Below are 57,671 nucleotides of genomic sequence, written 5' to 3'. Positions count from 1 at the left end.
CTGATGATGCCGGTGGTGACCGTGCCGGACAGGCCGAAGGGCGCGCCGATGGCGATCGTGGCGTCGCCGACCTGCACATTGGAGGACTTGCCGAGCGGGAGCGGGTTGAGCGCGGCGCCGGAGGTGTTCTTGAGCTTGATCACGGCGACGTCGTAGCCCTGGGCACGGCCGACGACCTCGGCGTCGTACTTCTTGCCGTTGGAGAACGTCGCGGTGAGCTTGCCGCCGTCGGCCGCGCTGGCGACGACGTGGTTGTTGGTGAGGATGTGGCCCTGCTTGTCGTAGATGAAGCCGGTGCCCGTGCCGCCGTCGCCGCCGGCACCCTGCGCCTCGATCGTCACGACGCTGGGCAGCGCCTTCTGCGCTATCCCGGAGACTGAGGTGGGCTTGCGGTTCAGTGCCCCGGGGTCGCCGGACGCGGAGACCGTCGTCGAGTCGCTGTCGCTCTGGCCCGCGGCCCAGAAGCCGATGCCGCCGCCGATACCGCCCGCGACCAGCGCGGCCACCAGGACGGCCGCGATCAGGCCGCCGTTGCGCCGTTTGGGGGCGGGGCTGCCGGTCGTGCCCCAGGGGTCGCCGCCGCCACCGTAGGGGGGCTGCTGGCCCCAGCCGCCGGCACCCGCTCCGGGGCCGGCCGCCGAGTACGTGGGGAACTGGCTGGTCCGGTCGTCCGCCGGGTCGTCGCCGGGGTGGCCGTAGCCGGGCTGCGGGCGGCGTCCGTCGCTGTACGGCGGCATCCGGCCCGGTTCGTCGAAGTTGGGTCCGGCGGCCGAGGTGACGGTCGGTGCGAACTCCGGCGGCGGGGGCGCCGCGGGCGGGACGCCGGGAGTCCGGGCGCCGGAGGCGGACGCGGAGGCGCGGTCCGGCTGCGGCCCGGTCGGCGGCTTGGCCTCCGACGGGACGGCGGCTCCCTCGTTCTCGGTGCTCACAGCTCTCTCCTCAGCTTCACGACTGTCGGCGCCCACGGCCCGGCGGGAGGGTGTCCCCTCCGCCCGGAGCCTCAGCCAACTCTGAGGGTCCGGGGCGGGCCGTTTCTTCCGGGGCTTGCGGTTCGGCCGGACCCTGGGGGTGCGTCCGGGTGGTGCGTGGCGGGCCGTGCGGTCCGCCGGGTGGTGCGGTTGGTGCGGTGGGAGACCCGTGGGCCTCCCGGTTGTCTCTTTCGGTCCGGCGGGCCCGGCGGGCCCTCCGGTCGTGCGGTTCCCCCTTGCCGGACGGGGGACCCGGTACTCCAGCATCAAGGATCCGGGCAGTACGGGCGAGTCCCGTCCACGGATCGGAGTCCGCAGAGCAGGGTCCGCGGGCCATGACTGCAGGCCCGGTCCGCACCTCCCGGCTGTCGCGAGACCCGGTCCGCAGGTCCGGCCGGCACTACGGGCCGGACGGTACGGGCGAGTCTCCCTTCCCAGCCTTTCCCACCACGCGTCAGAGCGCCGTAAGCCAAGGCTGTGACTGTCACCTCATCCTTTATGCCGGACAAAACCGGCGCATCCCCGGTTCCGCACACCGGGTACGCGCCCGGCGGCCCGGCGACGGTGGATGGCACGATAACGCGGTGACCTATGCACGCCCCGCCCAGGACGGCCGTCCGGGCCGTCCCGCCATTTCCGTCGTCGCTCACCGCGGCGCCTCCGAGGACGCCCCGGAGCACACCCTCGCCGCCTACCGCAGAGCGATCGAGGACGGCGCGGACGCCCTGGAGTGCGATGTCCGGCTCACCGCGGACGGCCACCTCGTGTGCGTCCACGACCGGCGGGTGAACCGCACCTCGAACGGGCGCGGCTCGGTCTCCGCCCTCGAGCTCGCCGACCTGGCCACGCTCGACTTCGGCTCCTGGAAGGACGACGGGTCCGCGAACGAGGCACCGGACCGGCAGCACGAGGACCCCGAGCGGACCTCCGTACTGACGCTGGAGCGGCTGCTGGAGCTGGTCGCCGACGCCGACCGCCGGGTCGAGCTGGCCATCGAGACCAAACACCCCACCCGCTGGGCCGGGCAGGTGGAGGAGCGGCTGGTCGAACTGCTCGCGCGGTTCGGGCACACCGGACCGGCCACCCGCACCGACTGGACCTCCCCGGTCCGGGTCATGAGCTTCTCGGCGCGCTCGCTGCACCGCGTACGGGCCGCTGCGCCCGGCATCCCCGGCGTCTACCTGATGCAGTTCCTCACTCCGCGGCTCCGCGACGGCCGGCTCCCGCCCGGCGTCGGCATCGCGGGCCCGGGGATACGGATCCTCCGGGCGCACCCCGAGTACGTCGCCAGGGCGCACCGGGCCGGCCACCGGGTGCACGTGTGGACCGTCAACGACACCGAAGATGTCGAGCTGTGCCGGGAATTGGGCGTGGACGCGGTCATTACGAACCGCCCCAAACAGGTGCGTAAGCAACTCGGCCTTGGCTAAAGCTCCTCACAGGGTGTGCACCGGCGCATTCGGGCCGTATGCGGTTATGTCCAGTGCGTCACTGTGTGCCGCTTGGCCGGTTTCCGGTCCAGTCCATTGGGGCATTCATCCCGTGGCGTGGGGCAAAGGAGGTCTCGGGGGTGGCGTTGGTGGTGGCACAAGAGGTGCCGACGTCGTCGATCATGGCCGTACCCCATGGTCCAGTGGGTGTGGGCATGGCCAGGCGACGCATGCGTGAAGAGCTGTTGGCAAGTGGAGTTCAGGACAGCGTCGTCGATGACGCGGTGCTCGTCCTGTCGGAGCTGTTGAGCAATTCGTGTCGCCATGCGCGTCCGATATACGAACAGGGATCACCGGGTTCCGTACCGCCCGGCGCATCCGTCACGCCCGACGCGAAGGACGCCCCCGCGGCATCCGTGCGGGCCTCTTGGCGCATCGATGCGCAGGGCCGGCTGACCGTCGCGGTCACGGACGGCGGCGGTCCGACCCGCCCCCTTCCGTCCACTCCGTCGGTCACGGCACGCGGCGGCCGCGGACTGGCGATCATCCGGTCGCTCACCAAGGACTGGGGCGTGCGCGACACGGTCACCGGCGAAGTCACGGTCTGGGCGGCCCTCTCCCTGCAAGGCGCGTTCGCTACGCGCGTGGACCTGCTGCCCGATCTGCCGCCCTCGCTCTCCACGGGCGCGGGCGTGCGGGGCGGCCTGCCGCTGGGTCCGGCCTTCCCGGAATTCGACGACCTGACGTAGCGTCAGGCAGCGGCACGCCGAGGCCCGGCTGTGACGGGGCGGCGTCCGGGCCGGGACACACCGGCGTGCGGGCGGCAGGGCATGACACGGCCCGGTACGCAACCGGACGCGACCGCGCAAGTGATCCTCTAGGCTCGCGCAGATACGCGTCCGTACGTCCAGGATCGACCAGGAGACCCCGTCGCCATGGCCAAGAAGCGCCGTCCCCAGCCCCAGGCCGCAGCACCGCAGATCAAGGACGGCGAGGTGCCGGTCGTCGGCGCTCGTGAGCCCTGCCCGTGCGGCTCCGGCCGCCGGTACAAGGCCTGTCACGGGCGAGTGGCGGCACACGCCGCCACCGAGCTCGTGCAGCGCCCCTTCGAGGGCCTGCCCGGTGAGTGCGACTGGGTGGCCCTGCGCGAGCTGGTGCCCGCCGCCACCGCCGAGTTGACGCTGAAGGGCGGGCTGCCCGAGGGCGTCCCGTCCGTGACGCTGGCGACCGTGCTGCCGATGGCGTGGCCCGCGCTGCGCCGCGACAACGGCGCGGTGCTGCTCGGCCTGCAGAACGACACCGCGTCCGGCGACCTCAGCCGCGACCTCGCGGACACTCTGCAGCGCGCGCTGGCCACCGAGCCCGGCAACCCGGTACCCGCCGAGCGGCACAGCGCCGACGGTCCGCGGCTGCAGGATCTGCTCGACCCGGACGCCGCTTTTGAGCCGACCGTCCACACCGGTTTCGAGTTCTGGGTGGAGAACGCCGAGAACGCCACCGGCGAGGTCGCCGCCTCTCTGGAGCGCGCCAACGCGGCGGCCATCCCGACCGCCCGGATCCCCGGTCTGGAGGGTGCGTACTGGTGCGAGGCCCCGGAGAAGAACCACCTGCGCTGGGTCACCGCGCACCCCGAGGAGCAGCTGCTGGACGCCCTCGCCCGGCTGCACGCGGCGGGCGCCGCCTCGCTCGGCGAAGGCACCCGTCTGGTGGGCTCGTTCCGCGCCCATGGCCTGGTCGTCCCGGTCTGGGACCTGCCCTCGGAGATGGGCGCCGACGAGGTCGCCAAGCCGGCCGCGGCGTTCGCCGAGCGGCTGGCCGGGGCCCTGGCGACGGACGCCCCGCTGACCCCCGAGGAGCGCCGGGCGCGCGGCGGGCTCACCAACCGTCAGGTCACCCTGAGCTGATCCTCCCCCGTCCTCGGCCGTGGTCCGGACGCCCCGGGGGAGCCCAGGCGTGACACCCGTCACAACTCCCTGTACCTGCCGGTAAAGAGGCGTCCGGAATTCCACGATCGAATTTGCGAACCGCCGATCTCTTGTTACGGTTCTAGAAGCCCGGTCGCTGGTGCATCCCCCGTCGCCAGCGACCGGGCGCTTCCATGTCCGGAACCAGGCATTCCGCTTGGCGCTTCCGGCTCCTCGGCAGCCCGCGGCCTCAGTGCTCCGAACCGCTGCCCGCCGCGGACGAGTTGCTGCCGGACCGCAGCAGCAGCCGCTCCCCCGCCGCATCGGCGATCTCCGCCACGGCCGCGTACCGCGGCCGGCTCCGGTGGACGGTCGGGGTGGCCGGCGTCTCGCACACGCCCGGCGCACCACCCGCCGCCACCTCACAGTTCACCTGGACGGTCCTGCCGTCGGGCCGCAGCAGCGTCAGCACGGCGCGGAGCCGGCCGCCGGTGCGGTTGCGGTAGTACGTACGCCCCCGGGTGACACCGTCCCCGGCGAGCACGCAGGTCTGGGCTGCGATCCCCTGGGGCGCGGTGAGTTCGGGGCCGCAGCGGGAGGTGCGGCCGGAGAGGCGCGGCAGGCCGGGGTGACCGGAGGAGCCGGCCGGGCTCGAGCCGACGGCGGCAGTGCGGAGGCTCTTGCCCGGCTTGCTGCCGTTATTTCCCCTGCTTCCCTTTTCCTCCGAGGGGCTATTTTCGGCCTTGACTGCTTCCCCGGATCCCGCCCCCGGGGACGAGGGGCCGGCCGGGCCCGCCATCGCGGCGCCCAGCGGCACGGCGAGGGCGAGCAGCGCCGTGCCGGCGAGCCCGATCATGCGGATTCTCTGCGCACGCTGCATGGCCCCCACCTGCACTCGATATGCCGCTGACGACGGCTTGACGGTGGGCCGAACCTATCGGTCGGCGGGGGCACCCCCGGGCGCCCGGGCGCCGGTTTCCCCGAGAGACCGGGGCAGGTCGCACCCGTACGGGTGATCCACCGCGAGGCGTTCCGTGCGTCCGCCCCCCCGGGCCGTCGGCGCGCCCCCGGATCCGCCCGCCCCTCCATCACTCATCCGTCCGCGCGTTCCGCGTCCGCCCGCCCGTCCGTCACTCCTCCGTCCGCGCGTCCCGCGTCCGCCCGCCCGTCCGCCCCTCATCCGTCCGCGGGAGGTGCCCGCACAGCACGAGGGCGCCCGACTGCGCATCGGGCGCCCGGAGCATCCGCGAGGGTCAGTACGCGAGCCGGCTGCCGCCGTCGGGGGAGCCGGTGCTCGCCGTGACCAGCGCGTCCACGATCGTGGCCACCTTCGGCAGCCAGGGCGCGGCCGGGGCTGGGGGTCCCCCCCGCTCGAACGAAGTGGAGAGTTTGGGGGAGGCCGGCGGGCGCTCCCAGCGGACCTGGCCGGCGCCGATCTGGGAGGGCGGGAGCACCACATAGCCGCCCTCGCCGTGGAACCGCAGCGAGCTGGGCACCCAGTCCTGGGAGTGCAGCAGCTCGCCCAACTCCGGCAGACCGTACGGCGATACGAGCAGCGACCAGCGGGTGGGCGTGGCCACCACGGGGCCCAGGCGCACGCCGAAGTGGTCCAGCGCCGCCAGGGCGCGGGCCCCGGCGACCGCGGGCAGGCTCACCGCGCAGGGTGCGCGGCCGCCGGTGGCCAGCACGACCGGGGCATCGGGGCGGTTCGTCCACCACCAACGCACCATCCGGGCATCGGTGGTGGCCGCGAGCAGACCGGGATCGAAGGGGTGCGCGCCGGGCACCACGCAGTCGGGGTCCGGGCAGCTGCAGCGACGCGTGGTCCGCTCGCCGAGGCCGAGCCGGGCGCCGGCCGGCTGCCGGCCGCCGGAGCGGAGTCCCACACCGGGAAGTACGGGCCACTGCCACTCGGTGGCGTAGTGGAGCGCCGCACCGAGCTGCGCCGGCTTTCCGCCGCGCCGGAACAGGAGCTTGCGTCGCCTTCCGAGGATCTCGCGCATGAGCGCTCGTTCCTTTCCGTTAACGCCGAGGGCTTTGTCCATCGCACTGCATGGCACTACATGCCGGGTTCACCATCGTCGTGCGCCGTGCCGCTGCATGCCGTTGTGGGGCGTGTCCTGCGGCCCGGCCGGGGAGCCCGGGGTCGATCGGCATCGATCACGCCACGTGGTCACTGGTCACCGCGTGTACAAAGCAGCGCATCACGCCGTACGCCGGGCGTGAAGTGTGGCGAGGGGTGGCGTGCGTTGGCGCTTGCACTTCCGTGGTGCAGTCCCCGCCTCTTGGGAGTGCGTCGCGGTCGTCGGCTTGTTAGACGCCGGTGCCCGCCGGAGAGTTCCGGTACGGCGCCAACTGACTCCGCACCTTTCCGAGTACGTACCCGCCACTGTGGTGATGACGCGCTGCTGATCGCCGTCAGTCGACCGCAAATTGACGTTCGGGGGGCTTTTTTCAGGCCAATCTACAGACCTCGCTGACACCACAAACCCCATGGGGACAATGCTGGACATCGCATCGCTGCTGCGTGTACATGTGGAGGCATTAATAGCGGAGCAGCATGACATGGGGGTTTGCGATGCTATTGAGGAAATTGAGCGGCCAACCTTACCGCGCAACATCACTCAACAAAATGCCGCACTCCCTACCAAAAAGCGGCCTGACCTCGGGTAATGCCAGACTCGACGAGAGCCGTCGGCCATGACCACCCCTCACGTGCCGAAAGTGGCTGGAATCGAACCAGTCCTTCCCGCCCCCGCGCACACTGTCGACCCCCATGGGCCGAAAGCGCCCTCGGGATGCGCTGCCGGCGCCCCCTCCGACGGCTCGCCTGACGGCTCGTCCGACACCTCCGCGGGCGGCTGCCCGGGCGATGTGCCCGGATCCGCGCCCGGCCTTGTCCCCGACATCTCCGTCGTCGACCAACTCGCCGCGGTCCAGGACCGGCTGGCCGGCTGGATCTCCGACCTCAGCACCCTGCACGACCTGACCGAACAGCTCGCGCGCACCCGCACGCTGGAGGACGCCCTCCACGAGCTGCTGCGCGCCGGTGCCTCCCTGGTCGGCGCGCGTCGCGGTCTGGTCGTCCTCGCACCGTCCGACGGGCTCGGCCCGGAGACCACCGTCGGCCTCGGCCTCGGCCACGCCGAGATCGGGCATATCGAGACCGTCCCGCGCCGCGCCCTGTCGTACGCGCGGATACTGGACGGCCTCCCGGAGCGGGTCACCGGCGACGACACCCGGTCCGGTCCGCTCGACGACACCCGCCACCCGACGCGCGACGGGAGCCGTGCCGCCGGCCCCCGCGACGACGCGCCGGCGGGCCCCTGCACCGAGATCGCCGAACCGGACATCCCCGGCGAGAAGGACCTCGACCCCCGCCTGCGCGAGGTCGCCGCCCGCCTCGGGTACGCCGCGAGTTATGCGGTCCCGCTCTGCGCCGAACCCTTCGGCAGGACCGGCGCCGCGGTCTGGCTCTACGACGAACCGGCCGAGCCCACCGCACGGCAGCGCCATCTCGTCGGCCTCTACCGCGCGCACGCCGCCGAGCACCTCGCCCGCCTCCTCGAACTCCACCGCAGCCGCCGGGCCACCGAAACCCTCCGCGAGGAACTGTTGCCGCACCGGCTGCCACGGATCCCCGGCGTACGCCTCGCGGTGCGGCACGGCACCGGGCCGCGCGGCGGCGGCGACTGGTACGACGCGCTGCCGCTGCCCGACGGCGCCCTGGGGCTGGCCGTCGGTTCGGTGACCGGCTGCGGGCCGAGCGCGGTGGCTGCCATGGGGCGGCTGCGGGCGTCCCTGCGCGCCTACGCCGTCATGGAGGGCGAGGACCCGGTCGCGGTCCTCTCGGACCTCGAACTGCTGCTCCGGCTGACCGAGCCGGCCCGCAGCGCCACCGCGCTGTTCGCCTACACCGAGCCGCCGCCCGGCGCTCCGGGCGGGCCGCCGGTGCTGCCCGGCGGCATCGCCGATCCCTTCGCCCGCAAGCTGCTGCTGGCCGGGGCCGGTCACTGTCCGCCGCTGATCCTCGGCGATCTGCGGACCGAGTTCGTGGAGACCTCACTGTCCGCGCCGCTGGGCATGCTGGCCTGCTGGGAAGCGCCGAGCGTGGAGATCGAACCGGCCGGCGGCGAGACCCTGCTGCTCTACAGCGACGGGCTGCTGCACCGCACCGGCGAGCCCATGGACCGCGCCTTCACCCGGCTGCACGCGGCCGCCGCCGGCGTTCCCAGGGCGAGCCGCCACGATCCGGAGGCGGTCGTCGATCACATCGTGCGCACGATGCTGCCGCAGGGTCTGGACGATCCGTCGTCGGAGGAGGACGTGGTGCTGCTCGCGGCGTACTTCGAGGAGTAGGCGCAGGGGCGGCGCCGCACGGCGCACGACGGGCACCCCGAGCCGCACGCCGGGACGCACACCGGCCGCACACCGGCCGCACACCGGCCGCACCGGATAGCGGACACCCAGCACCGGAGTACGGAGCCATACGCCTCCCGTCCGCCCCCTGAGAGTGCCCCGCGTCCCGAAGCCACCCTCCGGCAAGGTCGCGCCTTCGTGCGGGAAGGTCACGCCTTTTTTCCTCTGGACCGCTTTCGATCCGCACATACGATGGAAGGCGGTTCAGTCTTAAAAGGAGGCATTGTGACCGACGAGCTCACGCCGGAGACCCCGGACGAGGACGAGCAGCCGATCAAGCAGCGCAAGAACGGCCTTTACCCGGGCGTCTCGGATGAGCTCGCGGAGAACATGAAGAGCGGCTGGGCCGACACCGAGCTGCACGATCTGCAGCCGGTCGAGCAGGCCCCGAACGCCGCCCGCCGCCGCGCCGCGCTGTCCGCGCGCTTCCCCGGTGAGCGCCTGGTGATCCCGGCGGGCAACCTGAAGACCCGCTCCAACGACACCGAGTACGCCTTCCGCGCCTCGACGGAGTACGTCTACCTCACCGGCGACCAGACCGACGACAGCGTCCTGGTCCTGGAGCCCACCAAGGACGGCCATGAGGCGACGGTCCACCGGCTGCCCCGCTCCAACCGCGAGAACGGCGAGTTCTGGCTCGACGGCATGGGCGAGCTGTGGGTCGGCCGGCGCCACAGCCTCGGCGAGGCCGAGGCGCTGCTCGGCGTCCCGTGCAAGGACGTACGCGAGCTGGCCGGTGCGCTCAAGGAGGCCACCGGACCGGTCCGGGTGGTGCGCGGTCATGACGCCGGCATCGAGGCCGCGCTCACCGACAAGGTCACCGCCGAGCGCGACGAAGAGCTGCGGGTGTACCTCTCCGAGGCCCGGGCGATCAAGGACGCCTTCGAGATCGGTGAGCTGCAGAAGGCCGTCGACTCGACGGTGCGCGGCTTCGAGGACGTCGTCAAGGTCCTGGACAAGGCCGAGGCGACCAGCGAGCGCTACATCGAGGGCACGTTCTTCCTGCGCGCCCGCGTCGAGGGCAATGACGTCGGCTACGGCTCGATCTGCGCCGCGGGACCGCACGCCACCACCCTGCACTGGGTCCGCAACAACGGCGAGGTGCGCTCCGGCGACCTGCTGCTGCTGGACGCCGGGGTGGAGACCCACACCCTCTACACCGCCGATGTCACCCGCACCCTGCCGGTCAACGGCCGGTACACCGACCTCCAGCGCACGATCTACGACGCGGTGTACGAGGCGCAGGAGGCGGGCATCGCGGCGGTCAAGCCGGGCGCGGCCTACCGCGACTTCCATGACGCGGCGCAGCGGGTGCTCACCGAGAAGCTGGTCGAGTGGGGGCTGGTCGAGGGCCCGGTCGAGCGGGTGCTGGAGCTGGGGCTGCAGCGCCGCTGGACCCTGCACGGCACCGGCCACATGCTCGGCCTGGACGTCCACGACTGCGCCGCGGCCCGTACCGAGCACTACGTCAACGGGACGCTGGAGCCGGGCATGGTGCTGACCGTGGAACCCGGTCTGTACTTCCAGGCGGACGATCTGACGGTGCCCGAGGAGTACCGCGGCATCGGCGTCCGGATCGAGGACGACATCCTCGTGACGGACGACGGCAACCGGAACCTGTCGGCCGCGCTGCCGCGGCGGTCGGACGAGGTCGAGGCCTGGATGGCGGGGCTGCTCGGCAAGTAGCCGCGTAGTAGGGGCGGGGCCGCCCTCGCGGGTGCCCTGCCGGTGCCCGTTGCGCCGTTCGTTCCGCGTCTCCCGGTGGCCTCAGCCGCCGGGAGACGTGTCGTGTGCGGGGCCGTCGTCCTGGCGCCCGTACGCACCGGCGCGGGCCGCCGCCCAGACCGCGGTGGCGGCGGATGCGGCGAGATCCTGGTCGACGGGGCGACGGGCGATCAGAATCCGGTAGTAGAAGGGCGCGCCGAGCGCCGACATCACCTTCTCCGGGTCGGTGTCCGCGGGCAGTTCGCCGCGCTCGACGGCCCGCTCCACCATCCGGCCGGCCAGCGCCAGCCGTTCGCCGAAGAAGGTCCGCAGCACCGCCGCCGCCTCGGGGTCGCGGGCCGCGGCGGAGACCACCGCCTCGATCAGCCGGCGCATCCGCGCCTCCCCGTAGAAGGTGGCTATCGAACCGGCCAGCTCCTGCAGGTCCCCGGGCAGCGTGCCGGAGTCCGGCAGCGGCACATCCGAACTCAGGTCGGTCAGCAGGTCGCACACCAGACCCTCGGTGGAGCGCCAGCGACGGTAGAGCGTCGCCACATGAATTCCGGACCGCTGCGCGACCCTCTCCATGGTCAGCGCGGCGAAGCCGCCGTCGCCCAACTCCTGGAACACGGCGGTCAATACGGCTTGGCGGGTGCGGGCGGTACGACCACCGGGCCTGGTCTCGCCAGGGCCATGGTGCGCTGTCGTCACGACGGCTCCGTATTGCAGTGCGGGTTCACGCCAAGTATTGTCCGGGAAAGGTTAACGCGAGCAACTTCGCGTTAATCGTCGTGCGCGCTGGTCTCGCAGGGACAGGGGACGCCGCGGGGGAGGTTCTCTCACCGCGAGACCGCGCTGCCGACTTCCCGCAAAGGGCGATTTCCAGCCAGTTTTCCGACTGCTGATGTTAGCCGGGTTTGACACCTCGTACACGGACGTCCCGCATGCGGCCGCCTTCCCGGGCGCCCTACGACGCCATCGGCAGCGCCGCTCCCTCGCGCCATTTGAGGATCTTGTCGAAGCTGACGACCGCGCCGGGGCGGCCCGTGCGGTTGCGGTAGCGGACGTGGTCGGTGAGGGCCTCGATCAGAAAGAGCCCCCGGCCGTCCTCGGCAAAGGCGGGAGCCTGTGCGGGGGTGGGCACGGGGGCCGGCGTGGGGGCCCGGTCCGCGGCGGTATGGGGTGGGGCGGGGGGCGCGGGGCAGTGGCGGAACCCGGGGCCCGAGTCGGTCACTTCGATGCGGCAGGTGTCGCCATCGATGAAGGCCGTGACGCGGTAGTCCTCGGTGGCGGCGTCACCGCCGTGCTCGACGGCGTTCGCGCAGGCCTCGGAGAGGGCCACCGCAAGGTCGTAACAGATGTCCGGGTCGACGCCCGCCGTCTCCATCGTGCCCAGCAGCAGACGACGGGCCAGCGGCACGCTCGCAGCCTCACGCCGCAAATGGAGTGACCACCAGATGCTCATCGCTCCAGCCTCCTGGCCGCGGCTCGACATATCGATACCTATTGCCGCGCCGCATGGTCCGTAAGCATGTCCGGGACGTGATACCGCTCATTCGGCGGATGCGAAGAGCCAGCGCATCGGTGTAGGCGAAGCGCCTGCTATGCGCTGCCGCGCGCCCCACTGGGCCCCCTGGACACCGGGCGGGCCGCCTCCTCGGCGCGCCCTGCCGTAGGCGACAGGTCGGACCAATGGGATGATGGCGCGGCCATGACTCCACCGCCCGCCTCCACAGCGCGCGCAGCCGCCGATCTTCGGCTGTCGAGGGCCGCGGTCTTCACCGCGGTCTGCGTCGTGTTGTCCGCGGGCGGGCACATCGCCGCCTCGTGCGCCACCGTCCCGTGGTGGACGCTGGGTGTGGCGGCGGCCGTGGTGTTCGCGATCGCCGCGCCCCTGGCCGGGCGGGAGCGCTCGCTGCCGGGGATCGCCGCCGGTCTTGCCATGGGACAGCTCGCCCTCCACGCCCTGTTCGCCTGGGGCCAGCTTCCGATGCCCGCCATGGCGCGGGGCGCGGGAAGCGGACGAAGCGGCTTGGGTGCCGGCGGGCTGTCCGACCGGGCGGCCGAGGCCCTTGCCCGGCATGTGACCTGCGGGCTCGGCAGCGGCCGGGTGGACGGCGCGCAGGCGCGCCGGATTCTCGGCTCGGGCGGCTTCGACACCGCCTCCGCCGCCGGGATGACCCCTCCGGCAGGCGCCGGCCCGGCGGGCGGCACGGCCGGGGGCGCGACCGCCGCCGACCCCGCGCTCACACATGGTCTGCTGCCGTCGCTGCCCATGCTGCTGGGGCATCTGCTGGCCGCACTCGCGGTCGGCTGGCTGCTGCGGCGGGGCGAGGCGGCCCTGTGGCGGCTGGTCCGGCTGTCGGCTCCGGCGGCGTACGAGATCACGGTGCAGGCACTGGCCGGCGTGGTGCGCGGGGCACTCGCCCTCGCTCGCGCCCTGCTCACGGGCCTGGAAACGGCGCACGAAGAATCGCTGCGCGCCCCCGTTTCGTACGGGGATGACAAACCCGGCCCGAAGAACGTCGCACTCCACCACAGTGTCATCAGGCGAGGGCCCCCCGCCCCGGCCCTCCTCGCCCTCGCGGCCTGACGACGCGAAGCACGCCCCCACATGGGGCCCCTCTCATGCCCTTGAGGCATGGGGGAGGGTACGGGCTTATGCGCCGTCGTCCGCGCGCACCACCTGCACCGTCACCCGTACCTCCCTCGTTCCTGTGGAGTGCTTTCCGATGTCGATGAATTCGAAGATGGCGAAGATGCCGCAGCAGCAGTCGGACGCGTCGCCCACGCGCCGGCTCGCACGCCGGCTGCCGCTGGTGGGCGCCGCCGCGGCCGGCAGCGTGCTGCTCCTCGCCGGCCCGGCCTCCGCCCACGTCAGCGTGCAGCCGTCGGGTCCGGCCGCCAAGGGCGGCTATGCGACCGTCAACTTCAAGGTGCCCAATGAGAAGGACGACGCCTCGACGGTGAAGCTCGAGGTGACGCTGCCCACCGACCACCCGCTGGCGTCCGTGATGCCGCAGCCGGTGCCCGGCTGGAAGATCTCGGTCACCAAGGCCAAGCTGCCCAAGCCGATCGAGATGGAGGGCGAGAAGATCACCGAAGCCCCCTCGAAGATCACTTGGACCGCCGACGGCAAGGGCGTGGAGCCCGGCCAGTTCCAGCAGTTCCCGCTCTCCGTCGGCCAGCTGCCCAAGGACACCGACCAGGTCGTCTTCAAGGCGCTCCAGACGTACGACAACAAGGAGGTCGTGCGCTGGATCGAGCCGACGAAGGAGGGCGCCCCGGAGCCGGAGAACCCGGCCCCGGTCCTCAAGCTCGGCGCGCCCGAGGAGGACGGCCACGGCGCCGCCGGAGCGAGCGACAAGAGCGGTGCCACCACCGGCATGAAGGCCACGGCCGCCACCTCGGCCGCGTCCGGCAGTGACACCACGGCCCGCGTCCTGGGCGCCGTCGGCATCGTCGTCGGCGTCATCGGAGTCGGCTTCGGTGTGTTCGCCGGCCGGCGCCGCAGCGCCTGACCACCGGCGGGCCGGCGCCGGACCGCGCCGGCCCGCCCACCATTCCCGCGCAAACGGGATTCCCAGACACAGGATTTATCTGCAATGCACAGAAGGACCCTGCTCGCGTCCGCCCTGGCGGCGGCCGCGGCTTTCAGCCTGACCGCCTGCAACGGCGAGGACAACAAGCCCGCCGCCGAGGTCTCCGGGGGCACCACGGCCAAGCCGATCGTCACGCTCGACAGCCCCTTGGCGAAGCCGGACCTCGTCCTGACCGACACCAGCGGCAAGAAGTACGACCTGGTGGAGAAGACCAAGGGCCACCCGACGCTGATCTACTTCGGGTACACCAACTGCCCGGACGTCTGTCCGCTGACGATGGCCAACATCGCGGTCGCGGTGAAGCAGCTGCCGCCGGCCGAACGCAAGGATCTGCGGGTCGTCTTCATCACCTCCGACCCGGAGCGTGACACCCCGGCCGCGCTCAAGAAGTGGCTCGGCGGTATCGACAAGGACTTCACCGGTCTGACCGGCAACTTCGACACCATCCAGGGGGGTGCGCGCGACGTCAACATCGGGATCGAGAAGCCGGTCAAGAAGAAGAACGGCGATGTCGTGTCCACCCATGGTGCGCAGGTGCTGCTGACCTCCCCCAAGGACGACAAGATCCACTGGATGGGCATGCAGGAGGCGACCTCCGACAACTACACCAAGGCACTTCCGAAGATCGTCAAGGGGCAGAACCCGTGAACCGCCGCACCACGCTCGCCGCCGCCCTCACCTTCACCGCCGCTCTCGTCCTGGCGGGCTGCGGCGGCGCGGACGGCGCACCGCAGCTCAAGGTCGAAGGCCCGTACATGCCCCGGCCGGTCGACCAGAACATGGCCGGCGCGTACTTCACGGTCAAGAACAGCGGTGAGACCGCGGACAAGCTCACCTCGGTCACCAGCGACCTGTCCAAGGACATCACGCTCCACAAGACGGCCGGCACCAAGATGGAGCAGGTCAACTCGCTGGCGATACCCGCGGGCGGCGAGCTGCGGCTCAGCCGCGGCGGCAACCACCTGATGTTCATGGGGCTGAAGAAGAAGCCGGCCGAGGGCGACAAGGTGGCCATCGAGCTGCACTTCGCCACCGCCGGTCCGATCAAGGTGACGGTCCCGGTCAAGGCCCTCACCTACGCACCGAAGAAGTAGCCGGGCACCGAAACGGCACACAGGGGACGGAAGAACCGCACAGGCCGTACGGACCACCGACGGATCACCGCACAGGCCGTACAGAACACGGGAGTAAGGGGAGCGATCACTATGGTCACCACCGGGCTCGGGCCGCGACGGTCCGCCGTGCTGCGCCTGCTGGTCGTCGCGGTGGCGCTGGCCGGCGCGCTGATCGGCGGGCTCGGCGGCGCCGCCCCGGCCTCGGCGCACGCCGCGCTGACCGGGAGCACCCCCGTCCAGGGTTCGGTGGTGGACCACGCCCCCGAGCAGGTGACGCTCACCTTCTCCGAGGGCGTCGCGATGGGCGACAACTCGATCCGGGTGCTGGATCCGCGGGGCAAACGGGTGGACCGCGGCAAGCTGCTCAACCTGAGCAGCGGCAACGTCGTCAAATACGGCGCGGGGCTGCCACCGGGGCTCGGCAACGGCACCTACACCGTCACCTGGCAGGCGGTCTCCGCCGACAGCCACCCCGTCTCCGGCGCCTTCACCTTCTCGGTCGGCGCGCCCTCCAAGGCCACCGCCCCGGTGCCGCAGCAGAAGGCCGGCGGCGGTCTGGTCGGCGCGCTCTACGGCGTCGCCCGCTACCTCGCCTACGCCGGGTTCGTCCTGCTCGTCGGCGGCGCGGCCTTCGTGGTGGCCTGCCGGCCGGCCGCCGCCCTCGTCCGGTCCGTGCAGCGGCTGGTCGTCCAGGGGTGGGCGCTGCTGGCCGGCACCACCGTGGCGATGCTGCTGCTGCGCACCCCGTACACCGGGTCCGGCGATCTCGCCGATGTCTTCGACCTCGCCGGCCTCCAGCAGGTCCTGGTCACCAAGCCGGGCGCTGCTCTGGTCTCCCGGCTGCTGCTGCTCGCCGCCGCGGCGCTGTTCGTGGCGGTGCTCTTCGGGACGTTCGCGCGGCTGCACGAGCCGGCATCGCAAGAGCCGACTCCAGGAGAGGGGCCGGCAACGGGTGAGGAGCCGGTGCCGGGCGAGGAGCGGACTGCCGGGCAACCGGCGGCGGGGAGCGCGCCGGGCAAGACGGAGCGCGCGGACTCCGGGGAGGAAGGCACCGATGCCGCCGGACAGCCGGCCGTGGAGGCCGCCGACCTCGCCAGGCAGCGCCGGGACCTCACCTTCGGGCTCGCCTTCGGCGGGGTGATCGTCGCCGCGGGGCTCGCCGCTACCTGGGCGCTGGCCGAGCATGCCTCGACCGGTCTGCAGACCGCCGTCGCGATGCCGGTCGATGTGCTGCATCTGCTGGCGGTCGCCGCCTGGCTCGGCGGGCTGGCGGCGCTGGTGGTGTCCCTGTACTGGGGGCCGCCCGTAGAGCGGAGGGCCGTACGCCGCTTCTCGCGGATCGCGTTCGGCTCCGTGCTGGTGCTGGTGGCCACCGGTGTGTACCAGTCCTGGCGGCAGGTCGGCAGCTGGCGTGCGCTGACCGACACCACCTACGGGTGGCTGCTGCTCCTCAAGGTGGGCCTGGTCGTGGTGCTCGTCGGGATCGCCTGGGTGTCGCGGCGGTGGACGGGGCGGCTGACGGAGGTCCGGGGGGCCGAGGAGGACGTGGCCGAGGAGGACGAGGAGGCGGAGAAGGACCGGGAGGCGGAGGAGGACCGGGAGGCGGAGAAGGCGGCCGTCGGCGCCTTGGCCGCCACCGACGCCGTAACCGCATCGGCCTCTCCCACCGCTTCGGCTCCTCCTTCTTCTGACCGGACCCCGGACCGGACGCCGGACGGGACGCCGGACGAATCCCCCGACCCCGCCCGCGCCGCCCAACTCGCCCGTCAGCAGGCCGCGTTGCGTACCGCCCGTACCAAGCGGCAGCGCGATGCCGATCCGGAGCGGCTGGCGCTGCGCCGGTCGGTGCTGGCCGAGGCGTCGGTCGCCGTCGTCCTGCTGGTGGTGACCACGGTGCTGACCGCCACCGAACCGGCCCGCACCGAGGAGGCGGTCAAGGCCCGCTCGGGCGGGCAGTCCATCGCGAGCAGCGGGCCCCAGGTGCTGAAGATCCCGTTCGACACCGGCGGTCCGGGCGGCAAGGGCACCGCCCGCCTCGACCTCGATCCGGGGCGCAGCGGCAGCGCCAACGCCCTGCGGCTGCGGATCACGGACCCGTCGGGCAAGGCGGTCGACGTCCCCGAGGTGAAGGTCTCCTTCACCCAGAAGGCCAAGAAGATCGGGCCGCTGCCGATCGCCCCGAAGCACCTCGGCAAGGGACAGTGGCGGGCGGACGGGGTCCAGCTGCCGGTCCCGGGGCAGTGGCAGCTCTCGCTGCTCGTACGGACCTCCGACATCGACCAGGTGACCGAGATCAAGAACGTGAAGATCGGCTGATGAGCAAGCAGACGTCCGGCAAGAAGGTGCCCGGCAAGGCGGCGCCCGGCAAGGCGGCGCCCGGTAAGAAGCCGTCCGGGAAGGCGGTGTCCGGGAAGGCCCCGGGCGCCCGGTCCGCGGGCGCGCCCGGGGCCGCCGGGGCGGGCAACGCACCAGGCGTGCCCGCACCCGCCGCCGCCCCGGCGCCCGAAACCGACCGCTCCCCCTCGCCCGCCCCCTCTCCGGAGCTCTCCCGTCGCCGGCTGCTCGGCAGCGTCGGCGCGGCGGGCGCGGCCGGGCTGGTCGTCGGCGGGGCCGGCGGCGCCATCGGGGTCGCCGCCGCGCAGTCCGGCCCGCAGGACGGCGCCGCCAAGGCCGTGACCAGCATCGGATCTACGGAGGTACCGTTCCGGCCGGCCCGCGCCGGGCACCAGGCGGGGATCACCACCCCGCTGCAGGCCACGGGGCATCTGGTCGCCTTCGACCTGGCACCGGACGCGGACCGCAAGGCCGCCGCCGCGCTGCTGCGCCGCTGGTCGCGGACGGCCGAGGAGCTGATGGCCGGGCGGACCCCGGACGCCGACACGGGGGTCGCGCTCGACGCGGGCCCGTCCTCGCTGACCGTCACGTTCGGCTTCGGCCACAGCTTCTTCGGCCGTACGGGCCTGACGAAGCGGCGCCCCGTACAGCTCGATCCGCTGCCCGACTTCTCGGCCGATGCGCTGGATGCCGGGCGCAGCAACGGAGATCTGTGGATACAGATCGGCGCCGATGACGCGCTGGTCGCCTTCCACGCGCTGCGCGCACTGCAGAAGGACGCGGCCGGAGCTGCGCGGCTGCGCTGGCAGATGAACGGTTTCAACCGCACCCCGGGCGCCACCGCGCGCCCGATGACCGCACGCAATCTGATGGGCCAGATCGACGGCACCAACAACCCCAAACCGTCGGACAAGGACTTCGACGAGCGGATCTTCGTGGGGCGGGACGCCGACCAGGCCTGGATGCACGGCGGCTCGTACGCCGTCGTCCGCCGGATCCGGATGCTGCTGGACGACTGGGAGAAGCGCTCCCGGCACGAACAGGAGCGGGTCATCGGGCGCCGCAAGGACGACGGTGCGCCGCTGACCGGCGGCTCGGAGACCACCCCGATGCGGCTGGAGGCGAACGGCCCCGACGGGCTGCCGGTCATCCCGGCCAATGCGCACGCGCGGATCGCGGCGCCGGAGTCCAACCAGGGCGCGGCGATGCTGCGCCGCCCGTTCTCCTTCCACGACGGGTTCCGGGAGGACGGGGCTCCGGACGCGGGGCTGCTCTTCGTCTGCTGGCAGGCCGATCCGCTGCGCGCCTTCACCCAGGTCCAGCGGAAGCTGGACCGCGGGGACGCGCTGTCGCGGTTCCTGCGGCACGAGGCGAGCGGGCTCTACGCGGTGCCCCCGGCGGCCGGACCGGGCGACTACGTGGGCCGGCCGCTGCTGGAGGGCTGAGGGAGCCGGCCGCTGCCAGCGGGCCGGGGATCCGGCCCCGGGCGGGCAGCCCCCGGGCCCGGCCCTCCCAAGAAGTCCCGCCCGGTTCCGCGGGGCTGGGTATCGTGGCAGGACAGGGAGAAGATCGGCGGGGTGCCCCCGCAGTCACGCGAGGGAGTCCTTATCCATGTCGGCCAGCCGCTATACCTACCTCGGCCCCGAGGGCACGTTCACGGAGGCCGCGCTGCGCACGCTTCCCGAGGCGGCGACCCGCGAGCTGGTGCCGATGGTGTCGGTCCCGGCCGCCCTGGACGCGGTGCGCGACGGTGAGGCCGCCGCGGCGCTGGTGCCGATCGAGAACTCCGTCGAGGGCGGGGTGACCACCACGCTCGACGAACTGGCCGCCGGCCGACCACTGATGATCTACCGCGAGGTGCTGCTGCCGATCGCCTTCGCGCTGCTGGTCCGCCCCGGTACGGCGCTCAGCGATGTGAAGACGGTGACCGGGCACCCGGTCGCCCAGCCGCAGGTGCGCAAGTGGCTGGCGGCCCAACTCCCGGAGGCCGTATGGGAGTCGGCGGCCTCGAATGCCGACGGCGCGCGGCTGGTGCAGGAGGGCCGCTACGACGGCGCCTTCGCGGGCGAGTTCGCGGCGGCGACCTACGGTCTGGAGCCGCTGGTCACCGACATCCATGACGCGCAGAACGCGGCCACCCGCTTCGTGCTGGTGGGCCGCCCGGCCCGGCCCGCTGCGCCGACCGGCAGCGACAAGACCTCGGTCGTGCTGTGGCTGGCCGAGGACCACCCCGGTGCGCTGCTGGAACTGCTGCAGGAGTACGCGGTGCGCGGGGTGAGCATGATGCGGATCGAGTCCCGGCCGACCGGTGAGGGCATCGGCCGCTACTGCTTCTCCGTGGACTGCGAGGGGCACGTCACCGACCGCCGGGTCAGCGAGGTGCTGATGGGTCTCAAGCGGGTCTGCCGCGAGGTGCGGTTCCTCGGCTCCTATCCGCGGGCGGACGAGGCGTCGCCGAGCGTGCGGCGGCAGATGACGGACGCGGCGTTCACCGAGGCGTCGGACTGGCTGGCGCGCTGCATGGACGGGCGGGGCTGAGCCGGTGACGGGGGCTCCGCGGCCCGGCCCGCGGGCCCTGCGGAGCAGCGCGACCTGCAGCTTTGGAAGGGCTGTGGGTTATCCACAAAGTTATCCACAGGCTCGGTTCTCGACCTGTGGGTAAGTCGACATGAGAGTCGGACAGAGTCGACATATCGCCCTACTGACCACACACCACTCCACAGCACCGCACGCCGGGCGCCGTCAGCACAATTCACGTGATCAATCCTTTAGGGCGAGGTAATCCCACACGAAAGAGTGCGTGAACGGGGTTTGGGCAAGGAATCCATAGCCGAGCATTTCGGGGGCGGAATGATCCGCTCCGGCTTCCACAGATCTCACACACAGCCTGTGGATAACGATCCCGAAACCATTGCCCCCTGTGGACAACCGAGGATTTCCAGGGGATAACCAGGGGAGAATCGGGGCTCGCACCCCGCCCCGGCACCCCCTCAACTCCCGTTGTCCACACCGTGGATCACCCGGCACCCGGACCGCGAAAGCCTCATCACGGACAGTGCGAAGATCTCGTGACGGACGCCGCGAAGGCCGCCGACGGGTCCCGCAAAGACTCCCGCCGACCGCACCGAGGACCCCTTGCCCGGCCATCCGCGGCACGGAATGCGCGCGCATTTCCCACCCGTTTCCCCTCTCTCGACCCCAGGGGAATAAATTGCCCAAAACGGGCAAAATGACATGCCGGTGAATATCGCGTCGAGGGGCGGAGCGAGGCCCGGTAGCCTGGTGGGGTGATTGACCTTCGCCTGCTCCGTGAGGACCCCGACCGTGTGCGCGCGTCCCAGCGCGCCCGTGGAGAGGACGTCGCACTCGTCGACGCGCTTCTCTCCGCCGACGAGCGGCGCAGGTCGTCCAGCGTCCGCTTCGATGAGCTGCGTGCCGAGCAGAAGGCGCTCGGCAAGCTCATCCCCAAGGCCTCCGGCGACGAGAAGGCCGTGCTGCTGAAGAAGGCCGGTGAGCTGTCCGCCGCCGTCAAGGCCGCCGACGCCGCACAGGACGAGGCCAAGGAGGAGACGCAGGCGCTGCTGCAGAAGCTCGGCAACCTCGTCCACCCCGACGTCCCCGTCGGCGGCGAGGAGGACTTCACCGTCCTGGAGACGCACGGCACGATCCGCGACTTCGCGGCGGAGGGCTTCGAGCCCAAGGACCACCTGGAGATCGGCGAACTGCTCGGCGCGATCGACGTCGAGCGCGGCGCCAAGGTGTCCGGCTCCCGCTTCTACTACCTCACGGGCATCGGCGCGCTGCTGGAGCTCGCCCTGGTCAACGCCGCCATCGCGCAGGCCACCGCGGCCGGTTTCACGCCGATGCTGACCCCCGCCCTGGTGCGCCCGCGCGCCATGGAGGGCACGGGCTTCCTCGGCCAGGCCGCGGAGAACGTCTACCACCTGGAGAAGGACGACTACTACCTGGTCGGCACCTCCGAGGTCCCGCTCGCCGCGTACCACATGGACGAGATCGTCGACGCGGCCAAGCTGCCGCTGCGCTACGCCGGTTTCTCGCCGTGCTTCCGCCGCGAGGCCGGCACCTACGGCAAGGACACCCGCGGCATCTTCCGGGTCCACCAGTTCGACAAGGTGGAGATGTTCTCCTACGTCGCGCCGGACGACGCCCAGGCCGAGCACCAGCGGCTGCTGGACTGGGAGAAGCAGTGGCTGACCGGTCTGGAGCTGCCGTTCCAGGTCATCGACGTCGCCACCGGTGACCTCGGCGCCTCGGCCTCCCGCAAGTTCGACTGCGAGGCGTGGATCCCCACCCAGGGCAAGTACCGCGAGCTGACCTCGGCCTCCAACTGCGACGAGTTCCAGGCCCGGCGGCTCTCGGTCCGGATGCGCGAGACCGTCGACGGCAAGCAGAAGGTCTCGCCGCTGGCGACCCTCAACGGCACGCTCTGCGCCGTACCGCGCACGATCGTGGCGATCTTCGAGAACCACCAGCAGGCGGACGGCTCCGTGCGCGTCCCCGAGGTGCTCCGCCCCTACCTGGGCGGCCGGGAGATCCTGGAGCCCGTCGCCAAGTGAGCTCATCCGCTCCGCTGCCGTACAAGCTCATCGCGACGGATCTCGACGGGACGCTGCTGCGCCACGACGAGACCGTCTCCGAGCGCACCCGCCGGGTGCTCGCCGCGGCCACCGCGGCGGGCGCGGCGCATATCGTCGTCACCGGCCGCGCCGTGCCCTGGACCCGGCACATCCTCGACGCCCTGGACTACAAGGGCCTCGCGGTGTGCGGACAGGGCGGGCAGGTCTACCACGCCGGTGAGCACCGCCTGCTGACCTCGGTGACGCTGGACCGCCAGCTGGCCGGTCTCGCGCTGGCCAAGATCGAGGCGGAGGTCGGCCCGCTGTATCTGGCGGCGAGCCGGGACGGTCTGGAGGGCGAGGTGCTGGTCGGCCCCGGCTACCGCGTCCACGAGGGCTCGCTGCCCCACGTCATGCTGGACGACCCCGGCGAGCTGTGGGTGGCACCGCTCAACAAGGTCTACATCCAACATCCCGACCTGGACGACGATGCGCTGGCGCTGGCCGCACGGCAGGTCGCCGGGGATCTGGTGGGCGTGACGGTGGCCGGCGAGGGCATCGTCGAACTGCTGCCGCTGGGCCTGACGAAGGCCACCGGACTGTCGCTGGCCGCCCGCCGGCTGGGCGTCACCGCCAAGGAGACCCTGGCCTTCGGGGACATGCCCAACGACATCCCGATGTTCGCCTGGTCCGCCCACGGAGTGGCCATGGCCAACGCCCATGACGAGCTGAAGGCCGTCGCGCACGAACTCACCGCCTCCAACGAGGAGGACGGGGTCGCGGTGGTGTTGGAGCGGCTTTACCTCTCCTGACGGTCCTCCGGGCCCGGCTCCGGGGGCGGGGGCGGGGCTTGGCGCGATGGCGGCTTCCCGGCGGCGGGTTCCTGGTGTGCCGCGTCCTGCTCCGGCCGTGTGCCGGCTGCCGACGGGGTCAGCGGCCAGGCCGTAAAGCCCATGGTCAGCGCGATGGCATGGCCGAAGTCGGTGAAGGAGGCCCCGGTCGTCAGCGGGATGCCGAAGAAGACCAGCACCGCGACGAGATAGCCGTAGCGCCAGGGCGGCAGCAGCCGGTAGGTCAGCACACCGGCGGCCGCGGCCAGCCCGTACGAGACCCCGATGTCCACGACATGGGTCATCGAACGCGGCAGCCGGTGGCCCTCGATGGCCAGCAGGACGAGCTCCTGGCTGGCGAGGGTGGCGGCGATATGCGCACCGCCGACGGTCAGCAGCCAGCGCATGCTGCCCATCCAGCGCTCCACGTTGGCGTGCAGCAGCTCGAACATCACCACGTAGAGCAGGAAGGACGACGGGCGTTCGATCCAGAAGCCGCTGATGAGCAGCGACGGCAGCGGATGCTCGTTCAGCTCGTGGATGTTGCTGCTGGTGCGGTGGATGAGGAACTGTCCCAGTCCCTCGGACGCGGAGGCGATGACCAGGCTGGTGACGCCGATGACCAGCAGCCAGATATGGGTGCCGGGACTGCTGCGTACCCAGTCCTTCACCCAGGTCAGGGGGTTGCCGGGCCACGGCCGGCGGCCGCCGCGCGGCGGCTCCAGCAGCGGTCTCACCGTCGGCGTCCGGCGGCGGTCTCGGTGCAGCCGGACATCAGACTCACCCAGGACGTGTCCGTACGGCGGGCCGGCGCCTCGGCCACGGAAACGGCGGCGTCCGGTGCGCACTGGACCCGCACCATCCATGTGATGTAGCCCAGTGCCTGCGCATCGGCGAGCCCCAGCACCTTGAGCGCGCCGCCGGCGCCGTGCCGGGTGTAGCGGCGGGCGACGGTCTGGCCGGAGACGCCGAGCACCGCCGCGATCCGGCTGAACGGCGCCCGGCCGCCCGGCTGCAGCGCATGCACGAGCCGGCGGTCGAGGGCATCGAAGCCGGCGGGGTCGCCGGGGCTGCCGGGGCCGCTGGGGGCCTGACCGGTGGTTCTTCCCTGGAACGTTCCGTCGGTCTTCCCGCCGGCCTTGCCGCCGGTCTTCCCGTCGATTTTCACCATTTGAGGCTAGCGCGCGTCGGATTGCGCCGCCGGGAGCGCCGTGGCGGGGAGAACAGGTGCCGCGGACCGCACGGTGGCGTCGGCAATACGGGGCAGCGGCCGCCGTATGGCGACGCGACGACCCAGACAGCAAGACAGCAAGACAGCAACGGACGGCAACACGAATGGAGGAAAGGGAGGAAAGGAAGGCATGGGGAACGCACCCGAGAGGGGGGACCGCGGCCGGCGGACGGGCTGAGCCCGGCGGCGGTGGCGTGCGATCGGCGGACGGGGGCAGAAAGCGCACGCACCAGGGACCGTCCCGACCGCACGCACTGCGCCCCGGTGTCACCACTGATACACAATCGGTCACCAGGCAGCAGCATCGCGTCAAGTAGCGTCCACAACCCGTCAATGACGCGTCAGTGGCCGGCGGAGTGCCCGGTTCCCCGGGAATAGCGTCAGGGCCGAGCCCCGGCATACGCGTTTCCCACCGGTCCGGGGCCGAGGTCCCCTCGAGGAGCAACGCCGTGTCCCACCTTCTGTACGCGGAAGATCCCGAGCCTGCCGAACGTGTCCCGGCCGGGCTTCTCTTCGTCCCTGTCCGGTCGGGCCCCGCGGGCTGCACCGCCCGCCTGTTCCGTACTCCGCGCGGCGGCCGTACCGCCGTCGGCTTCACCTCGCCCCAGCGGCTCGCCGCGGCCCTCGGCAGCGATCAGCCCTGGGTCAGGCTCTCCGAGCCCGCCCTGCGTGCGCTGGCCGAACCCGTCGGAGCGACGGCCCTGACCGTCGATCCACGGTTCGCCCCCGGCATTTCCCGTGGTCAGCACCTACGGGCCGGCTGAGGGAGAGCCACTGCCATGAGCCACCGCACACTGCCCCAGCCCCCTCGCCGCACCACGCGCCGGACCGGCGCTCCGCCGCCGGCCACCGCCACCGTGGCGGGCGGGCCACCGGCCGCCCACCAGCTGCAGTCCCCCGAGGAACTGCCGTCCGCCGACCCTCCGTTGCCCACCGACGAACCGCCGTCCGCCGAAGGGCCGTTGCCCGCCGCCGAGGAACTGCCGTCCGCCGGGAAGCCGCCGTCCGCCGCCGGGCCACTGTCCATCTGGCCCGGGTCCGCCGCGCCGCTCGGCCACGACGACCTCGCGGTGGGCGGCGTCCCCCTCACCGAGATCGCCGACCGCTTCGGCACCCCCGCCTACGTCCTGGACGAAGCCGAGGTGCGCCACCGCTGCCGGGCCTACCTCCGGGCCTTCCCGGACGCCGATGTCTTCTACGCCGCCAAGGCGTTCCTGTGCCGCGCCATGGTCCACTGGGTGCGGGAGGAAGGGCTCGGCCTGGACGTCTGCTCCGCCGGTGAGCTGGAGTTGGCCGTCACCAGTGGGTTTCCGCCCGCGCGGATCGTGCTGCACGGCAACGCCAAGAGCCCAGCCGACCTGCGGGCGGCGCTGCGGCTCGGCGTCGGCCGGATCGTCATCGACAGCACCTCGGAGATCGCCCGGCTGGCCGCCGCGGTCCCCGCGGGCAGCCGGCAGAAGGTGCTGATCCGGGTCGTGCCGGGCGTCGCCGCCGGCGGCCACGCCAAGATCCGTACCGGGACCGACGACCAGAAGTTCGGGCTGTCGCTCGCCGACGGATCCGCACAGCACGCCATCACACGCGTCCTCAGCCAGCAACGGCTCGAACTGGTCGGCCTGCACTGCCACTTGGGATCGCAGATCACCACCGTCAAGCCCTATCTCTCGGCCGTGCGCCGGCTGATCGGCCTGCTGGCCCGGATTCAGGAGCAGCACGGCATCACCCTGCCCGAGCTGGATCTCGGGGGCGGCCACGGCGTCGCCTACCGGCCCGGCGAGCCCACGCTCGACCTCGCCTCCCTCGGCGACCGGCTCCGCGCCGAACTGGCCGGTGGCTGCGCGGCGGCCGGGCTGCCGGTGCCACGGCTCGCCATCGAACCCGGCCGCGCCATCGCGGGCCCGGCCGGTGTCGTCCTCTACCGGGTGCTGTCCGTCAAACGCACCGGTGCGCACACCTTCGTGGCGGTGGACGGCGGGATGAGCGACAACCCGCGGCCCGCGCTGTACGGGGTGCGCTATGCGCCACGGCTGATCGGCCGCCGCACGACCGCCGCCCCGGAACCGGTCACCGTGGTCGGACGGCACTGCGAGGCCGGCGATGTGCTCGCCGCCGATGCCCGGCTGCCCGGCGACATCCGCCCCGGCGATCTGCTCGCCGTACCCGTCGCCGGTGCGTACCACCTCTCGATGGCCTCCGGCTACAACCTCGTCGGCCGGCCACCGGTCATCGCCGTCGCCGAGGGGCACGCCCGCCTTCTTGTACGGCGCGAATCCCTCGCGGACATCCAGGAGCGGGACATCGGACTGTGACGCCGGAGGGCCCGCCGCACCGCATCCCCGCCTCCCGCGGGCGACCGGCGGGCCCTCCTGGCCGACGCGCTCTTCGTTTCCCTCGCTGCCCTGGCTGCCCTTGCTTCTCTCGCTTCCCTCGCTGCCCTTGCTGCCCTCGCTACCCTTATTTCCCTCGTCCTGCCTCACGCCCCTCGCCTCCGTGTATGGTGAATGCATCATTTGTAGGATGACCGGGCAAGAGCGCGCGTCAGATCAGACTCGGGGCAGAGCAGACTCAGATCTGACCAGCCCCGGACGAGACCGGATCGGATCGGATCGGATCAGGCATGGCACTGCAGGCAGCGGGACGACAATCTCTCGTGGACACCGTCGTCGACACCCTGCGGTCCCAGCTGACGGCCGGGGAGTGGCAGGTGGGGACGCGGATCCCCACCGAGCATGCGCTCGCCGAACAGCTCCAGGTCGGCCGTAACACCGTTCGTGAGGCGGTACGGGTACTCGTACACGCCGGGATGCTGCGCTCACGGCAGGGCGAAGGCACCTTCGTCGTCTCCACCGCTGACCCGGGCGACGTCATGCGCGGCGTCCAGCGCGCCGGAATCCGCGACGTACTGGAGCTGCGCATCGCTCTGGAGGCGGAAGCGGCCCGGCTGGCCGCGCTCCGCCATCTGCCCGCCGATCTGGAGCGGATGCGAGCGGCCCTGGACGCTCAGGCCGAACTGGCGGACGCGGAGGGACACCCCGATGCCGACAGCCTGGAGCTCTACGCCGATCACGACATCGCCTTCCACAAGGCCGTCGTCGAGGCCGCGCACAACACCGCGCTGACGGCGACCTACGGCTGGTTCAGCAGCTCGGTACGGGAGTCGCTGGTCAACTATCTCGGCGACCGGGCGATGCCGAAGATCGTGCACGGCGATCATGTCGCGGTCCTGGACGCGATCGCGGCGGGCGACCCGGAGGCGGCTCAGCAGGCCATCCGCGAAGTGCTGGAGAAGCCGAAGCAGGCCCTGGAGAACCTGCTGGCCGGCCGCTGACGCCCTCGCTCACGTGGCGCTATGCCGATTGCCGCCTTCAGTTCTCTTCTCCTCTCCCGCTTCCTCTTGTCCCTTTTTCCTGTTCTCTCTCGTCTCTTCTCTCTCTTCTCCCTTCCCCGAACGCACACCACCCTTGGCGAGGTACGCACGTATGGCAGGGCCCAGGTCCGAAGCAACCTTGATCGACGCTGAGGAGGATCTGGTCGCGGCACCGCCGGTCGCTGCGGCCCGCCGGCGTCTACGGGCCCACCCGGCCCTGATCATGGCCGGAATCGTTCTTGCCGCGGTCAATATGCGGGCGGCGCTGGCCGGGGTCTCGCCGTTGCTCGGCGAGATCGGCCGGCACTTCCGGCTGACCGCGACGGCCAGCAGCCTGGTGACGACCATCCCGCTGATCTTCATGGGCCTCGGGTCGATCGTGGCGCCGAAGCTGGCACGCCGCTGGGGCACGGAGGCGGCGCTGTGCGGGGCACTGGTCGCCCTGTGCGGCGGCATCGTGCTGCGGATCGCCCCGCCGGTGGTCGCGCTGTTCGCCGGGTGCGCCGTGGTCGGTACTTCCATAGCCCTGCTGAATGTGCTGATGCCGGGCCTGATCAAGCGGGACTTCCCGGAACGGGCCGCGGGGATGACGGCGCTGTACTCGACCGCGATGATTTTGGGCGCGACCGTCTCGGCCGCCTCCGCGGTCCCGCTGGAGAGCGCGCTCGGCACCTGGCAGGGCGCGCTGGTCTCCTGGTCGCTGCCGGCCGCCGTCGCCGCGGTCGTCTGGGTTCCGCAGACGCTCATGGCCCGGCGCGGCACCCGTCATGGCGCGGCCGCGGCCACGCCTCTGCACGTCGGCGAGGACGGGCCGAAGCTGAGCCGTTCCTCGCTGGCCTGGCAGGTCACGCTCTTCATGGGCTCGCAGTCGCTGATCGCGTACGTGTCCATCGCCTGGATGCCGACGATCTTCACCGACCACGGCATGGGCAAGGGCGAAGCGGGCCTGGTCTTCGCCTTCAGCACGCTGCTGCAGATGGTCGGTTCATTCATCGTGCCGATGCTCGCGGGACGGATGCGGCGTCAGCGGCTGCTGGCAGTGGCCGTGTCCGCGCTGATGGCCTGCGGTATCGGCGGACTGCTGCTGGCACCGGTGGCGGGCGCCTGGCTGTGGGCGGCGTTTCTCGGCGTGGGACAGGGCGGTGCGCTGGGCCTGGCCCTGACGATGATGGTGCTGCGCTCGGGTGATGCCCACACCGCTGCCCGCCTCTCCGGTATGGCCCAGACCGGCGGGTACCTTCTGGCGGCCGCCGGCCCCCTCGTCCTGGGGGCCGTCCACCAGGCCACCCACGGCTGGACCGTCCCCCTCGTGCTGCTGATCGGCGTCTGCGCCGGACTGGCCCTGGTGGGCATGGGTGCGGGCCGGGACCAGCGGATCGGAGCACCGGCCGTCCGGTGAGGAGGGCGAGGCGGGGAGGGAACGGGAGCAGGGCCGCCCGCCCGTCGGGTTGGTGCGGCGGCCCGGACCTCGTCCCGTTACCGGCCGGGGTGTGGCCGGTGGATGGCGAGCCGGTGAATGATCTCCGCCGTCGGCGGAGATCCGGGGAGCAGCCGCCACGCGCCCCTTCGGTCTCGCCTACCGTGCCCCCATGAGCGATGTGGAGCGCACCGTTCGCCGGTCAGGACCGCGGATCTCCCGCACCGGCCGGCTCGTCCTCGTAGCGGTGCTGTGTGTGCTGGTCGTCCTTGCCGTTCTGCTGCTGCCGCGGCTGCTGCGGGGGCTGCGGCCCGGGCAGACGCTGACCGTCCCGGAGGGGCAGCGGGTCTCGCAGGTCTACGCGGCCGCCGACAAGGCCCTGCACCGTCCGGCCGGGTCCACCGCGAAGGCCGCCGAGAGCGCGCATCTGGACCTGCCGGCCGAGGCGAAGGGCAACCCCGAGGGCTACCTCTTCCCGGCGACCTATCCCCTCGACTCGGACACCACTCCGGCGTCGCTGCTCGGCTACATGGTCAAAACCGCCAAGCAGCGGCTCGCCACCGACGGCATCGCCTCCTACCGGACGGTCGTCATCGCCAGCATCGTGCAGGCCGAGGCCGACCGGCCGGCCGATATGGGCAAGGTCGCCCGGGTCATCGACAACCGGCTTGCGCACCACATGCCGCTGCAGATGGATTCGACGATCAACTACGCGCTGGCCCGCAGCACCCTGCACACCAGCCACGCCGACACCAGGACCAAGAACCCGTACAACACCTACCGGTACCAGGGCCTGCCGCCGACACCGATCGACAATCCCGGGGCGGACGCGCTGAAGGCGGCCGGCGCGCCGCCCGCCGGCGACTGGCTCTACTTCGTCACCGTCAAACCGGGCGACACCCGCTTCACCGCCGACTACCGGGAACATCTGCGCAACGTCCGGGAGTTCAACGGCCGGCAGGCACGCGCCGGGAGTGGCGCGGGTGGAGGCAGTGGCGGGGGCAGCGGCGGGGGCAGTGGCGGGGGCGGGGCTTAGGAGGCATTCCCGCGCCTGCGGTCCCCGCCGTGCCCCCCGGGACTCCCCGCCGCGTCCACAGTCCCCGCCGCGCGCGTAGGCCCTCCCCCCGCGCCGCGCCCGGACGTCGTTACTCCTCGTTCCTCACTCCTCGTTTCGCCTCGTCACTCCTCGCCGGACAGGGTGAGCGCCTTCAGGCGGCGGGCGGCATACCAGGTGGCAGCGACCGTGAGGGCCACCAGCAGGCTGATGGCGACGGGGAGTTGGACGTCAGAGGCGATCGCTCCTTCCGCGGCTGCCTTCTGGCCGACCGCCAGCGCCCACTGCTGGACGCTGAGCGTCTTCGCGCCCGGGATGAGGGTGCCGACCAGCGACTCCCAGACCAGGGCGTAGACCAGGCCGAACACGACGGCGTGCCGGCTGATCGTGCCGAAGAAGAGGAAGAGGGCGCTGTAGGCGACCGACGCGACGGCTGCCGCCACGGCGAATCCCACGGCCATCTGCTGGCTGTTGCCGTTGAGGAGGAAGCCGGCGAGCAGCACGGGGAGGGCGGAGAAGGCGACCGTCACGCCTATCGCGACCAGGAGTTTGGTGAAGATGATCGTCGGCCGGGACACCGGCTTGGCGAGGAGATAGACCACCGAGCCGTCGTCGATCTCCGGGCCGATCGCGCCCGTACCGGCGATGACGCCGATCAGCGGCACCATCGTGCCCAGCGCGAAGGTGCCCAGGATGCCTCCGGCGGTGGAGTCATCGGCGCCGGTCAGCGTCCGGACGGCCACCGAGAGCGCCACCAGCAGGGCAGGCAGCACGAAGAGGACCAGGGCCCGGCGCCGGCCGAGCAGGGCGCGGTAGGTGAGCCGGGCGACGGTCGGGTGGAAGAGCGCGGCCTTGGGCGCGCCGGGGGGCGCGGCGGGGGCCATCGGAGTGGTCGTGGACATGCGTCAGGGCTCCTTTCAGGGCCTCAGGCCGCTACGAGGTAGGAGAAGACGGATTCCAGCGACTCGTCGGAGGGCGAGACCGTCAGCAGGCGGATGCCGTGGTCGCGGGCGACCCGCGGCAGGAGTTCGGTGAAGCGGCCGAAGTCGACCGCCTGGATGCGCAGCGCGCCTTCGGCGAGGTCCACCTCGATGCCGGCCGTCGAGGGGTCGGCGATCAGCGCACCGGCCAGTGCCCGGTCGTTGTCCGACCGGACCAGATAGCGATGCGGGCGGTCCGTCATCAGGCGGCGGATCTTGCGGAAGTCACCGGACGCGGCGTGCCGTCCGGCCACCACCACCTCGATGTGGGAGGCGAGCTGTTCGACCTCTTCGAGGATGTGCGAGGAGAACAGGACCGTCCGGCCCTGGTCGCCCATCTGCCGCAGCAGCTCCATCAGCTGCATCCGCTGGCGGGGGTCCATGCCGTTGAACGGCTCGTCGAGCAGCAGCACGGACGGGTCGTGGACCAGCGCGGAAGCCATCTTCACGCGCTGCCGCATGCCCTTGCTGTACGTCGAGATCTTGCGGTCCTGGGCGTACTCCATCTCGACGGTGGCCAGCGCCCTGGCCGCCTCCGCCCGGCCGAGTCCGTGCAACTCCGCGTTGGCGAGGACGAATTCGCGCCCCGTCAGGAAGTCGTACATCGCCTCGCGCTCCGGGACGATGCCGATGTGACGGTAGATACCGGCGTTGCGCCAGATCGTGGTCCCGTCGAGGGTGACCGAGCCGTTGGAGGGCGCGAGGAAGCCGCCCATCATGTTGATGAGCGTGGACTTGCCCGCGCCGTTGGGGCCGAGCAGGCCGGTCACGCCGGGGCCGATGGTCATCGTGATGTCGTTGACGGCGACGACGTTGCCGAACCAGCGCGAGACGTGGTCGATGGTGAGAGTGCTCATGGGCGCAGCCCATTCCTTAGGAGGGTGGTGGTCGGGCCGGGGGTGCCGGCCGCCGGGAGCCGGCGGCGAGGGGCGGTCACAGGCCGGCCTTCCGGTAGCGGCGCATCAGCAGGGCGTAGCAGCCGACGATGACGGCCAGGGTGACGAGGAGATAGACGAATCCGGCACCGGTCGACGGCTCCACGTGGTTGGGGAAGGAGCTGGTGCCGCCGAGGAAGGTCGACTGCACACCGTCGATCAGCGTGATGGGGGAGAACAGCCCCAGCCAGCCGACGACTGCCTCGTTGCCCTGCGCGAAGGCGATGTTCTGGACGGCGCTCACCGCACCGTACGGAATGGTGAGGACGGCGATCACGGCCGCGACACCGAACCCACGACGGGGTGTGACCGCGGAGACGACCAGGCCGATCCCGGCGAACAGCAGGGAGAGCAGCACCACGGCGACCAGTCCTTGTGCCAGCCCCTTGGTCTGGTCGGCGAAGTCCAGCTCGGCCAGCAGCGCGCCGGCATAGAGGACCAGCAGCGGGGCGCCGGTGAGGATCAGCAGAGCGGCGGCCATCGCCGCGAACTTCGACGCCACGTAGTCGCTGCGCTCGATGGGCCGGGAGAAGTACAGCGGTATGGACTTGAAGCGCAGGTCACGCGAGACCGACTGCGGGGCCTGGGAGGCCAGGTAGAGGCCGATGACGGCCTGGAGGTAGACGGCGTAGCGGGAGTAGCTGACCGGGAGGCTGCCGGCCTTGGTGACCACCGCCACCGCGACCATGATCGCGGCGGGTAGGCACATCACCGCGAAGAGCAGCATCGGCAGCACCTTGCTCTTGGCCGAGCGGCCCAGACCGTAGGAACCGCGCAGGCTCTGCGAGAACAGCGACCGCCGGGCGTAGGCGCGGCCCAGACGGGGACCGTCGTAGTGGCGGTAGCCGATGTTGTGGATATAGGCGCCACCCGGCGCGGCGGATGCGGACGTCACGGGCGCGGAAGTCGCGGGCGCGGAAGTCGTGGGCTCAGGCGACATCGTGGGCGCCTCCGTCCTGGGTGGCATACGGGGCGCTCGGGGCGCCTTCGGTGGCGGGGGTGTCGTGCGCCGCGTCCGCATCGCGGAAGACCTCGGCGATCCGGTGCCGGCGCTGTTCCATCCGGATCAGGCCGAGCCCGAGTCCGGCGACGGTGTCCCGCACCAGGTCGTAGGTCTCCTCTCCGGCCGCCTCGACGTACAGGAGGTGCCCGGCCGAGGCGAGGCTTTCCGAACCGGCAGCGCCGGTGGTGACGGTGGCTCCGGCGGCGGCCAGGGCCGCGCGCAGCGCCGCGGTGCCGTCCGGATGGGCATCGGTGTCCGTGACCTCGACCGCCAGCGAGGCCGTGACCTGTGTGAACTCATCCGTCGAGGAGGAGCGCAGCAGTGCGCCGCCGTCGATGACGACGACATGATCACAGGTCCGCTCCAGCTCACCGAGGAGGTGGGAGGTCACCAGGACGGAGATCCCGAAGTCGGTGTGCACGCGCCGGATCAGACCGAGCATCTCGTCCCGCCCGGCCGGGTCGAGGCCGTTGGTGGGCTCGTCGAGGAACACCAGCTGTGGGTCGTGGACCAGCGCCTGGGCCAGTTTCACCCGCTGCTTCATACCTGTGGAGTAGCCGCCGATGGGGCGGTAGCGCTCCTCGTAGAGACCGACGTGGCGCAGGGTGTCCGCGGTGCGCTCACGGGCGGCGGCCGGCGGCAGTCCGGACATCCGGGCCATGTGCACGACGAATTCGGTGGCCGATACGTCCGGGGGCAGGCAGTCGTGCTCGGGCATATAGCCGACCCGCTCACGGATGGCGCCGCCGTCCTTGGTCACGTCCAGGCCGAGGACGTGCGCGGTCCCTTCGGTGGCCGGGGCCAGTCCGAGAAGGATCTTGATCAGGGTGGACTTGCCGGCACCGTTGGCGCCCACCAGGCCCGTTACGCCGGGGGCGATGTCAAGGGAGAGCCGGTCCAACGCGGTCACCCGCGGGTACCGCTTGCTCAGGCTTTCGGTCACGATCACAGTCACGTCATCGACGGTAGTGGCCCCGGCCACAGCGGTCGTCAGACCAGACGGTGGGATGTGCCTCCCCCTGCGGTATTACGTGCCCGTAGGGGTCTCCTGCTTCGAGTGGTCAGGGCGTCGGGGTGGGGTGCCTGCCCGAAGGCCCCCTTGACGCAGCCGTCGGCCATTGTCACATTCGTCAGTGTCAGGTTACGGACGCGTACCGCGATGCACCGCTCAGGGACGGACGGTTGACGATGGCCTCAGTCATCTCGGTCACCCGTGCCGGCTGATCCCCGCTGTGGAGCCCCTACGCCTTCTCCGACCACCTGACGCAGCCGGACGCAGCCGTGCCTGTGGGCGGTCGAACCCCGCCTCGGGTTCCGGGGAACGGGCGCGAAGTTCGAGGAGGTCCTGGTCGTGACGGACTCCAAGGGCCCGCAGGAGAAGGCCTTTCGGCTGGACGACGATCTGCCGCATGTGCGGCACCGGCAGGAGGAGAAGGCAGCGTGAACACGGAACGAGGTCGGGGAAAGCGACAGCGACCGGGGCGGGGGCCGCAGCCCGGGGCCGGAAACGGCGCGGGGCTCGACGGCGCGCGGGAGCGCTGGGTGCGGACCGGTGGCATCGAGCTGTGCGTCGCCGAGCTGGGGGACCCGGCACAGCCCACGGTGATGCTGGTGCACGGCTATCCGGACAGCAAAGAGGTGTGGTCCGAGGTCGCCCGCGGCCTGGCCGACCGGTTCCATGTGGTGCTCTACGACGTGCGGGGCTGCGGCCGGTCCACCGCTCCGCGGCCGCTGCGCGGCGGCTTCACCCTGGAGAAGCTGACCGACGACTTCCTGGCCGTCGCCGACGCCGTCAGCCCCGACCGCCCGGTTCACCTCGTCGGCCACGACTGGGGCTCCGTCCAGGCCTGGGAGTTCGCCACGGTGCGCCGTACGGAGGGCCGGATCGCCTCCTTCACCTCCATGTCGGGCCCGTCCCTGGACCACTTCGGCCACTGGATCAAGAAGCGCATGGCGCGCCCCACGCCCCGGCGCGCCGCCCAGCTCCTCCACCAGAGCGCCAAGTCCTGGTACGTCTACATGCTGCACACGCCCGTGCTGCCCGAACTGGCGTGGAAGGGTCCGCTCGGCAAGCGCTGGCCACAGATCCTGCGGCGCCTGGAGAAGGTGCCGGGCGGTGACTACCCGACCGCTTCACTGCCGGCCGATGCCGCCCACGGCGCCTGGCTCTACCGTGACAATGTTCTTCCCCGGCTGCGCCGCCCGCGCGGCGACGCCTATGCGCACTGCCCGGTCCAGCTGATCACCCCGACCGGCGACGCTTTCCTCTCCCGGCGGCTGTACGACGACCTGGAGCAGTGGGCGCCCCAGCTGGTGCGGCGCACCCTCCCGGCCAAGCACTGGGTCCCGCGTACCCGCCCCGACCAGCTCGTCTCCTGGATCGGTGCGTTCGTCACCGCCAAGGAAGAGGGGAACCCGGCACAGCAGGTCGCGGCATCCGGCCCGCATGCCGACCGGTTCGGCGGTCAGCTGGTGCTGGTGACCGGCGCGGCCGGCGGCATCGGCCGGGCGACGGCGTTCGCCTTCGCCGAGGCCGGCGCGCGGATCGTCGCCGTCGACCGGGATGCCGAGGGCGCGGCGCGGACCGCCGAGCTGTCCCGGCTGGTCGGTGCGCCGGAAGCCTGGGCGGAGGTCGTCGATGTCTCGGACGAGGCGGCGATGGAAAAACTCGCCGACAAAGTCGGCACCGAGTACGGCACCGTCGACGTCCTGGTGAACAACGCAGGCATCGGCATGTCCGGCCCCTTCCTGCAGACCGGCACCGAGGACTGGAAGAAGGTGCTGGACGTCAACCTGTGGGGCGTCATTCATGGCTGCCGGGTCTTCGGCAAGCGGATGACAGACCGCGGGCAGGGCGGCCACATCGTCAATATCGCCTCGGCTGCCGCCTTCCAGCCGTCGAGGGTGCTGCCCGCCTACAGCACGTCCAAGGCGGCCGTTCTGATGCTCAGCGAGTGCCTGCGTGCCGAACTGGCCGGTCAGGGCATCGGCGTCTCGGCCATCTGTCCCGGGCTGGTCAACACCGGCATCACCGCAACGGCCCGCTTCACCGGTGTCCCGGCCGACGAGGAGAAGCGCCGCCAGGCAAGGGCCTCGCGGATGTACAGGCTGCGCAACTACCCTCCGGAGAAGGTCGCCGACGCCATTGTGCGTGCGGTCGTCCGCAACCAGGCGGTGGTGCCGGTCACCCCCGAAGCCCGCGGCGCCCACCTGATGTCCCGCTTCGCCCCCCGCGCGCTGCGCGCCCTTGCCCGCTTCGAGCCGCGGCTGTAAGGCCGGACGCCCGGCCGGCAGCCGGGGCTCGGCCCGGATCCCGGCACGCATCCGCAGCCGGGCTCGGCCGCAGTCCCGGCCTCTATGCGCTGCCGTCTCTCGTAAGGAGCACCCCAGTGACCGAGCAGCCGCCGAAGGGCGAATACCGCATTGAGGACCTGGCGCACCTCAGCGGCGCCACGGTCCGCACGATCCGCGCCTATCAGGACCGCGGGCTGCTCCCCCGCCCGGAGCGCCGGGGCCGGGCCAATGTCTACGGCGACACCCATCTGACCCGGCTGCGCCAGATCGCCGATCTGCTCGACCGCGGATACTCCCTCGCCAGCATCAAGGAACTCCTGGATGCCTGGGACGCAGGACTCGGCCTCGGCGGGGTCCTGGGCCTGGTCGCCGAGATCGACGGGCCGTGGACCGACGAGGAGGCGTCCCGCGTCAGCCGCCCGGACCTGGACGCCGCCTTCGGGGGCTCCTCCTATGAGGAGGCGATCGCCGAGGCCGTCGAACTCGGCGTCCTGGAAAGGATCCCCGGCGAGGACGACACGTTTCTCGTCCCCAGCCCGCAGGAACTCGCCGTCGCCGCCGAACTGCACTCCGCCGGCGTCCCGCTTCTGGCGATCACCGGCCATCTGCGGGAGGTGCGGGTCGAGGTCGAGCACATCGCCTCCCGCTTCCTGGACTTCACCACCGAGCATGTCTTCCAGCCCTTCCTGGACCACCCGCCCAGCGAGGCCGGGGCCGCGGAGGCCGCCGTCCTCGTACGCCGGCTGCGCCCTCTGGCCCAGCAGACGATTGACGCCGAACTCGCCCGCGCCATGCGCACCCTCGCCACCGGCTACCTGCGCCATCACCTCCGCGAGGCACTACCGGCAGAGGCGATCGGGTCCGTCGAGGCGCGGGTCCAGGCGTCGGCAGTGACGGCCGACTCCGGGCAGGCCGCGGCCCCTCGTACCGCGCCCGGCCCCGCCGTGGTGGCGGAAACGGTGCTGCTCCCCGCCGAAGCCGTGCAGGCGGTGCGGGCTTTGGTGGGCGCGGAGCACACGGCCGCCTTCATCGCCGCTGCCGTACACCGGGAGGTACAGGCCCGCACCATGGACGCCCTGGCGTCGGACGCAAGCAGGACCGCGCCGAGGGGCGACGCGGCCGGTGCCCACCCGGAGCACCGAACCGCTGCCGGGCCCGGCGCCCCCTGAACGCCACCCAGCGTCCACCCCGAGCCCCGCCCGGCCCCGCCGTACGCAGTCTTGAGTTGTCAAGGATCAGATCCTGCGCGGCCCGGGTCCCCTCATGACGCCCCTCACTACCTCAACTGACCGGATCGGGGAGCCAGTTGCCGTGGAATCCGTACGGCACCCGCTGCGGCAGATGGACCGTGGCGACGGGGGCGGCGGATATGTCCTCCGTGTCGAGCACGACGAGATCGCTGGTGTCCGTGGAGGCGTCGTAGACATAAGTGATCAGCCAGCCCGGACCTCCCGGGCGGTCGTCCGCCGGGGCGAAGACAGCCTCGGCGGGAGTACGCCCCGGGCCGAAGTCATGCCGGACGACCGCACCGGTCTGCAGGTCGTAACGGAGCAAGGCACCGGGTATCGGGCCGCTGCCCGGCAGCTCACCGGTGGTGGCATGGCCGAAGCGGGCCGGCAGCCCGGCGAGCCGGTCATCCACCCTCGGGAACTCGCAGAACCGGTCGTCGAGCTGCTCCTCGGCGACCATGCCCGTGGTGAGGTCGATGGTCCAGCGCCAGAGGTGTGCCGGGGTCCTCCCGCCGAATTCGGCGTAGCGGGACACATACAGAACGATCCGCTGGTCCCCCTCGTCATGGGCATTCAGGGCGTGGAAGACGTAGCAAGGGTCGATGGGCAGCCAGCGGACCTCGCCATAGGGGTCGTCACGCCGCAGCACCCCGAGCCGGGCGCCGTACTCCGGATCCCAGGCAAACGGCATGCCGGGGCGGCTGCGGTCGTGGACGACCGGGAGGTCCATGAAGATGACATGGCCGGCGGTCAGATGGAAGTCGTGCATCATCGTGTGGCCCGGAACATCGATGGGGCGGCTGATCACCAACTCCCCTGACGCGTCGGCACGGTGGTAGGTGAGATAGGGCGGGGTGGAGCCGCCGTATCCAAAGAAATGCAGCTCGCCGGTGGTGGGGCACGTTTTGGGATGGGCGGTCATGGCGGTGGTGAGCCGGCCCCCGAAGTCATGGGCGCCGAGAGTCTCCATTTCATGGCCGGGGCGGCAGTCGATCTCGTACGGCAAGGACGACTCGACCAGGGCGAGAGTGCGCCCGGCATGCCGGACGATATGGGTGTTGGCCACGCCCGCCGCCAGGTTGCGGCGGCCCTGCGCGTCCACCGTGGGTTCGCCTTCGAAGGTGGAGGTGCGGACCCAGCGGTTGCGGTAGGAGACGGCCCGGCCGCCCTCCAGGCGCAGGCCGTGGACCATGCCGTCGCCGAAGAACCAGTGCGCAGAGGCGGCGTCCCTCGGGTTGGGGCCGTTCCGCAGGAACCAGCCGGTGAGCTCGGGCGGGATCGTGCCCGTGACCGGGAGGTCGTAGGCGGTCACCTCGTCCTTCACCGGGGCGAAGTTGCCGGCCATGTGGGGTGCGGGAGCGGTCGATGCGGTTGCGGTGGTCGGGGGTGTGGTGGTCATACGGCCAGGTCTCCTTGGGCGTCGGCCCGCACGCCGGAGTTCCCCAAGAAGCGGGCGCGGGCCCGCTCCGGGTAGGCGGCGGTGAAGCGGATGGGAAGGACGAATCCGGCGACCTGGAGGGCGATCGAGACGATGACGTTCCAGGCTTGGAGAGAGGCGACGGTCTGGGCGATAGCGGTGAGCGTGAAGGACAGCGCCCACGTGGCCGTGAGCACGACGTTGATGCGGCGGAACAGCGGGGTGTGCCAGACCTCGGGCGGAGCCATCCGTCGCGCGATCCCCATCGTGAAGGGCCTCCGGACGGCGATCGACACCCAGGCGATGAGCGCCAGCCAGCCCTGCGACAAGGCACTGCCGTACATCTTGAGTCCGCTGTCGGGACGGGCGAAGGCCAGCACACTGAGGCCCGCGAAGAACAGAATCGTGCCGTACTCCAGCAGCCGGTAGTCGAGCGAAAGGCCCGCGGCGCGGTCGGCGATGAGCAGCGCCACGGCTATCAGCAGGCCGGCGAGCGCCCCCCACTGCCAGCCGGCGGCGCCCACCCCCGCAAAGACCAGCCACGGAATGAAGCTCCGCAGGTAGTTCATGATTCCCCCTCTTCCTGCACGGCCGCGTGCCTCAACGCCGGGGCGGAGTCGCCGCAACCTGCCACACATTCCAACTTCGACATGTCGAATGTAGAACCTCTACCTTTGACATGTCAACAGTGGAAGGTAATGTGCCGGTCATGAGCCTGAGACATGCAGTGCTGGGCCTGCTGGCCGAGGCCCCGGCAAGCGGATACGACCTGATGAAGCTGTTCAACGCCTCGTTGTCGAACGTCTGGCCGGCCACACAGAGCCAGGTGTACGGCGAGCTCACCAAGCTCACGGCCGCCGGACTCGTCGAGATCGCCGCCCACGGCCCCCGCGGCCGCAAGGAGTACGCGATCACCGAGGACGGCCTGGCGCAGTTGCGCCACTGGCTCACCGACGTCGAACCCGGCGGCCCCCCTCGCGATGACGGCCTGCTGCGCGTCTTCTTCCTCGGCATCGTGACGCCTCTCGAGGCACAGGCCTTCCTCCTGCATCAGGCCGAGCGCGCCGCTCGTACCCGTGCCACGCTCGAGCACGTCGAAGAGACCGCCGAGTGGGACGAGGAAATGATTTCGGTCTACGGGCGGATCGCGCTGGAGTACGGGCTGCGGATGTCGGCGACCCAGGAGGAATGGGCCCGTTGGGCAGCCGATGAGGTGACCAGCGCAAAGGCGAAAAGGGCCAGCGAACTCGCGAGGAAGCAGCACGAGGGAGGCCGGCAGAAGGAAGGCCAGGGGAAGAAAGGCCCGGAGAAGGAAGACCGGCAGAACGAAGCGGAGTAGCGCGAAGGCAGGCAGAGTCCGCCGGGCGGCCGCCCCACCGTCTCCCCGTCCACAATTCAGGTGCCGTCGCATGCCGCGCGCGGCACCCTGGAGACATGGACAACCAGCGCTCCGTGCGCATCTCGAAGTACCTGGCGAAACATCTGCGCCATGAACCGGAGCGGATCGGTATCGCTCTCGACGCCCAGGGCTGGGTGTCCGTGGAAGAGCTCATTTCAGCGGCCGCACGGCATGGATTCCGTTTTTCCCGGGCGGAGTTGGCAGCGGTGGTCGCCGACAACGACAAGCAGCGCTACGCCATGGAGAACGACCGGATCCGGGCCCAGCAGGGCCATTCGGTGCAGGTCGATCTCGATCTGCCGCCGGCCGAACCACCCGCCCATCTCTTCCACGGCACGGTGGCCCGCAATGTGGCCGCCATCCGGGAGGAGGGGCTGCGGCCGATGTCGCGGCATGCCGTCCATCTCTCGCCCGACCGCGAGACCGCGACCCGGGTGGGCGCACGGCGCGGCAAGCCCGTGGTCCTGACCGTGGACGCGGGGGCGATGCACCGCGCCGGCCACGTCTTCCGGGTCAGCGCGAACGGCGTCTGGCTCACCAGCCGGGTACCGGCCCCGTACCTGCGTTTCCCGGGCTGAGCCCTCGCTCCCGTAGGACAGCGCCGGAAACGGGGTGCCCAGACGGCCGGGGCCCACCGCCCTGCCCCCCACACCCACACCGGCCCGGCAGGCCGCTCCCTCAGAGGCCCGGCGCCCCCCACACCGGGAACCACCGCGCCAGATCCTGCTCGATGGTCAGGTCGTCCCCGAGCATCGCCCGCACCTCCAGTTCGAGCGGGTTGTCGCGCTTCTCGCCGCCGCCCCCCTTGGGAGAGAAGGGGTAGAACGTGCCGCGCTTGTAGAGGTAGACCAGCGCCAGCGACCGCTGCCGTTCGTCACGGAAGCCCACCAGCGAACACAGCAGCTGCGGCCCGAACCCCGCCTCCTCCAGCGAGGTATTGACCGCGTGCAGGTCGTTGACCAGGCCCGCTACGTCCTCGGGCGGATGCCGCGCGAGCAGCCAGGTATAGCCGTACGCGTCCTGTGTGAACTCCACCGAACCGTCCAGCAGCGACCGGGCCTCCTCCTGGATGCGCGCGAACGTCCCGCCCTCGACGCTGGCGAAACACACCGACCCCAGGCCGGTGGGTTCGAATCCGGCCGCGGCCTGGAGGGTGACCGCGGCGGACGGCAGCGCGAAGAGCTGGTCGAGATCAGGGCGTACCGGTTTGCTGCGGCCGAGGATGGCGTCAAGAAATCCCATGCGTGACGTACTCCTTGCTCGATACCTCCGGCCTGATGGCGCCGGTCGTCGCCTCCGCGCCGCTCGTCACATCCGCCCCGGCCACTCCACTCATCACGCCCGCCCCAGCTCCGCGGAGATCCTGGCCAGTTGGTCCAGCCGCTGTTCCAGCGTCGGGTGCGAGGACAGCAGCCGGCTGAAGGTCTCCTTGTTGAACGCCGGGGCGAAGTAGAAGGCGTTGAACGGCTGGGCCTTGCGCAGATCCTCGGTGGGGATCCTCGCGATCTGGCCGGTGACCTTGGTCAGCGCGGCGGCCAGTGCCGAAGGGCGGCCGGTCAGCAGGGCGGCGGCCCGGTCGGCGGACAGCTCACGGTAACGGGACAGCAGCCGGGTCAGGAGGAAGCTGATCGCGTAGACGACCACGCTCACGGCGGTCACGATGAGCACCGCGATGGCCGCGTTCTGGTCCCGGTTGTTGCGCCCGATGCCGCTCCACAGGGCGGCCCGGGTGATGATCCCGGCCAGCACGCCGAGGAACGAGGCGATGGTCATCACCGCGACGTCGCGGTGCGCGACATGCGAGAGCTCGTGGGCCAGCACCCCCTCCAGCTCCTCCGGCTCCAGCCGCCTGAGCAGCCCGGTGGTGGCACACACCAGGGAGTTCTGCTGACCGCGGCCGGTGGCGAAGGCGTTCGGCACATCCGACTCGGCGATCGCCACCCGCGGCTTGGGCATATCGGCCAGCGCACACAGCCGGTCGACGGCGCCGTGCAGCTCGGGCGCCTGCTCCGGTGTGACCTCGCGCGCACCCATGCTGAATGCCGCGATCCGGTCGCTGAACCAGAACTGCGCGATGAACAGGGCGCCCGCGATCAGCAGCACCACCACCCACGCGCCCTTGAGCAGCACCACCAGCACGCCGACGACCACGACGTACAGCAGCCCGATGAAGAACATCGTGGTGACCATGCGTGTGGTCAGCCCGCGGTCCGGGGCGAATCGGGTCTGTGCCATGGCTCCTCCGAAAGCACCGCAGTTCGCGCACTGCGCCGACCGCTCGCGTCGCGTCCGCGCACCGCGCGCCGCGGGACGCACACCGCGCCCCGCTGCCCCAATTCTCCCTCTTCGGAGCTATATGCGGGGTAAAGCCCAGGCCAGGGGAGTGCCGGGCGCGTCGGGCTGTCGGGCGCCTCCGACGCCGGGGCTCCCAGGGCTCCAGGGGATGCCGCGCCTCCCGGGGCCGCCGGGACGTCCTGCGGCCCCGGGAGGCGCCTCCGGAGCTCCGCCTACCGGGCGGCCAGCTGCCCCAGCCCCTCCGTCGCGATCCGTTCGAAGACCGCAACGTCGGCCTCGAAGACCGAATCGGCGATCGGCCAGTGAAGGACCAGCTCGTCGATGCCCAGTTCGGCGTGGCGTCCGGCGAAGTCGACGAACGCGTCCACGGAATCCAGCGGGCGGTCCGGGGTGAAGCCGGTCAGCATGATCTTCTGCAGGTCGGCCGGCTCCCGGCCCTGATCGGCGCAGGCCTTCCCCAGCCGCTCGATCTGCCCGCGAACCGCCTCCCGCGACTCCTCCGGCGTTCCGCCCCCGTTGGAGACCTTGGGATCCCCGGTCGTCACCCAGGCCTGGCCGTACTGGGCGGCCAGCTTCAGCCCGCGCGGACCGGTGGCCGCCACCGCGAACGGCAGACGCGGCCGCTGCACACAGCCGGGGATGTTGCGGACCTCGTGCGCGGAGTAGTGGTCGCCGGCGTAGGAGACGACATCCTGGGCCAGCAGCCGGTCCAGCAGCCCGACGAACTCGGCGAAACGGTCGGCCCGTTCCCGCGGCTCCCAGGGGACCTGGCCGAGCGCGGTGGCGTCGAAGCCGTTGCCGCCGGCGCCGATGCCCAGGGTGATCCGGCCGTCGCTGATGTCGTCGAGCGAGATCAGTTCCTTGGCGAGGGTGACCGGGTGCCGGAAGTTCGGCGAGGTGACGAGGGTGCCCAGCCGCAGACGGGAGGTCGCGGCCGCGGCGGCGGTCAGCGTCGGAAGGGCGCCGAACCACGTCTGGTCCCGGAAGCTCCGCCACGAGAGGTGGTCATAGGTGTACGCGGCGTGGAAGCCCAGTTCCTCGGCGCGCTGCCATGCCTCCCGTCCGCCTTCGGACCAACGGCGGACGGGGAGTATCACGGTGCTCAGTCGCATACCCCCGAGCGTACGGCCGTCCGCACGGTGCGAACGATTCACCTCGGTGCCGGGGACGGGCTCCGCCACGTCACCTCGGGCCGGGGACCGGTTCGCCACGTCGCCTCGGGGCCGGGGACCGGTTCGCCACCGCCCGTTCTTACGCCATCCGCCCGGCCGCCACGGGCTCATGCACGCAACCCACCGCACCCCTGTGCACGGCGGTACGGGAAGATGGCCCCGTGACTGATGCCCCCGCCACACCACCACGGGCGCCCGAAACGGCCGTTGCGCCCCGGCTGATCGCCACCGATCTCGACGGCACACTGCTGCACGACGACAAGACGGTCTCCGACCGGACGATCGCCGCGCTGGCCGCCGCGGAGCGGGCCGGCATCGAGGTGTTCTTCGTCACCGGGCGTCCGGCCCGCTGGATGGGCGTGGTCAGCGACCATGTGCACGGTCACGGCCTGGCGATCTGCGCGAACGGCGCGGCCGTCGTCGATCTGCACCGCGGCGGCCGGATCGTCGAGGTCAGCCCCCTGGAGCGCACCGTCGCACTCGCCGTCGTGGACGCGCTGCGCAGCGCCGCGCCCGGTACCTCGTTCGCGGTCGAGCGCACCGGCGGTATCCACTACGAACCGCAGTACCCGCCGCTCCTGCTGGACCCGGCCGCGGTCATCGCGCCGGCCGAGAAGCTGCTGGCCGAGGACTTCGTCTCGACGCTGTGCCCGCACATGACGGGGCACGACGAGCCCCGGGGGCCGGTCGCCCCCTCCGGTGACACCTCTTCCGGAGGCGGCCCTTCCGGTGACGCCCCCTCCGGCGACGCCAATCGCCCCACCGATCCCACGGGCCCCGCCTTCCCCGACCAGCCCGTGATCAAGCTGCTGGCGCACCACCCCGAGCTGGACCCCGACGCGTTCCTCACGCTGGCCCGTACGACCGCCGGCGATCTCGCGTCCTTCACCCGCTCCAGCCCCACCGCCCTCCTGGAGATCAGCGGTTCCGGTGTCAGCAAGGCCGGCACCCTCGCCCGCTGCTGCGCCGAGCGCGGCATCTCCCCGCGGGAAGTGGTCGCTTTCGGGGACATGCCGAACGACATAGAGATGCTGACCTGGGCCGGCACCTCGTACGCCATGGCCAACGCCCATCCCGACGTGCTGGCCGCGACGACGGGCCGTACCGCCTCCAACAACGACGACGGCGTCGCGGCCGTCATCGAGCGGATCCTGCGCCACGACGGCCCACGGGACGACCGGTAGCACCGAGGGCGACAGCGCGCCGTCCGTTCCCGCCCCCGGCCCCGCCGCCACGCCCGCGCCGCCCTGCCCCGCGCGACCCCGCCCTCACAGCGGCGCCTCCCACCTCAGCGTCGTCCCCGTACCGTCCTCGCCCAGCCCGGGGCCGTACGAGCTGGAGCCGCCCAGCGACTCCGCGCGCTTGGCGAGGTTCTTGAGGCCGCTGCGGCGACCGCCGTCCGAGATGCCGATACCGTCGTCGGCGACGGTCAGGCGGACACCGTCGGCGCCGTCCGGCAGCTGGATCGTGGCGTCGACGACGACCTCGATCCGGGAGGCCTGGGCGTGCCGGAAGGCGTTCGACAGCGCCTCACGCAGCGCGGCGATCAGGTTTTTGCCGGTCAGCTCGCCGATCCGGGAGTCGACCGGGCCGATGAAGCCGGCCGAGGGCTGGAAGCCGAGTGGTACGGCGGCGGTGCCGATTTCGCGCAGGACCCGGGTCCGCAGCCCGGACGGCGCCTCGGCCGGTCCCTGTTGCAGCGCGAAGATCGCGGTTCTGATCTCCTGAATGGTGACGTCCAGCTCGTCGACGGCCTTGCCGACTCCCTGTGCCACCTCCGGCACCACGGATCTGCGCTGTGCGCTCTCCAGGATCATGCCCGTCGCGAAGAGCCGTTGAATGACGAGATCGTGCAGGTCACGGGCGATCCGGTCGCGGTCTTCGTAGACGGCCAGCCGCTCGCGGTCGCGCTGTGCGTCGGCCAGCACCAGCGCCAGTGCGGCCTGCGCCGCGAACTGGGTGGCCAGCGTCCGCTCGGCGGCGGTGAACGGGCGGGAGCCCCTGGCCCGCGGGGTCGCCAGGGTGCCCAGCACCCGTCCGCCGCTCTTGAGCGGCAGCATCATGCTGGGGCCGAAGCGGGCCGCGATATCCGTGATCATCCGGGGGTCGGTGGCCGAGTCGTGCACGAACACGGGCTCCCCGGTGAGGAGTTGTTCCACCACTGGACTGTGCGGCGGAATCTGCGTCCCCATGATCCCGGCGGGGTCGTCCGCCGACACCGCGACGATCTCCAGGCCGCCCTCCTCGTCGGGCAGCAGCACGATGCCGGCCGCCGACTCCGCCAGCTTGCGGGCCTGCTCGGCGACCACCGCGAGCGCATCGTCGACATCGCTGCCGGCGAGGAGTTCGGTGGTCACCGCCACGGAGCCGTCGATCCACCGCTCCCGCTGCCGGGTTGCCGCATGCAGCCGGGCGTTGCCGATGGCGATACCGGCCTCGGTGGCCAGCACCCGCACCATGTGCAGGTCTTCCTCGCTGAACTCCCTGCCCTCGCGCTTCTCCGTCAGGTAGAGGTTGCCGAAGATCTCGCCCTGGACGCGGATCGGCACCCCGAGAAACGTCCGCATCGGCGGGTGCCCGGCCGGGAAGCCCGCCGAACGGGCGTCCTTCGTGAGGTCGGCGAGGCGCAGTGGCTTGGGATCATGGATGAGCGCCCCGAGCAGGCCTTTGTGGCCGTCGGGCAGCGCGCCGATCCGTTCGTGCTGCTCGCTGGTCACCCCGTACGTCACAAAGTCCGACAGCCCCTCACGGGCGTCGTCGATGATCCCGATCGCGGCGTAGCGGGCGTCGGCCAGCTCGGCGGCCGTCTCCACGATCCGGTCCAGGGTGATGTGCAGATCGAGACCCGCGCCGACCGTGCGCATCGCCTCCAGCAGCTGCGGTACCCGGGCGGTCAGCTCGGACGACAGTCCCCGCAGACTGCGGGTCGCCTCGGTGGCGGCGTCCATGGGGTCGGGGGCCGCACGCGCGCCGTCGCTCCCGGGGGACGCGGGGGACGCGGGGGACGCAAAATCCGCGGCGTCCCCGGGGTCCGCGGGTGGGGGTTCTGCCGTGGCTGCCATGCCACGAGCCTAATAAGAGCTGTTTTCCACGGAAAGTCCGATTATGTGCGGCGGGCGAGCGCGGATGGGGCGGGGGCCTGTGCAGCGCGGGACGAGCCCCGGCGCGGGGCCGGGACGGTGCGCCGTCCCGCGCCACCGGCAGCGCGTCGCGCTGTGTCATCGCTGGACGCGGGCCTCACGCCACCGGCTGCGCCGCCCCGTACGCCGCGTCCACCGCCCGCTCGCGCTCCAGCATCCGCCGGAACGGGCCGTCGGCCGCGGCCAGCTCCGCGTACGGCCCGCACTGCGCGACCCGCCCCTGATCCAGTACCAGCACCTCGTCGACCTCCTCGAGCCCGGTGAGCCGGTGGGTGATCAGGACCGTCGTACGGCCCTCGGTCGCGGCCAGCAGATCGGCGGTCAGCGCATCGGCGGTAGCCAGATCCAGATGCTCGGCGGGCTCGTCCAGAACGAGCACCGGGAAGTCCGCGAGCAGGGCACGCGCCAGGGCCAGGCGCTGCCGCTGGCCACCGGACAGCCGGGCGCCGTGCTCCCCGATCATGGTGTCCAGGCCGTCGGGCAGCCCCCGCACCCAGTCCGCGAGCCGTGCCCGGCCAAGCGCCTCCCACAGGTCCTGGTCGGCATCGCCCGAGGCGCCGTGCCGGTCCCGGCGGGCAAGCTTGAGGTTTTCCCGCAGCGAGCTGTCGAAGAGGTGCGCGTCCTGCGCACACAACCCCACCAGCCGCCGGACCGCGTCACCGTCCAGCGTCCCGGCATCCGTTCCGCCCAGCAGGTACGCCCCCGACTCCCGGTCCACAAAGCGCAGCAGCACCTGCGCCAGCGTGGTCTTCCCGGAACCGGACGGGCCGACGACGGCGAGCCGGCGGCCCGCGGTCACGGTGAAGCCCACGCCGTCCAGCGCCGGGCGGTCCGCTCCCGGGTGGCGCGCGGTCAGGTCCCGTACGACCAGCGGGAACGGCGCCTCGGGCGCCTCGGCCGGCGCGGTCGGCTCCTGCACCGGGACCGGCGCGTCCAGCACCTCGAAGACCCGCTCGGCGGCGTGCCGGGTGCGCCGGCGGTACTGCACGGCGAGCGGCAGCCCGGTCACCGCTTCGAAGGCGGCGAGCGGGGTGAGCACGACCACGGCAAGCGCCACGCCCGACAGCCGGCCGGCGTGGACGGCCTGGATACCGGCCACCGCCGCCGCGGCGACCGTCAGTCCGCACAGCAGCGCCGACAGCCCGGCGCCGGTCCCGGACACGGTGGCCGAACGGGAGGCGATCCGGGTCAGCTCCCGGTCGGCGTCCCGCACCGCCTCCGTACGGGCGGGGAGGGCACCGGCCACCGTCAACTCGGCGGTACCGGTGAGCACATCGACGACGCGGGTCGCGAGCTGCCCGCGGGCGGGCGCCAGTTGACGCTCCGCCCGCCGGGCCAGCGCACCCGAGAGCATCGGCACCCCGACGCCCGCGAGCAGCAGTCCGACGGCGAGAAGCGCACCGGCCTCCGGCAGCAGCCAGCCGGTGAAACCGACCGCGCCCGCGCCGACCAGCACCGCCGCCCCGACGGGCAGCAGCCAGCGCAGGAAGTAGTCCTGCCCCGCGTCGACATCGGCCACCAGCCGCGACAGCAGATCGCCGCGGTTGCGCTCCTTGAGCCCGGCCGGTGCCAGCCGCTCCAGCCGCCGGAAGACGGCGACACGTGCCTCGGCGAGCATCCGGAACACCGCGTCATGGGCGACCAGCCGCTCGGCGTACCGGAAGACCGCACGGCCGATGCCGAACGCCCTGGTGGCGGTGACCGCGACCATCAGATACAGCACCGGCGGCTGCTGCGCCGCCCGCGAGATCAGCCATCCCGAGGTCGCCATCAGCCCCACCGCGCTGCCCAGCGCCAGGCTCCCCAGCAGCAGCGCCAGCGCGAACCGCGCCCGATGGGACCGGGCCGTTCGCCGCAGCCGGGTGAGCGCCGAGCCCCGGGCGGGGCCGGGAAGGGAGTCGGGCCCGGCGTCCTCACCCGGGTCCGGCGCACCGGCCGCCGCCTCGGCGGAGCCCCGGCCCCCCTCGGCCGGTTCGGCAACCGTCTCCTGGACCGACCGGCCCGACCGGCCGGACTGGACCGACCGGCCCGACCGATCCGAAGGCGCCTCCACCACCGCCCCAGGCAACCGCACCACCCGGTCCGCCACCGCCAGCAGCGCCGGCCGGTGGACGACGAGCAGGACCGTACGGCCGACGGCGAGCCTGCCGATCGCGGCCACCATCGCTTCCTCGGTCGCGCCGTCGAGGTTGGCGGTGGGCTCGTCCAGGAGCAGGACCGGGCGGTCGGCGAGGAAGGCGCGGGCGAGCGCGAGCCGCTGGCGCTGGCCGGCCGAGAGCCCGGCACCGGACTCGCCGAGCCGGGTCGCCATACCGTCCGGGAGCGCGTCGATGAAGTCCAGCGCGCCCGCCCCGCCCAGGGCGTTGCGCACCGCGGCGTCATCCGCCTCCGGCCGCGCCAGCCGTACATTCTCGGCGATGGTGCCCGCGAACAGATGCGGGTGCTGCGGCACCCAGGCGATCCGCTGCCGCCAGCTCTCGGGGGAGAGCGACGCGATGTCCCGGCCGTCGACGAGGGCCCGGCCCCCGTACGGTGCGGTGAAGCCGAGCAGCACGCTCAGCAGGGTGGACTTGCCGGCGCCGGAGGGGCCGACCAGTGCGACGGTCTCGCCGGGCCGGACCTCGAACGACGTCGCCGGGAGCGAGTCGGCGGTCCGCCCGGGGTGGCGCACCACCAGCTCTTCCACGGTCAGCGCGGTGCCCTCGGGCGCGGGTGCGGTGCCGGGGGTGCGCAGCGGAGTCTCCAGCACCGCGAAGATCTCCTCTGCCGCCGAAAGCCCCTCGGCCGCGGCGTGGTACTGCGCACCGACCTGCCGCAGCGGCAGATACGCCTCGGGCGCCAGCACCAGCACCATCAGGCCGGTGTAGAGGTCGAGTTCACCGTGCACCAGCCGCATACCGATGCCGACCGCGACCAGGGCGACGGAGATGGTGGCGAGGAGTTCGAGCGCGAAGGAGGAGAGAAAGGCGATCCGCAGGGTGCGCATCGTCGCCCGGCGGTATGCGCCGGTGATGGCCCGGATGGAGGCGGCCTGGGCCTTGGCCCGGCCGAAGACCTTGAGGGTCGGCAGGCCCTCGACGACATCGAGGAAGTGGCCCGACAGCCGGGCGAGCAGCCGCCACTGGCGGTCCATCCGCGCCTGGGTGGCCCAGCCGATCAGGATCATGAACAGCGGGATCAGCGGGAGGGTGAGGACGATGGTGAGCGCCGAGATCCAGTCGCCGGTGACGATCCGGGCCAGCACGGCGAGCGGGACGACGACCGCCAGCCCCAACTGCGGCAGATAGCGGGCGAAGTAGTCGTCCAGTGCGTCGATGCCGCGGGTGGCGAGGGTGGTGAGTTCGCCGGTTCGCATCTCCAGGGTGCCGGTGCCGTCGGGCGTGCCCGCGTCGGCCGCCCCGGGACCGTTCGGAGCCGGGGCCGGCGTGCCACCGTCCGTGCCCCCGATCACCGCGCCGGGCCCCAGCCGCGCCGCCCGCTCGATCAGCCGCATCCGCAGCTCGGACTTGACCGCCGCGCCGGCGCGGTGCGCGGCCAGCTCGGTGAGCCAGGAGACCAGACCGCGCCCGACGGAGACCGCGGCGAGCAGCGCCAGCGGGGTGGCCAGGGCGCCGGTACCGAGATGGTGCTGGAAGGCCCCGACGACGATCTCGGCGATCAGCATTGCCTGGCCGATGACCAGGCCCGCTCCGGCGAGCCCGAGTACCACCACCGCGACGAGGAAGCCGCGGGTGGCGTGGGCGTAGCGGAGCAGACGCGGGTCGACCGGTTTCACGTGAAACATCCGTCCTGCTGGGGCCGCCCCCGGGAGGGCGGCCGCTCAGCTAGTGGGCATCGGCGATGTGCTGGGTGCCGATGCGCTTGCGGAACACCCAGTACGTCCACCCTTGGTAGAGCATCACCAGCGGCGTGGCGAAACCCGCGCACCACGTGATGATCTTCAGGGTGTAGGGGCTGGACGAGGCATTGCTGACCGTGAGGCTCCAGCTTTCGTTCAGCGTCGAGGGCATGACGTTCGGGAAGAGCGTCAGGAACAGCATCGCAACCGCGGCCACGACCGTGATGCCGGAAAAGGCGAACGCCCAGCCCTCACGTCCGAGCTTGTTGGCCCCCAGCGCCGCGACCAGCGCGACCACCGCGACGATCATGACGATCAGGCTGGTGCCGTCGCCCTTGCCTTCCTGGGTCCAGCCGAGGAAGCCGACCACCGGCACCAGAGTGAGCACCCCGAGGACGGCCGCCACCCTGCGTGCCCGCTCCCGGATGTCGCCCGTCGTCTTGAGCGAGGCGAACACCGCACCGTGGAAGGTGAACAGCGTCAGCGTGACCAGCCCGCCCAGAATCGCGTACGGGTTCAGCAGGTCGAGAACGCTCCCCACATATTCCTTGTGAGCGTCGATCTTGACGCCGTGCACGAGGTTGCCGAACAGGACGCCCCAGAGCACCGCGGGCAGCAGCGAGGCCCAGAAGATCGCGTTTTCCCAGTTCCGCTGCCAGTGCTCCTCGGTCCGCTTGTGGCGGTATTCGAAGGCGACGCCCCGCACGATCAGGCACACCAGGATCAGCAGCAGCGGCAGATAGAAGCCGGAGAAGAGCGTGGCGTACCAGTCGGGGAAGGCGGCGAAGGTCGCACCGGCCGCGCTGATCAGCCAGACCTCGTTGCCGTCCCAGACCGGGCCGATGGTGTTGATCAGTACGCGCTTCTCCCGCCGGTCGCGGGCGAGAAGCTTGGTGTGGATACCGATCCCGAAGTCGAACCCTTCGAGGAAGAAGTACCCGGTCCAGAAGACGGCGATAAGGACGAACCAGACGTCGTGGAGTTGCACAGTCGCCTCCTAGTACGAGAAGGCCATCGGCCGGTCGGCGTCCGTGCTGTCGCCGCCGATCTTGGTGGGCGGGTTGAGGTCGGAGTCGGTGAGCTCCTGCGGTCCGGCCTTGATGTACTTCACCAGCAGCTTGACCTCGACCACGGCGAGGATCGCGTAGAGCGCGGTGAAGACGATCATCGAGGTCAGCACCTCGCCCTGCGAGACGCCCGGGGACACCGCGTCCGAGGTACGCAGCACGCCGTAGACGACCCAGGGCTGGCGGCCCATCTCGGTGAAGATCCAGCCCCACGAGTTCGCGATGAGCGGGAAGCCGAGGGTGACGAAGGCGAGCGACCAGTACCACTTGCTCAGCCGGGCACCGAGCACCTTGTTCTTGGTGAGCGCGAGGTGCGGTGGCTCCTCGTCTCCCGTCCGCAGCCCCGGAGCCAGCCAGAACTTCTTACGGGTGAGCCAGAGCCCGGCGAGCCCGATGGCGAAGGACGACATACCGAAGCCGATCATCCAGCGGAAGCCCCAGTAGGCGACCGGGATGTTGGGCCGGTAGTCGCCGGGCCCGAACTTCTGCTGCTCGGACTTGTTGACGTCGTTGATGCCGGGGACCGGCGAGCTGAAGTCGTTGTGCGCGAGGAAGGACAGCAGGCCGGGTATCTCGATGGCGACCGTGTTGTGCCCCTTGTCGACATCGCCGTAGGCGAAGACCGAGAACGGCGCAGGCTCTTCCTTGTCCCACAGCGCCTCGGCCGCGGCCATCTTCATCGGCTGCTGCTTGAACATGACCTTGCCGAGCGAGTCACCGCTGACCGCGGTGAGGATGCCCGAGATGACCAGCGTGATCAGCCCGAGCCGCAGCGACGTCCGCATGACCTTGATGTGCTTCTTGCGCATCAGATGGAAGGCGGCGATACCGACCATGAACGCAGCGCCGGTGAGGAAGGCCGCGGTCAGCGTGTGGAAGGCGACGACCAGGGTGGTGTCCTGGGTCAGCACCTTCCAGAAGTCCGTCAGCTCGGCACGGCCGTTCGCGGCGTTGTACTTGTAGCCGACCGGGTGCTGCATCCAGGAGTTCGCCGCGAGGATGAAGTACGCCGACAGGAGCGTGCCGATCGAGACCATCCACATGCAGAAGCAGTGGATCTTCTTCGGCAGCTTGTCCCAGCCGAAGATCCACAGGCCGATGAAGGTCGACTCGAAGAAGAACGCGATGAGCGCCTCGAAGGCCAGCGGGGCGCCGAAGACGTCCCCGACGAACCGCGAGTAGGCGGACCAGTTCATCCCGAACTGGAACTCCTGGACGATGCCGGTGACGACCCCCATCGCGATATTGATCAGAAACAGCTTGCCCCAGAACTTGGTGGCCTTGAGGTACTTCTCCTTGCCCGTGCGTACCCATGCGGTCTCGAGTCCGGCCACCAGAGCGGCGAGGGAGATCGTCAGGGGGACGAACAGGAAGTGGTAGACGGTGGTGATGCCGAATTGCCATCGCGCCAGAGTCTCTGGCGCCAACGCCAGTTCCATGCCGTGCTCCTTACGTCGCCGTTGCACTACGGCAATGCCCTGTATGCGCCACATAAAGTGGCCCATACGGGACGCGCTTGTGAACGCGTTCACATTCACAAGCAATTATCTCCTATGCGTCTCAGCCATTTCTGCCGGGGGGGTACGTGACCGCGGTCACGCCTGCCCGTCGGCCGCCACTACGCCCTTCACCTGCCACGATGCCGGTCCGCACCGACGGCGGGCGGGGCACCCCGGCACCCGTCCGCAGCGGCGAGAAAGCGCGCCTCACGCACAAGGCCGCGGGTCAGCAGACCCACGGCCTCGACACACCCGTCCGACGGCGGGTTACAGCGCCTTGCGGAACTCCTCAGCGGCCTGCAGGAACAGGTCCATCGCCGGGCCCTCGCCGATCGTCACCCGTACGCCCTCGCCGGGGAACGGCCGCACGACCACACCGGCCCGCTCGCAGGCCGCCGCGAAGTCGGTCGTCCGGTCCCCCAGCCGCAACCAGACGAAGTTCGCCTGCGATTCGGGGACCGTCCAGCCCTGCCCCAGCAGAGCGTCCACCACCCGCGCCCGCTCGGCCACCAGGGCGTCGACCCGCTCCAGCAGCGCCGCCTCGCTGCGCAGCGACGCCACCGCCGCCTCCTGCGCCAGCTGGCTCACCCCGAACGGCACCGCCGTCTTGCGCAGCGCCGCGGCCACCGGCTCATGGGCCACCGCAAAGCCGACCCGCAGGCCCGCCAGGCCGTACGCCTTGGAGAAGGTGCGCAGCACACACACATTGGGGCGGTCGCGGTAGAGCTCGATGCCGTCCGGCACCTGGGGATCGCGCACGAACTCGCAGTACGCCTCGTCCAGCACCACCAGCACATCACTCGGCACCCGGTCCAGGAAGGACTCCAGCTCCGCACGGCGGACAACGGTGCCGGTGGGGTTGTTGGGGTTGCAGACAAAGATCAACCGAGTCCGGTCGGTGACCGCGGCGAGCATGGCGTCCAGGTCGTGCACCTCACCGGAGGTCAGCGGGACCTGCACGGACGTGGCGCCGGAGACCTGGGTGACGATCGGGTAGGCCTCGAACGACCGCCAGGCGTAGATCACTTCATCGCCGGGCCCGGCCGTCGACTGGACCAGCTGCTGGGCCACTCCGACCGATCCGGTGCCGGTCGCCAGGTGCTCCAGGGGCACCGAGAACCGCTCGGACAGCTCCGCCATCAGGCCCGTGCAGGCCATGTCGGGGTAACGGTTGAAGGCGCCGGCGGCGGTCACCGCGCTCTCCAGGACACCCGGCAGCGGCGGATAGGGGTTCTCGTTGGAGGACAGCTTGTACGTGACGGGGCCGCCGGCCGTCGCCGGCCGGCCCGGCTTGTAGGTGGGGATGCCGTCCAGCGCAGCACGCAGCTTCGGGGTCTTCTCGCTCACCGCAGGTCCTCCTCGACCGTCCTGCCTCTTCTCCAATACTGCACACCTTATGAGGATTGACCCGTCCGGCGGCAGCCCCCGGCCCGCCGCCCGACCCGCCCACACGCTCGGTCCGGCACCGGGGAGGCCCCGCGCGGAGCCTCCAGGGGGCGCCGTCCGGTTCGACGTGCGCCGGTGGCTCACTCCGTGGCGCGCGTCCCCCGTCAAGGTGACTTGAGGCCACTTCGAGACCCGAACCGATCGACAGGCAAACGCGCCATCTCTCCCACGAAATGATCACCCAGTGCGCCAACTTCCTTTGCTTCCATGAGAATTGAGCGCTTCCAGCCGTGCAGAAACGTACCTCTCCACAGCCATCACCCAAGCCCCGCGAATGGCCCTCATGAGCCCTACTATCGGCTCGCCATGACAGCAGCAGGGAAGCATCAGGTGAGCCGGTCGACCGGTCGCCGGCTGGGGCGGGCGGGCATCCGGGACGTGGCCGCCGCAGCCGGGGTGTCGATCACGACTGTCTCCGACGCGCTCAACGGCAAGGGCCGGCTTCCGGACGCCACCCGTAGCCATGTCCGCGAGGTGGCCGACCGGCTGGGTTACCGCCCGTCCGCAGCCGCCCGCACCCTCCGTACGGGCAAGTCGGGGCTCCTCGGCCTGACCGTGACCACGTACGGGGATGAACCTTTCACCTTCACCGAGTTCGCGTACTTCGCCGAGATGGCCAGAGCGGCCACCTCCGCGGCCCTGGCCCGGGGCTATGCGCTGGTCATCCTCCCCGCGACCTCCCGCCACGACGTGTGGTCCAACGTCGCCCTGGACGGCACCGTCGTCATCGACCCCGCCGACGGCGACCCCGTCGTCACCGAGCTCGTCCGGCACGGCATCCCCGTCGTCTCCGACGGCCGCCCCGGCGGCACGCTGCCCGTCACCGGCTGGGTCGACAACGATCACGAGGCGGCCGTCCTCGGTCTGCTCGACCATCTCGCCGACGCCGGCGCCCGTCGCATCGGCCTGCTCACGGGCAACACCACCGACACCTACACCCGCCTGTCGACCACCGCCTATCTGCACTGGTGCGAGCGGGTCGGCCAGGACCCGGTGTATGAGTCCTACCCGGCACACGACCCGTGCGCCGGGGCCGTCGCCGCCGACCGGCTGCTGGCCCGCCCGGACCGCCCGGACGCCGTCTACGGGCTCTTCGACCCCAACGGCACGGACCTGCTCGCCGCCGCCCGGCGCTACGGCCTGAGAGTGCCGGAGGACCTGCTGCTGGTCTGCTGCAGCGAGTCCACCCTCTATGCCGCCACCGAGCCGCCCGTCACCACGCTGTCCCTCAAACCGCGCCGCATCGGCACCGCCGTCGTACAGATCCTCATCGACGCCATCGAAGGGCTCGACAACGGCCGGCCCGTCGAACAGGTGATACCGACCGATCTGATCGTCCGGGCCTCGTCGCAGCGGCGTCCCCCGAGAACGACCATCAGCCCACCGCGAGGGCCCACCGGCGACTGAGCGTGCTCCCACATACGAGCGACGGCGTGATCACTTCTACGAGGAAAAAACAGGGCGATCCCGGGATAAATCCGCTGCGAATGCCGGGCTTCGGAGGATTGATCACCCCCGGGTGCGTCACAACCCGCGATCGGCATTCCTATGATGGGCGCACGACACCGCGGACCGCCGTCGACCAGGCAAAGGTCCGAGAGGTGCACGGCGGCGCGACGGTGGAGGGGTCGATGACTCAGGGGGCCAGTCAGGGACCCATGGTGTGGACCATGGCGGGAGAAACTCCGGCGGCGCTTCCGCCGCCAGGAGTTCCCTCCGGCGCGTCCGCCGGGTCCCCCGTGCCGCCTGCCGGCCCGCCGCTCCACCTGCCCGCCGGCACCCCGGCCGCGCCTCCCGCCGCATCCCCCGTGGTGCCGTCTGCCGCGCCGCCCGCCGAGCTGCCCGAGGAGTACACCCCGACCGCGCGTGACCTCCCGGTCATCGAGCCCGACCGCACGGACACCCTCATCGACCACCCCGCCGTCGTCCCGGTGCCCGAACCGGCCCAGGACCCCGACGCGCCCGAGGGCATGGGGCCGCTGTATGTCGTCGGCGATGTGCACGGCTACTACGACGAGTTGCGTGAGGCGCTGGCCGCCGAGGGCCTGATCGACGCCGACGGCAACTGGGCGGCCGGCAATGCCCGGCTCTGGTTCCTCGGTGACTTCACCGACCGCGGCCCGGACGGCATCGGCGTCATCGACCTCGTCATGCAGCTCTCCGCCGAGGCCGCGGCGGCCGGCGGCTACTGCAAGGCCCTGATGGGCAACCACGAACTCCTGCTGCTGGGGGCCAAGCGGTTCGGCGACACCCCCGTACAGTCCGGCGCGGGCACCGCCTCCTTCCAGGCCGCCTGGCTCCTCAACGGCGGCCAGAAGACCGATATGGACCGCCTGGAGGACCACCACCTCCAGTGGATGGCCCGCCTGGACGCCGTGATGGAGGAGGACGGGCATCTGCTCGTGCACTCCGACACCACTGCCTACCTCGAATACGGCGACTCCATCGAGGCCGTCAACGACACCGTCCACGACGTGCTCACCCGCAGCGACGCGGACGAAGTCTGGGATCTGTTCCGCAAGTTCACCAAACGCTTCGCCTTCCGCGACGAGGACGGCTCGGCCGCCGTACGCGAACTCCTCGATGCCTATGGCGGCGACCGCGTCGTACACGGCCACAGCCCGATCCCCTATCTGCTGGGCGAGGTCGGCACCGAGGAGGGCGAGAGCGAAAGCGTGGCGGTCGACGGTCCGCATGTCTACGCGGACGGTCTGGCCATCGCCATGGACGGCGGTATCACCATGGCCGGAAAGCTTTTGGTCGTTCAACTTCCGCTGGCCGGCTGAACGTTATCGGGGCAGGCGTACGGAAGGACGGACGGCGGGCGGACGTCTGCGGACGGCACACCGCAGGGTCGGCACGGGCGGAAACCGGTCGCGGCATTACTCAAATTCCGTAAACTCTCTGTCACCCCGCGCCGCAGTCGCTCTACCATCGGACTATCCGTAGCAGGCTCTCCTCCGTTTCCGCCCACTGCCCGGCCAACGCCGGCCGTACGGCCCTAC

Annotated in this window: 46 protein-coding genes and 2 pseudogenes (1 of these 48 cut by a window edge); 27 read left to right on the top strand and 21 right to left on the bottom strand. The window is 71.5% G+C overall.

The features are described from left to right. A protein-coding gene (locus CFW40_RS18385) for a S1C family serine protease (RefSeq protein WP_088798927.1) crosses the window boundary here: on the bottom strand, nucleotides 1-929 show its 5' portion. The gene continues 583 nt to the left of window position 1, outside the view; the window shows 929 of its 1,512 coding nt (coding positions 1-929); the start codon lies at nucleotides 927-929; its stop codon lies beyond the left edge, outside the window. A 623-nt stretch (nucleotides 930-1,552) separates the two neighbouring features. Here CFW40_RS18385 and CFW40_RS18380 point away from each other — a divergent pair. The 3 genes from CFW40_RS18380 (at nucleotide 1,553) to CFW40_RS18370 (ending at nucleotide 4,302) form a co-directional block, all read left to right on the top strand. Beyond that, nucleotides 1,553-2,398: a glycerophosphodiester phosphodiesterase gene (locus CFW40_RS18380; protein WP_088798926.1), complete on the top strand. Its 846-nt coding sequence runs from the start codon at nucleotides 1,553-1,555 to the stop codon at nucleotides 2,396-2,398. A gap of 140 nt (nucleotides 2,399-2,538) precedes the next feature. Further along, the gene (locus tag CFW40_RS18375) at nucleotides 2,539-3,147 is read left to right on the top strand and encodes an ATP-binding protein (protein ID WP_256331409.1); all 609 of its coding nucleotides are present in this window, start codon (nucleotides 2,539-2,541) and stop codon (nucleotides 3,145-3,147) included. Nucleotides 3,148-3,333: 186 nt separating this feature from the next. After that, nucleotides 3,334-4,302: a DUF5926 family protein gene (locus tag CFW40_RS18370; protein ID WP_088798924.1), complete on the top strand. Its 969-nt coding sequence runs from the start codon at nucleotides 3,334-3,336 to the stop codon at nucleotides 4,300-4,302. Between the two features lie 250 nt (nucleotides 4,303-4,552). Here CFW40_RS18370 and CFW40_RS18365 read toward each other — a convergent pair whose 3' ends face one another. Both CFW40_RS18365 and CFW40_RS18360 read right to left on the bottom strand, forming a co-directional pair. After that, complete coding sequence (locus CFW40_RS18365) at nucleotides 4,553-5,182, bottom strand: hypothetical protein (RefSeq protein ID WP_088798923.1); 630 nt, start codon at nucleotides 5,180-5,182, stop codon at nucleotides 4,553-4,555. A gap of 373 nt (nucleotides 5,183-5,555) precedes the next feature. Then, a complete protein-coding gene (locus CFW40_RS18360) occupies nucleotides 5,556-6,305 on the bottom strand; it encodes a bifunctional DNA primase/polymerase (protein WP_088798922.1) in 750 nt (249 codons plus the stop codon). Between the two features lie 697 nt (nucleotides 6,306-7,002). On the opposite strand from CFW40_RS18360, the gene CFW40_RS18355 reads away from it, so the two are divergent. Continuing rightward, a complete protein-coding gene (locus CFW40_RS18355) occupies nucleotides 7,003-8,661 on the top strand; it encodes a PP2C family protein-serine/threonine phosphatase (RefSeq protein WP_176956462.1) in 1,659 nt (552 codons plus the stop codon). Nucleotides 8,662-8,946: 285 nt separating this feature from the next. Beyond that, a complete protein-coding gene (locus tag CFW40_RS18350; RefSeq protein ID WP_088798920.1) occupies nucleotides 8,947-10,407 on the top strand; it encodes an aminopeptidase P family protein in 1,461 nt (486 codons plus the stop codon). 81 nt (nucleotides 10,408-10,488) lie between these two features. Here the strand turns inward: CFW40_RS18350 and CFW40_RS18345 are convergent, their stop codons facing one another. Continuing rightward, nucleotides 10,489-11,136, bottom strand: coding sequence for a TetR/AcrR family transcriptional regulator (locus tag CFW40_RS18345; RefSeq protein WP_088798919.1), 648 nt, complete (start codon nucleotides 11,134-11,136; stop codon nucleotides 10,489-10,491). A 256-nt stretch (nucleotides 11,137-11,392) separates the two neighbouring features. After that, nucleotides 11,393-11,890 carry an ATP-binding protein gene (locus CFW40_RS18340; protein ID WP_088798918.1) on the bottom strand — a complete coding sequence of 166 codons (498 nt, stop codon included), beginning with the start codon at nucleotides 11,888-11,890 and terminating at the stop codon, nucleotides 11,393-11,395. 246 nt (nucleotides 11,891-12,136) lie between these two features. Here CFW40_RS18340 and CFW40_RS18335 point away from each other — a divergent pair, with 246 nt between their 5' ends. The 9 genes from CFW40_RS18335 (at nucleotide 12,137) to CFW40_RS18295 (ending at nucleotide 22,865) form a co-directional block, all read left to right on the top strand. Continuing rightward, nucleotides 12,137-13,018: a hypothetical protein gene (locus tag CFW40_RS18335; RefSeq protein ID WP_088798917.1), complete on the top strand. Its 882-nt coding sequence runs from the start codon at nucleotides 12,137-12,139 to the stop codon at nucleotides 13,016-13,018. A gap of 139 nt (nucleotides 13,019-13,157) precedes the next feature. Continuing rightward, nucleotides 13,158-13,946, top strand: a complete 789-nt coding sequence (locus tag CFW40_RS18330; protein ID WP_176956463.1) for a YcnI family protein — start codon at nucleotides 13,158-13,160, stop codon at nucleotides 13,944-13,946. Nucleotides 13,947-14,030: 84 nt separating this feature from the next. Beyond that, a complete protein-coding gene (locus tag CFW40_RS18325) occupies nucleotides 14,031-14,675 on the top strand; it encodes an SCO family protein (RefSeq protein WP_088798916.1) in 645 nt (214 codons plus the stop codon). Then, entirely contained in the window at nucleotides 14,672-15,121 is a 450-nt protein-coding gene (locus CFW40_RS18320; RefSeq protein WP_088798915.1) for a copper chaperone PCu(A)C, read from the top strand. Before CFW40_RS18325 ends, CFW40_RS18320 begins: the two co-directional genes overlap by 4 nt. A 111-nt stretch (nucleotides 15,122-15,232) precedes the next feature. After that, nucleotides 15,233-17,458, top strand: coding sequence for a copper resistance protein CopC (locus CFW40_RS18315; protein WP_088798914.1), 2,226 nt, complete (start codon nucleotides 15,233-15,235; stop codon nucleotides 17,456-17,458). Next, complete coding sequence (gene efeB / locus CFW40_RS18310) at nucleotides 17,458-18,921, top strand: iron uptake transporter deferrochelatase/peroxidase subunit (RefSeq protein ID WP_256331410.1); 1,464 nt, start codon at nucleotides 17,458-17,460, stop codon at nucleotides 18,919-18,921. Before CFW40_RS18315 ends, efeB begins: the two co-directional genes overlap by 1 nt. 166 nt (nucleotides 18,922-19,087) lie before the next feature. Next, complete coding sequence (pheA, locus tag CFW40_RS18305; RefSeq protein WP_088798913.1) at nucleotides 19,088-20,014, top strand: prephenate dehydratase; 927 nt, start codon at nucleotides 19,088-19,090, stop codon at nucleotides 20,012-20,014. Between the two features lie 749 nt (nucleotides 20,015-20,763). Further along, nucleotides 20,764-22,053 carry a serine--tRNA ligase gene (serS, locus tag CFW40_RS18300; protein WP_088798912.1) on the top strand — a complete coding sequence of 430 codons (1,290 nt, stop codon included), beginning with the start codon at nucleotides 20,764-20,766 and terminating at the stop codon, nucleotides 22,051-22,053. Beyond that, complete coding sequence (locus CFW40_RS18295) at nucleotides 22,050-22,865, top strand: HAD family hydrolase (RefSeq protein WP_088798911.1); 816 nt, start codon at nucleotides 22,050-22,052, stop codon at nucleotides 22,863-22,865. Before serS ends, CFW40_RS18295 begins: the two co-directional genes overlap by 4 nt. On the opposite strand, the gene CFW40_RS18290 is transcribed toward CFW40_RS18295, so the two are convergent. Then, nucleotides 22,853-23,611 carry a rhomboid-like protein gene (locus CFW40_RS18290; RefSeq protein ID WP_256331769.1) on the bottom strand — a complete coding sequence of 253 codons (759 nt, stop codon included), beginning with the start codon at nucleotides 23,609-23,611 and terminating at the stop codon, nucleotides 22,853-22,855. The genes CFW40_RS18295 and CFW40_RS18290 overlap by 13 nt on opposite strands. A 20-nt stretch (nucleotides 23,612-23,631) precedes the next feature. Beyond that, nucleotides 23,632-24,054: pseudogene (locus tag CFW40_RS18285) on the bottom strand (Lrp/AsnC family transcriptional regulator); the annotation flags it as partial. Nucleotides 24,055-24,563: 509 nt separating this feature from the next. On the opposite strand from CFW40_RS18285, the gene CFW40_RS18280 reads away from it, so the two are divergent. The 5 genes from CFW40_RS18280 to mltG all read left to right on the top strand — a co-directional run bounded on the left by CFW40_RS18280 (nucleotide 24,564) and on the right by mltG (nucleotide 29,934). After that, a complete protein-coding gene (locus CFW40_RS18280; protein ID WP_088798909.1) occupies nucleotides 24,564-24,878 on the top strand; it encodes an SAV_915 family protein in 315 nt (104 codons plus the stop codon). Between the two features lie 15 nt (nucleotides 24,879-24,893). Next, nucleotides 24,894-26,423 (top strand): diaminopimelate decarboxylase, encoded by a 1,530-nt coding sequence (gene lysA / locus CFW40_RS18275; protein WP_256331411.1) that lies wholly within the window; start codon nucleotides 24,894-24,896, stop codon nucleotides 26,421-26,423. A gap of 308 nt (nucleotides 26,424-26,731) precedes the next feature. After that, nucleotides 26,732-27,442 carry a FadR/GntR family transcriptional regulator gene (locus CFW40_RS18270; RefSeq protein WP_088798908.1) on the top strand — a complete coding sequence of 237 codons (711 nt, stop codon included), beginning with the start codon at nucleotides 26,732-26,734 and terminating at the stop codon, nucleotides 27,440-27,442. A 151-nt stretch (nucleotides 27,443-27,593) separates the two neighbouring features. Then, a complete protein-coding gene (locus CFW40_RS18265; RefSeq protein WP_088798907.1) occupies nucleotides 27,594-28,880 on the top strand; it encodes an MFS transporter in 1,287 nt (428 codons plus the stop codon). A gap of 190 nt (nucleotides 28,881-29,070) precedes the next feature. Next, complete coding sequence (gene mltG, locus CFW40_RS18260; protein ID WP_088798906.1) at nucleotides 29,071-29,934, top strand: endolytic transglycosylase MltG; 864 nt, start codon at nucleotides 29,071-29,073, stop codon at nucleotides 29,932-29,934. 143 nt (nucleotides 29,935-30,077) lie between these two features. Here the strand turns inward: mltG and CFW40_RS18255 are convergent, their stop codons facing one another. The 4 genes from CFW40_RS18255 to CFW40_RS18240 form a co-directional block, all read right to left on the bottom strand. After that, entirely contained in the window at nucleotides 30,078-30,854 is a 777-nt protein-coding gene (locus CFW40_RS18255) for an ABC transporter permease subunit (protein WP_088798905.1), read from the bottom strand. Nucleotides 30,855-30,877: 23 nt separating this feature from the next. Next, nucleotides 30,878-31,789 (bottom strand): ABC transporter ATP-binding protein, encoded by a 912-nt coding sequence (locus tag CFW40_RS18250; RefSeq protein WP_088798904.1) that lies wholly within the window; start codon nucleotides 31,787-31,789, stop codon nucleotides 30,878-30,880. A gap of 76 nt (nucleotides 31,790-31,865) precedes the next feature. Next, nucleotides 31,866-32,807, bottom strand: a complete 942-nt coding sequence (locus tag CFW40_RS18245; RefSeq protein WP_256331412.1) for an ABC transporter permease subunit — start codon at nucleotides 32,805-32,807, stop codon at nucleotides 31,866-31,868. Further along, entirely contained in the window at nucleotides 32,797-33,852 is a 1,056-nt protein-coding gene (locus CFW40_RS18240; RefSeq protein WP_088798903.1) for an ABC transporter ATP-binding protein, read from the bottom strand. Before CFW40_RS18240 ends, CFW40_RS18245 begins: the two co-directional genes overlap by 11 nt. Nucleotides 33,853-34,094: 242 nt before the next feature. Here CFW40_RS18240 and CFW40_RS18235 point away from each other — a divergent pair. The 3 genes and pseudogenes from CFW40_RS18235 to CFW40_RS18225 form a co-directional block, all read left to right on the top strand. After that, nucleotides 34,095-34,314, top strand: a pseudogene (locus CFW40_RS18235) (Xaa-Pro aminopeptidase); the annotation flags it as partial. Then, nucleotides 34,311-36,143, top strand: coding sequence for an SDR family oxidoreductase (locus CFW40_RS18230; RefSeq protein ID WP_256331413.1), 1,833 nt, complete (start codon nucleotides 34,311-34,313; stop codon nucleotides 36,141-36,143). The pseudogene CFW40_RS18235 and the gene CFW40_RS18230, both read left to right, overlap by 4 nt. A gap of 116 nt (nucleotides 36,144-36,259) precedes the next feature. Beyond that, nucleotides 36,260-37,333: a MerR family transcriptional regulator gene (locus tag CFW40_RS18225; protein WP_088798901.1), complete on the top strand. Its 1,074-nt coding sequence runs from the start codon at nucleotides 36,260-36,262 to the stop codon at nucleotides 37,331-37,333. 112 nt (nucleotides 37,334-37,445) lie between these two features. Here the strand turns inward: CFW40_RS18225 and CFW40_RS18220 are convergent, their stop codons facing one another. Both CFW40_RS18220 and CFW40_RS18215 read right to left on the bottom strand, forming a co-directional pair. Beyond that, complete coding sequence (locus tag CFW40_RS18220) at nucleotides 37,446-38,792, bottom strand: carotenoid oxygenase family protein (protein ID WP_088798900.1); 1,347 nt, start codon at nucleotides 38,790-38,792, stop codon at nucleotides 37,446-37,448. After that, entirely contained in the window at nucleotides 38,789-39,379 is a 591-nt protein-coding gene (locus CFW40_RS18215) for a hypothetical protein (RefSeq protein ID WP_088798899.1), read from the bottom strand. Before CFW40_RS18215 ends, CFW40_RS18220 begins: the two co-directional genes overlap by 4 nt. 140 nt (nucleotides 39,380-39,519) lie before the next feature. Between CFW40_RS18215 and CFW40_RS18210 the strand changes: the two genes are divergently transcribed. Together CFW40_RS18210 and CFW40_RS18205 are read left to right on the top strand one after the other, a co-directional pair. Next, the gene (locus tag CFW40_RS18210) at nucleotides 39,520-40,149 is read left to right on the top strand and encodes a PadR family transcriptional regulator (protein ID WP_088802197.1); all 630 of its coding nucleotides are present in this window, start codon (nucleotides 39,520-39,522) and stop codon (nucleotides 40,147-40,149) included. A 95-nt stretch (nucleotides 40,150-40,244) separates the two neighbouring features. Continuing rightward, nucleotides 40,245-40,787 (top strand): RNA 2'-phosphotransferase, encoded by a 543-nt coding sequence (locus CFW40_RS18205; RefSeq protein WP_088798898.1) that lies wholly within the window; start codon nucleotides 40,245-40,247, stop codon nucleotides 40,785-40,787. 100 nt (nucleotides 40,788-40,887) lie between these two features. Here the strand turns inward: CFW40_RS18205 and CFW40_RS18200 are convergent, their stop codons facing one another. From CFW40_RS18200 to CFW40_RS18190, 3 genes are all read right to left on the bottom strand, one after another. Then, a complete protein-coding gene (locus tag CFW40_RS18200) occupies nucleotides 40,888-41,451 on the bottom strand; it encodes a hypothetical protein (RefSeq protein ID WP_088798897.1) in 564 nt (187 codons plus the stop codon). A gap of 93 nt (nucleotides 41,452-41,544) precedes the next feature. Continuing rightward, nucleotides 41,545-42,444 carry a zinc metalloprotease HtpX gene (gene htpX, locus CFW40_RS18195; RefSeq protein ID WP_088798896.1) on the bottom strand — a complete coding sequence of 300 codons (900 nt, stop codon included), beginning with the start codon at nucleotides 42,442-42,444 and terminating at the stop codon, nucleotides 41,545-41,547. Between the two features lie 272 nt (nucleotides 42,445-42,716). Next, on the bottom strand, nucleotides 42,717-43,616 hold the full coding sequence (locus tag CFW40_RS18190; RefSeq protein ID WP_088802196.1) for an LLM class flavin-dependent oxidoreductase: 900 nt from the start codon (nucleotides 43,614-43,616) through the stop codon (nucleotides 42,717-42,719). Between the two features lie 221 nt (nucleotides 43,617-43,837). Here CFW40_RS18190 and CFW40_RS18185 point away from each other — a divergent pair, with 221 nt between their 5' ends. Then, the gene (locus CFW40_RS18185; protein ID WP_088798895.1) at nucleotides 43,838-44,860 is read left to right on the top strand and encodes an HAD hydrolase family protein; all 1,023 of its coding nucleotides are present in this window, start codon (nucleotides 43,838-43,840) and stop codon (nucleotides 44,858-44,860) included. An 84-nt stretch (nucleotides 44,861-44,944) separates the two neighbouring features. On the opposite strand, the gene CFW40_RS18180 is transcribed toward CFW40_RS18185, so the two are convergent. From CFW40_RS18180 to hisC, 5 genes are all read right to left on the bottom strand, one after another. After that, nucleotides 44,945-46,624 (bottom strand): GAF domain-containing protein, encoded by a 1,680-nt coding sequence (locus tag CFW40_RS18180; protein WP_088798894.1) that lies wholly within the window; start codon nucleotides 46,622-46,624, stop codon nucleotides 44,945-44,947. Nucleotides 46,625-46,913: 289 nt separating this feature from the next. Beyond that, a complete protein-coding gene (gene cydD, locus CFW40_RS18175; protein WP_256331414.1) occupies nucleotides 46,914-50,600 on the bottom strand; it encodes a thiol reductant ABC exporter subunit CydD in 3,687 nt (1,228 codons plus the stop codon). 40 nt (nucleotides 50,601-50,640) lie between these two features. After that, a complete protein-coding gene (gene cydB / locus CFW40_RS18170; RefSeq protein ID WP_088798892.1) occupies nucleotides 50,641-51,642 on the bottom strand; it encodes a cytochrome d ubiquinol oxidase subunit II in 1,002 nt (333 codons plus the stop codon). Nucleotides 51,643-51,651: 9 nt separating this feature from the next. After that, nucleotides 51,652-53,160 carry a cytochrome ubiquinol oxidase subunit I gene (locus tag CFW40_RS18165; protein WP_088798891.1) on the bottom strand — a complete coding sequence of 503 codons (1,509 nt, stop codon included), beginning with the start codon at nucleotides 53,158-53,160 and terminating at the stop codon, nucleotides 51,652-51,654. Nucleotides 53,161-53,487: 327 nt separating this feature from the next. After that, nucleotides 53,488-54,567: a histidinol-phosphate transaminase gene (gene hisC, locus CFW40_RS18160; RefSeq protein ID WP_088798890.1), complete on the bottom strand. Its 1,080-nt coding sequence runs from the start codon at nucleotides 54,565-54,567 to the stop codon at nucleotides 53,488-53,490. A gap of 405 nt (nucleotides 54,568-54,972) precedes the next feature. Between hisC and CFW40_RS18155 the strand changes: the two genes are divergently transcribed. After that, a complete protein-coding gene (locus CFW40_RS18155; RefSeq protein ID WP_088798889.1) occupies nucleotides 54,973-56,073 on the top strand; it encodes a LacI family DNA-binding transcriptional regulator in 1,101 nt (366 codons plus the stop codon). Nucleotides 56,074-56,324: 251 nt separating this feature from the next. Beyond that, nucleotides 56,325-57,452 carry a metallophosphoesterase gene (locus tag CFW40_RS18150; RefSeq protein WP_371127287.1) on the top strand — a complete coding sequence of 376 codons (1,128 nt, stop codon included), beginning with the start codon at nucleotides 56,325-56,327 and terminating at the stop codon, nucleotides 57,450-57,452. Nucleotides 57,453-57,671 lie beyond the last annotated feature (219 nt).

This window comes from Streptomyces sp. 2114.4 (genome assembly GCF_900187385.1).
GTDB lineage: Bacteria > Actinomycetota > Actinomycetes > Streptomycetales > Streptomycetaceae > Streptomyces > Streptomyces mooreae.
Note: the sequence above shows the minus strand (reverse complement) of the source record. Positions and strands in the feature narration are given on the sequence as shown.

Excerpts from the sequence above, each read along its gene's own strand:
- CFW40_RS18370 (WP_088798924.1), top strand. The coding sequence starts at position 3,334 with ATGGCCAAGAAGCGCCGTCCCCAGCCCCAGGCCGCAGCACCGCAGATC.
- CFW40_RS18365 (WP_088798923.1), bottom strand. The coding sequence starts at position 5,182 with ATGCAGCGTGCGCAGAGAATCCGCATGATCGGGCTCGCCGGCACGGCG.
- CFW40_RS18360 (WP_088798922.1), bottom strand. The coding sequence starts at position 6,305 with ATGCGCGAGATCCTCGGAAGGCGACGCAAGCTCCTGTTCCGGCGCGGC.
- CFW40_RS18355 (WP_176956462.1), top strand. The coding sequence starts at position 7,003 with ATGACCACCCCTCACGTGCCGAAAGTGGCTGGAATCGAACCAGTCCTT.
- CFW40_RS18340 (WP_088798918.1), bottom strand. The coding sequence starts at position 11,890 with ATGAGCATCTGGTGGTCACTCCATTTGCGGCGTGAGGCTGCGAGCGTG.
- CFW40_RS18335 (WP_088798917.1), top strand. The coding sequence starts at position 12,137 with ATGACTCCACCGCCCGCCTCCACAGCGCGCGCAGCCGCCGATCTTCGG.
- CFW40_RS18330 (WP_176956463.1), top strand. The coding sequence starts at position 13,158 with ATGTCGATGAATTCGAAGATGGCGAAGATGCCGCAGCAGCAGTCGGAC.
- CFW40_RS18325 (WP_088798916.1), top strand. The coding sequence starts at position 14,031 with ATGCACAGAAGGACCCTGCTCGCGTCCGCCCTGGCGGCGGCCGCGGCT.
- CFW40_RS18315 (WP_088798914.1), top strand. The coding sequence starts at position 15,233 with ATGGTCACCACCGGGCTCGGGCCGCGACGGTCCGCCGTGCTGCGCCTG.
- efeB (WP_256331410.1), top strand. The coding sequence starts at position 17,458 with ATGAGCAAGCAGACGTCCGGCAAGAAGGTGCCCGGCAAGGCGGCGCCC.
- pheA (WP_088798913.1), top strand. The coding sequence starts at position 19,088 with ATGTCGGCCAGCCGCTATACCTACCTCGGCCCCGAGGGCACGTTCACG.
- lysA (WP_256331411.1), top strand. The coding sequence starts at position 24,894 with ATGAGCCACCGCACACTGCCCCAGCCCCCTCGCCGCACCACGCGCCGG.
- CFW40_RS18270 (WP_088798908.1), top strand. The coding sequence starts at position 26,732 with ATGGCACTGCAGGCAGCGGGACGACAATCTCTCGTGGACACCGTCGTC.
- CFW40_RS18265 (WP_088798907.1), top strand. The coding sequence starts at position 27,594 with ATGGCAGGGCCCAGGTCCGAAGCAACCTTGATCGACGCTGAGGAGGAT.
- mltG (WP_088798906.1), top strand. The coding sequence starts at position 29,071 with ATGAGCGATGTGGAGCGCACCGTTCGCCGGTCAGGACCGCGGATCTCC.
- CFW40_RS18255 (WP_088798905.1), bottom strand. The coding sequence starts at position 30,854 with ATGTCCACGACCACTCCGATGGCCCCCGCCGCGCCCCCCGGCGCGCCC.
- CFW40_RS18250 (WP_088798904.1), bottom strand. The coding sequence starts at position 31,789 with ATGAGCACTCTCACCATCGACCACGTCTCGCGCTGGTTCGGCAACGTC.
- CFW40_RS18245 (WP_256331412.1), bottom strand. The coding sequence starts at position 32,807 with ATGTCGCCTGAGCCCACGACTTCCGCGCCCGCGACTTCCGCGCCCGTG.
- CFW40_RS18220 (WP_088798900.1), bottom strand. The coding sequence starts at position 38,792 with ATGACCACCACACCCCCGACCACCGCAACCGCATCGACCGCTCCCGCA.
- CFW40_RS18215 (WP_088798899.1), bottom strand. The coding sequence starts at position 39,379 with ATGAACTACCTGCGGAGCTTCATTCCGTGGCTGGTCTTTGCGGGGGTG.
- CFW40_RS18210 (WP_088802197.1), top strand. The coding sequence starts at position 39,520 with ATGAGCCTGAGACATGCAGTGCTGGGCCTGCTGGCCGAGGCCCCGGCA.
- CFW40_RS18205 (WP_088798898.1), top strand. The coding sequence starts at position 40,245 with ATGGACAACCAGCGCTCCGTGCGCATCTCGAAGTACCTGGCGAAACAT.
- CFW40_RS18200 (WP_088798897.1), bottom strand. The coding sequence starts at position 41,451 with ATGGGATTTCTTGACGCCATCCTCGGCCGCAGCAAACCGGTACGCCCT.
- htpX (WP_088798896.1), bottom strand. The coding sequence starts at position 42,444 with ATGGCACAGACCCGATTCGCCCCGGACCGCGGGCTGACCACACGCATG.
- CFW40_RS18190 (WP_088802196.1), bottom strand. The coding sequence starts at position 43,616 with ATGCGACTGAGCACCGTGATACTCCCCGTCCGCCGTTGGTCCGAAGGC.
- CFW40_RS18180 (WP_088798894.1), bottom strand. The coding sequence starts at position 46,624 with ATGGACGCCGCCACCGAGGCGACCCGCAGTCTGCGGGGACTGTCGTCC.
- cydD (WP_256331414.1), bottom strand. The coding sequence starts at position 50,600 with ATGTTTCACGTGAAACCGGTCGACCCGCGTCTGCTCCGCTACGCCCAC.
- CFW40_RS18165 (WP_088798891.1), bottom strand. The coding sequence starts at position 53,160 with ATGGAACTGGCGTTGGCGCCAGAGACTCTGGCGCGATGGCAATTCGGC.
- CFW40_RS18155 (WP_088798889.1), top strand. The coding sequence starts at position 54,973 with ATGACAGCAGCAGGGAAGCATCAGGTGAGCCGGTCGACCGGTCGCCGG.
- CFW40_RS18150 (WP_371127287.1), top strand. The coding sequence starts at position 56,325 with ATGGTGTGGACCATGGCGGGAGAAACTCCGGCGGCGCTTCCGCCGCCA.